Source organism: Corynebacterium amycolatum SK46 (genome assembly GCF_000173655.1).
Taxonomy (GTDB): Bacteria; Actinomycetota; Actinomycetes; order Mycobacteriales; family Mycobacteriaceae; genus Corynebacterium; species Corynebacterium amycolatum_A.
On sequence record NZ_ABZU01000003.1, the window covers coordinates 115,343 to 165,955 of the forward strand.

43 protein-coding genes (1 of these 43 running past the window's edge) are annotated in these 50,613 nt (G+C 59.8%); 16 read left to right on the forward strand and 27 right to left on the reverse strand.

Going from position 1 to position 50,613, the window contains the following annotated elements; all coding sequences use genetic code 11:
* Window positions 1-180 carry the 3' portion of a peptide deformylase gene (locus CORAM0001_RS03780; protein ID WP_005510195.1) on the forward strand. The gene continues 402 nt to the left of window position 1, outside the view, so the window shows 180 of its 582 coding nt (coding positions 403-582); its start codon lies beyond the left edge, outside the window; its stop codon occupies window positions 178-180.
* A gap of 3 nt (window positions 181-183) precedes the next feature.
* Complete coding sequence (locus CORAM0001_RS03785; protein ID WP_005510084.1) at window positions 184-1,383, forward strand: GNAT family N-acetyltransferase; 1,200 nt, start codon at window positions 184-186, stop codon at window positions 1,381-1,383.
* A gap of 46 nt (window positions 1,384-1,429) precedes the next feature.
* On the opposite strand, the gene CORAM0001_RS03790 is transcribed toward CORAM0001_RS03785, so the two are convergent.
* The gene (locus CORAM0001_RS03790) at window positions 1,430-2,272 is read right to left on the reverse strand and encodes an RDD family protein (protein ID WP_244261986.1); all 843 of its coding nucleotides are present in this window, start codon (window positions 2,270-2,272) and stop codon (window positions 1,430-1,432) included.
* Window positions 2,273-2,423: 151 nt separating this feature from the next.
* Here CORAM0001_RS03790 and CORAM0001_RS03795 point away from each other — a divergent pair, with 151 nt between their 5' ends.
* From CORAM0001_RS03795 to CORAM0001_RS03805, 3 genes are all read left to right on the forward strand, one after another.
* Window positions 2,424-3,221 (forward strand): exodeoxyribonuclease III, encoded by a 798-nt coding sequence (locus CORAM0001_RS03795; protein WP_005510081.1) that lies wholly within the window; start codon window positions 2,424-2,426, stop codon window positions 3,219-3,221.
* Window positions 3,222-3,463: 242 nt separating this feature from the next.
* A complete protein-coding gene (locus CORAM0001_RS03800) occupies window positions 3,464-4,027 on the forward strand; it encodes a MarR family winged helix-turn-helix transcriptional regulator (protein ID WP_005510117.1) in 564 nt (187 codons plus the stop codon).
* A 42-nt stretch (window positions 4,028-4,069) separates the two neighbouring features.
* Window positions 4,070-4,387, forward strand: a complete 318-nt coding sequence (locus CORAM0001_RS03805; protein WP_208854627.1) for a hypothetical protein — start codon at window positions 4,070-4,072, stop codon at window positions 4,385-4,387.
* A 39-nt stretch (window positions 4,388-4,426) separates the two neighbouring features.
* Here CORAM0001_RS03805 and CORAM0001_RS03810 read toward each other — a convergent pair whose 3' ends face one another.
* Window positions 4,427-4,930 (reverse strand): NUDIX hydrolase, encoded by a 504-nt coding sequence (locus tag CORAM0001_RS03810; protein WP_005510247.1) that lies wholly within the window; start codon window positions 4,928-4,930, stop codon window positions 4,427-4,429.
* 135 nt (window positions 4,931-5,065) lie between these two features.
* Here CORAM0001_RS03810 and CORAM0001_RS03815 point away from each other — a divergent pair, with 135 nt between their 5' ends.
* From CORAM0001_RS03815 to CORAM0001_RS03830, 4 genes are all read left to right on the forward strand, one after another.
* Window positions 5,066-6,724, forward strand: coding sequence for a hypothetical protein (locus tag CORAM0001_RS03815; RefSeq protein ID WP_005510110.1), 1,659 nt, complete (start codon window positions 5,066-5,068; stop codon window positions 6,722-6,724).
* Complete coding sequence (locus CORAM0001_RS03820) at window positions 6,721-7,800, forward strand: glutamate ABC transporter substrate-binding protein (RefSeq protein WP_005510235.1); 1,080 nt, start codon at window positions 6,721-6,723, stop codon at window positions 7,798-7,800. The genes CORAM0001_RS03815 and CORAM0001_RS03820 overlap by 4 nt, the downstream gene beginning before the upstream one ends.
* Complete coding sequence (locus tag CORAM0001_RS03825) at window positions 7,797-10,268, forward strand: serine/threonine protein kinase (protein WP_005510134.1); 2,472 nt, start codon at window positions 7,797-7,799, stop codon at window positions 10,266-10,268. Before CORAM0001_RS03820 ends, CORAM0001_RS03825 begins: the two co-directional genes overlap by 4 nt.
* A gap of 113 nt (window positions 10,269-10,381) precedes the next feature.
* Window positions 10,382-11,233, forward strand: a complete 852-nt coding sequence (locus CORAM0001_RS03830) for a L,D-transpeptidase (RefSeq protein ID WP_005510240.1) — start codon at window positions 10,382-10,384, stop codon at window positions 11,231-11,233.
* A gap of 239 nt (window positions 11,234-11,472) precedes the next feature.
* Here CORAM0001_RS03830 and CORAM0001_RS03835 read toward each other — a convergent pair whose 3' ends face one another.
* Both CORAM0001_RS03835 and pta read right to left on the reverse strand, forming a co-directional pair.
* Entirely contained in the window at window positions 11,473-12,669 is a 1,197-nt protein-coding gene (locus CORAM0001_RS03835) for an acetate kinase (RefSeq protein ID WP_005510264.1), read from the reverse strand.
* 5 nt (window positions 12,670-12,674) lie between these two features.
* Entirely contained in the window at window positions 12,675-14,201 is a 1,527-nt protein-coding gene (gene pta, locus CORAM0001_RS03840; protein ID WP_005510140.1) for a phosphate acetyltransferase, read from the reverse strand.
* 540 nt (window positions 14,202-14,741) lie between these two features.
* Here pta and CORAM0001_RS03845 point away from each other — a divergent pair.
* Complete coding sequence (locus CORAM0001_RS03845; protein ID WP_005510178.1) at window positions 14,742-16,130, forward strand: FAD-dependent oxidoreductase; 1,389 nt, start codon at window positions 14,742-14,744, stop codon at window positions 16,128-16,130.
* Window positions 16,131-16,161: 31 nt separating this feature from the next.
* Here the strand turns inward: CORAM0001_RS03845 and CORAM0001_RS03850 are convergent, their stop codons facing one another.
* From CORAM0001_RS03850 to CORAM0001_RS03875, 6 genes are all read right to left on the reverse strand, one after another.
* Window positions 16,162-16,932 (reverse strand): sirohydrochlorin chelatase, encoded by a 771-nt coding sequence (locus tag CORAM0001_RS03850; RefSeq protein WP_005510096.1) that lies wholly within the window; start codon window positions 16,930-16,932, stop codon window positions 16,162-16,164.
* A gap of 55 nt (window positions 16,933-16,987) precedes the next feature.
* Window positions 16,988-18,289, reverse strand: a complete 1,302-nt coding sequence (locus CORAM0001_RS03855; RefSeq protein ID WP_005510207.1) for a sulfate adenylyltransferase subunit 1 — start codon at window positions 18,287-18,289, stop codon at window positions 16,988-16,990.
* A complete protein-coding gene (gene cysD, locus CORAM0001_RS03860) occupies window positions 18,289-19,215 on the reverse strand; it encodes a sulfate adenylyltransferase subunit CysD (RefSeq protein WP_005510098.1) in 927 nt (308 codons plus the stop codon). The genes CORAM0001_RS03855 and cysD overlap by 1 nt, the downstream gene beginning before the upstream one ends.
* 144 nt (window positions 19,216-19,359) lie before the next feature.
* Complete coding sequence (locus CORAM0001_RS03865) at window positions 19,360-20,124, reverse strand: phosphoadenylyl-sulfate reductase (RefSeq protein ID WP_005510250.1); 765 nt, start codon at window positions 20,122-20,124, stop codon at window positions 19,360-19,362.
* A gap of 250 nt (window positions 20,125-20,374) precedes the next feature.
* A complete protein-coding gene (locus CORAM0001_RS03870; protein WP_005510177.1) occupies window positions 20,375-22,081 on the reverse strand; it encodes a nitrite/sulfite reductase in 1,707 nt (568 codons plus the stop codon).
* Window positions 22,082-22,224: 143 nt separating this feature from the next.
* A complete protein-coding gene (locus tag CORAM0001_RS03875; RefSeq protein ID WP_005510077.1) occupies window positions 22,225-23,250 on the reverse strand; it encodes a sulfite exporter TauE/SafE family protein in 1,026 nt (341 codons plus the stop codon).
* A gap of 252 nt (window positions 23,251-23,502) precedes the next feature.
* Between CORAM0001_RS03875 and CORAM0001_RS03880 the strand changes: the two genes are divergently transcribed.
* Both CORAM0001_RS03880 and CORAM0001_RS03885 read left to right on the forward strand, forming a co-directional pair.
* Entirely contained in the window at window positions 23,503-25,008 is a 1,506-nt protein-coding gene (locus CORAM0001_RS03880) for an FAD-dependent oxidoreductase (protein ID WP_005510164.1), read from the forward strand.
* Window positions 25,009-25,072: 64 nt separating this feature from the next.
* Window positions 25,073-25,576 (forward strand): phosphoribosyltransferase, encoded by a 504-nt coding sequence (locus CORAM0001_RS03885; RefSeq protein WP_005510095.1) that lies wholly within the window; start codon window positions 25,073-25,075, stop codon window positions 25,574-25,576.
* An 87-nt stretch (window positions 25,577-25,663) separates the two neighbouring features.
* On the opposite strand, the gene purT is transcribed toward CORAM0001_RS03885, so the two are convergent.
* The 6 genes from purT to CORAM0001_RS03915 form a co-directional block, all read right to left on the reverse strand.
* Entirely contained in the window at window positions 25,664-26,884 is a 1,221-nt protein-coding gene (gene purT / locus CORAM0001_RS03890; RefSeq protein ID WP_005510257.1) for a formate-dependent phosphoribosylglycinamide formyltransferase, read from the reverse strand.
* Window positions 26,885-27,000: 116 nt separating this feature from the next.
* The gene (locus tag CORAM0001_RS03895) at window positions 27,001-28,032 is read right to left on the reverse strand and encodes a nucleoside hydrolase (RefSeq protein WP_005510167.1); all 1,032 of its coding nucleotides are present in this window, start codon (window positions 28,030-28,032) and stop codon (window positions 27,001-27,003) included.
* Between the two features lie 97 nt (window positions 28,033-28,129).
* Window positions 28,130-29,386 (reverse strand): glycerophosphodiester phosphodiesterase family protein, encoded by a 1,257-nt coding sequence (locus CORAM0001_RS03900; RefSeq protein WP_005510265.1) that lies wholly within the window; start codon window positions 29,384-29,386, stop codon window positions 28,130-28,132.
* 192 nt (window positions 29,387-29,578) lie between these two features.
* Entirely contained in the window at window positions 29,579-30,217 is a 639-nt protein-coding gene (locus CORAM0001_RS03905; protein WP_005510255.1) for an LppP/LprE family lipoprotein, read from the reverse strand.
* A gap of 175 nt (window positions 30,218-30,392) precedes the next feature.
* The gene (locus tag CORAM0001_RS03910; protein ID WP_005510242.1) at window positions 30,393-30,983 is read right to left on the reverse strand and encodes an LppP/LprE family lipoprotein; all 591 of its coding nucleotides are present in this window, start codon (window positions 30,981-30,983) and stop codon (window positions 30,393-30,395) included.
* A 270-nt stretch (window positions 30,984-31,253) separates the two neighbouring features.
* Entirely contained in the window at window positions 31,254-32,543 is a 1,290-nt protein-coding gene (locus tag CORAM0001_RS03915) for an adenylosuccinate synthase (RefSeq protein WP_005510258.1), read from the reverse strand.
* A 51-nt stretch (window positions 32,544-32,594) separates the two neighbouring features.
* On the opposite strand from CORAM0001_RS03915, the gene CORAM0001_RS03920 reads away from it, so the two are divergent.
* Window positions 32,595-33,539 (forward strand): hypothetical protein, encoded by a 945-nt coding sequence (locus CORAM0001_RS03920; RefSeq protein ID WP_244261987.1) that lies wholly within the window; start codon window positions 32,595-32,597, stop codon window positions 33,537-33,539.
* Window positions 33,540-33,674: 135 nt separating this feature from the next.
* On the forward strand, window positions 33,675-34,367 hold the full coding sequence (locus CORAM0001_RS03925) for a DUF1707 SHOCT-like domain-containing protein (RefSeq protein WP_005510138.1): 693 nt from the start codon (window positions 33,675-33,677) through the stop codon (window positions 34,365-34,367).
* A gap of 101 nt (window positions 34,368-34,468) precedes the next feature.
* Here the strand turns inward: CORAM0001_RS03925 and CORAM0001_RS03930 are convergent, their stop codons facing one another.
* From CORAM0001_RS03930 to CORAM0001_RS03965, 8 genes are all read right to left on the reverse strand, one after another.
* Window positions 34,469-35,872, reverse strand: coding sequence for an FUSC family protein (locus CORAM0001_RS03930; RefSeq protein ID WP_005510217.1), 1,404 nt, complete (start codon window positions 35,870-35,872; stop codon window positions 34,469-34,471).
* A 97-nt stretch (window positions 35,873-35,969) separates the two neighbouring features.
* Window positions 35,970-36,380 carry a DUF3151 domain-containing protein gene (locus CORAM0001_RS03935; protein ID WP_005510137.1) on the reverse strand — a complete coding sequence of 137 codons (411 nt, stop codon included), beginning with the start codon at window positions 36,378-36,380 and terminating at the stop codon, window positions 35,970-35,972.
* A gap of 132 nt (window positions 36,381-36,512) precedes the next feature.
* Window positions 36,513-37,730 (reverse strand): glycoside hydrolase family 76 protein, encoded by a 1,218-nt coding sequence (locus tag CORAM0001_RS03940; RefSeq protein ID WP_005510131.1) that lies wholly within the window; start codon window positions 37,728-37,730, stop codon window positions 36,513-36,515.
* A 70-nt stretch (window positions 37,731-37,800) separates the two neighbouring features.
* Window positions 37,801-38,472, reverse strand: a complete 672-nt coding sequence (locus tag CORAM0001_RS03945) for a TrmH family RNA methyltransferase (RefSeq protein ID WP_005510210.1) — start codon at window positions 38,470-38,472, stop codon at window positions 37,801-37,803.
* Window positions 38,459-39,304, reverse strand: coding sequence for a lysoplasmalogenase family protein (locus tag CORAM0001_RS03950; RefSeq protein WP_005510226.1), 846 nt, complete (start codon window positions 39,302-39,304; stop codon window positions 38,459-38,461). The genes CORAM0001_RS03945 and CORAM0001_RS03950 overlap by 14 nt, the downstream gene beginning before the upstream one ends.
* A gap of 90 nt (window positions 39,305-39,394) precedes the next feature.
* Window positions 39,395-39,955 (reverse strand): orotate phosphoribosyltransferase, encoded by a 561-nt coding sequence (gene pyrE / locus CORAM0001_RS03955; protein WP_005510234.1) that lies wholly within the window; start codon window positions 39,953-39,955, stop codon window positions 39,395-39,397.
* A 51-nt stretch (window positions 39,956-40,006) separates the two neighbouring features.
* Entirely contained in the window at window positions 40,007-42,058 is a 2,052-nt protein-coding gene (locus CORAM0001_RS03960; protein ID WP_005510248.1) for a hypothetical protein, read from the reverse strand.
* A gap of 206 nt (window positions 42,059-42,264) precedes the next feature.
* Window positions 42,265-43,095, reverse strand: a complete 831-nt coding sequence (locus CORAM0001_RS03965) for a sulfurtransferase (RefSeq protein ID WP_005510133.1) — start codon at window positions 43,093-43,095, stop codon at window positions 42,265-42,267.
* Between the two features lie 155 nt (window positions 43,096-43,250).
* Here CORAM0001_RS03965 and CORAM0001_RS03970 point away from each other — a divergent pair, with 155 nt between their 5' ends.
* The gene (locus tag CORAM0001_RS03970; RefSeq protein WP_005510079.1) at window positions 43,251-44,042 is read left to right on the forward strand and encodes an SDR family oxidoreductase; all 792 of its coding nucleotides are present in this window, start codon (window positions 43,251-43,253) and stop codon (window positions 44,040-44,042) included.
* A 28-nt stretch (window positions 44,043-44,070) separates the two neighbouring features.
* On the opposite strand, the gene CORAM0001_RS03975 is transcribed toward CORAM0001_RS03970, so the two are convergent.
* From CORAM0001_RS03975 to clpB, 3 genes are all read right to left on the reverse strand, one after another.
* Complete coding sequence (locus CORAM0001_RS03975; protein ID WP_005510211.1) at window positions 44,071-45,609, reverse strand: HNH endonuclease signature motif containing protein; 1,539 nt, start codon at window positions 45,607-45,609, stop codon at window positions 44,071-44,073.
* Between the two features lie 209 nt (window positions 45,610-45,818).
* Window positions 45,819-46,466 (reverse strand): GNAT family N-acetyltransferase, encoded by a 648-nt coding sequence (locus CORAM0001_RS03980; RefSeq protein WP_040361092.1) that lies wholly within the window; start codon window positions 46,464-46,466, stop codon window positions 45,819-45,821.
* A 187-nt stretch (window positions 46,467-46,653) separates the two neighbouring features.
* A complete protein-coding gene (gene clpB / locus CORAM0001_RS03985) occupies window positions 46,654-49,233 on the reverse strand; it encodes an ATP-dependent chaperone ClpB (protein ID WP_005510141.1) in 2,580 nt (859 codons plus the stop codon).
* 360 nt (window positions 49,234-49,593) lie between these two features.
* Between clpB and CORAM0001_RS03990 the strand changes: the two genes are divergently transcribed.
* Window positions 49,594-50,481, forward strand: coding sequence for a fructose bisphosphate aldolase (locus CORAM0001_RS03990; protein WP_005510124.1), 888 nt, complete (start codon window positions 49,594-49,596; stop codon window positions 50,479-50,481).
* Window positions 50,482-50,613 lie beyond the last annotated feature (132 nt).

Here is a 50,613-nt window from a genome sequence, read left to right on the forward strand (position 1 = left end):
TTCTTCGCCCGCTGCATGCAGCACGAGGTCGGCCACCTGGATGGGTTCCTCTACACCGACTGCCTGACCGGCCGTTGGAAGCGCATGGCCAAGAAGGAAATCAAGCGCGCCGGTTGGACCGAGGGCGGCCTGACCTGGATGCCGGGCGTGGATCCGAATCCGTTCGGCCACGAGGATTAGATCGTGGCGGATAGGCAATTGGAGTCGTCGGCAAGCGAAAATGCAGCACAGAAGCTACCGATTTCCCGCTGGGGCGTCGGTGAAGTGGCGGTGGGACGTCGCGTCATTGTGCGTCGCGCGCTGACCGATGAAGAGGCGCTGGCCAGCGGAAAGAAGACTACGGACGTCATTGGGCACGTGCTCAGCATGGATCCGTTCGTCGTACGTCCGCAGGTTCGCGCTGGCGTGCGTGCCGACGAGTCCGTGGCAGCAGTGGACTTTAGCGATAAGCACATTTTGATTGTGAAGGCCCTGCCGGATCACCCGGTGCGCAATTCGGATATTCGCGCCGTGGAAACTGCGACCGCAAAGGCCTTCCCGGGTATCGCGCATGTGGTGGAGTCGGGCTGGCTACTGCGTGCGGGTGACGGTATTACGGAGCGTTCCAACTCCGCACTGCCGCTCGAACCCGGAGCCAGCACTCAGCCGGTGCCGCTGGAGAAGATTAAGTCGTTTTACGATTCCCACGATTTGCCGGTACGGATTGCGGTTCCGGATCGGATTGCCAAGCCTGCACAGGCACTGGTCGCGGGGCCAGAGTGGACGGTCGGGCCGGACATTGTGGTTATGACGCGCTCGCTCGATGGGGATTTACCGCCCGCTGAGTTGGGGGCTGGTTCGCACAGCGCTGAACAGGTGCTTGATGAGCACAGCGCTGAACATGTGCTGGACAGTCACAGCGCTGAACAGGTGCTGGACAGCCACAGCGCCGAGCTGGCCAACGTGCAGGTGGACATCGCTGATCAACCTGACGACGATTGGCTGGGGCTCTACCATTTCCGTGGCACCACGCTGCCCGAGCATGCGCTACAGCTACTGCGCAATGAAATCGATGGCCGCATGTGCTTCGGTCGACTGCAAGTACCTGACGACAATGCGCCTGAAGGCATGCGCACGGTAGCAATTACGCGCGGCACGTTGACCGAATCGGACGATGGCCGGGTGTGGCTCGGATTCTCCGCTGTGGAAGTCGCAGCCGATATGCGCCGCAGAGGGCTTGGCACACTTCTGGGAATCCATATGATGCACTGGGGTGCGCAGCACGGCGCAGATTCGGCATACTTACAGGTACTGGGCTCAAACGAGGCCGGCATTGCGCTGTACCGGACGCTCGGTTTTACCGAGCACCACCGGCACCGCTACGCGGAGCTGACAGGGGCTTAGGCCTCGGGGCTCACGTTTCGGCCCTGCCCCGCTCGCCCTGATCGCTCTACTTCCCGCGCTTAACCCGTTTAGTCCGCTTCAGCTGCTTCGACTGCGGCTCTTTGCTGCCCATGCGATTGTCCATGTGGCGCTGCCCGCGCTGAAGCTCGCGCGTCTCTGGTTTTTCCACCACTCGCGTGCGAACCGAGAGCTCATGGCGGCCTCGCCCCAGCGGATCGCGGGACGCACCCATCGCAATCCAGCCAGCCAGGCCTGCAGAGACAAACCAACCGGCGACTGGAATCATCGACGGCAGAATCCAGGCATTGCGCACAAAACCATCGCGGGCTGAAACTGGCATCCCGTGTGCACCTTCGATTTTCATGCCCATGGCGTGCTTACCCGGCGACCCGTCGAAGATGGAGTCCCCCGCCACGCGGTAGAGGTAAAAACCACCGGGACCGAGGAAGAGGCTTAACAGCAGCACCATCACACCGCTGTCCGAACTACCCACAATGCTGCCAAGAACTGCAAGAGCAGCAATCAACGCAATATAGATGACAGAATCCACCAGCAGCGCACCACCACGACGTGCCACTGAGCCATTGGCCAGATTGGGGTCAAAGCCCAGGTGTACTGCCATTTGAGCGGTCAGCGGCGCGACTTTGGGATTAGCACTGAGCTCACCGAAGGAAGACACACCATAGCTAGCGGGGTACCCGCTTTCATAGCCGACCGGAATGTTTGCTACCAGATATGGCACTTCCAGATGTGGCACTGCCTGATACGGCATTGCCGCATCGTACGCCGCATATGGGTCGTGCTCCCGATAAGCGCTCCTGCCACTATTATTCAGGTAATCCGCCGGACCGTACTCGTCGCCGTAACGACGATCGTCCCAGTTAGTCAACCTCGAAACTCCCTTTCCTACCGAGCCCTCACACATTTTCGTCTGCCCAGTGTCCACTCTTTATTGTCCGCCCTCTATTGTCACTGCTTTGTTCAACGCATGAGACTGCCATTTCGTTCCCCTTTCACGATCCCCTTTTACAATCGTTGATATGCGAATCTGTGTCTGGAACGTCAATTCGGCCCGAACTCGCCTCGACCGAATGGTGGAAATGCTGCGCCGAAATGACATTGATGTCCTGGCCGTCCAGGAAACCAAGTGCAAAGACGACCAATTCCCCACCGCTACTTTTGAAGAGCTGGGATACCAAGTCGCCCACCACGGCCTGAATCAGTGGAATGGCGTTGCCATCATCTCCCGCGTCGGCCTTGAGGACATCCAGGCAGGGTTCCCCGGTCAGCCCGGTTTCAACAAGGATCCCGACGCAACTCCCTCGTTGGAAGCCCGCCATATCGCCGCTACCTGCGGTGGCGTGCGCGTCCACAGTCTCTACATCCCGAACGGCCGAGACATCACCGACCCGCACTTCGAGTACAAGCTCGAATTTTTGGAGCGGCTCCGTCAGCACATCATCGCCACGCTTGACGACGACCCAGAGGCCACCTTCATGATGGGCGGCGACTTCAACATCGCCCCGACCGACGGCGATGTCTGGTCAATGGCGGCCTTCACGGGGAAAACACATGTCACACCACCTGAACGCGCAGCCTTCTATGCGCTGGAGCAGGCGGGCATGAAGGAAGTGACTCGCCAATTCACCCCAAACCAGTGGACCTACTGGGATTACAAAGCTGGCCGCTTTTTCAAGGATGAGGGCATGCGCATCGACTTCCAGCTCGCCTCCCCCGCCCTCGCGACAAAGGCGTCCGCCGGATTCATCGACATCGAAGAGCGTCAGGGCAAAGGCGCATCCGACCATGCTCCGGTGATTGTGGATTACGAAGTGTAGATAAACGCGGCAGAAAAGCGCGTAAGCATAGCTCCTACAGGGGGTGTCGCTGGGGCCGTCGTAAAGCGGAGTCCTTGCTGCCAGCCCCTAAAATCAGGGGCAGAAATGGGCGATAAAGCACCCGCACAAGACTTATGCGCCTAACTTTTTGTTCAATCTACAAATTTTCACCACAGAAAGTTATTTCGACGATATAAGGTGTTTATTCAGAACATCAATTCATTACGTCGGGAAGGAAGATCATGACTTCTGCACGCTCCCCTCAGCGCACCACCACCCCGGAGCCAGCGAGCGGCTTCCTCACCGCGGATGACTCGACTGAGTCCGATGAATCCCTGCGCGAAAGCGTGCAGAAGATTTCCATCGGCCTGTATGACTTCCTTGCGTCGACTCGCCGCCTCGGTGAGCGCCCGAATGCCAGGATGGACATTTCCCAGTCGGAAATGGAAGTACTGCACTTTATTTCGACCCACCCGGGCTGCGGCGTATCCGACATTGCGCGCCTGCGCTTCCTGCGCCCGTCCAACGTTTCGGCAACAGTTCGCCGTCTACTCGACAACGGGCTGATTGAACGCGAGAACAATGCAAAAGATCGCCGTGCACAGAACCTCTATGTCTCCAGCGATGGCGAGACCCTGTTGGAGCAGCTTATCGACCACTGGGGTGCGCTGGTGTACGAAATTGTGCGGACGATGTCGCAAAAGGACGTTCGTGCGCTAATTAAGGCACTGCCTTCGCTGCTGAAGCTGGCGGAGCACTCGGAAAGCTATGTTGAGGAGCACCAGCGTCGCCAGGAGCCGTTCTAAAAGCACGCCGCTAAGCCCTTCTTACTAGGTACGATGATGCTCATGGCTATTACTTTGAAGAAGGCAAAAGACGTAAAGACCGCTCCATTGGTGGCTACCGGCCTCATTGGCGGCTGGCTCACCGCTCGCGAAACAGGCATTCGCCCGCTCGGTGGCGTCATCTTGGGTGCCGCCGGCGCATACGCGGCACGCACCTGGAACGCAAAGACCGGCGCCCTGGGAGCCACTGGCCTGATTGCCGCCTACCTCGGCGCTTTCGGCCTCTCACACCCGCTGGCTAAGAAGATTGGCGCATGGCCGTCCGTCCTGACCGTCACCGCGCTGGCTGCTGGCGCAGCAGCAGTTGCCGACTCCAAGTAGTCAACGCAGGGGGTGCGCCGGTAGGTGCGAAGTCGACACCTAGTCAAGGGCCTCCAGCAGTTTCTCGAGGTGCGCGCGCACCCGGGGCCACGATTCCGCGAAAGGCGGCAGCAGATTGAGGCTGTCGACGTCGTCAAGCGGAATCCAGCGCAGCTCCAGGGACTCGTCGTTCGGATTTGTCTCCAGCTCTTCGGCAGCTAGTGCGTAGACCGTGTGGTACTTCCAGCCGCCGGCGAGCTCGGGGCGGTCTGGATCGGCCGGGAAGGGGCCGGTGGTGACCTGCGTGTCGAGGATGCGAAGCTGATGCTCAAGCAGCCCAGTTTCCTCAGCCGTTTCACGCAGCGCAGTCGCCTCAGGAGTCTCATGAGAATCACAAGCCCCACCAGGAACACCCCACGTTAGGGGGAACGATGTCCAGTCAGCCCGATACTGCATAAGCACAGTGCGCTGAGGGCTCACAATCAGCAGCCCTGCAGCTCCGAAGCGTCCCCAGCAGCGCGTACCGTTGGGGCCGGCTGCCCAACCATTTCCATCCTGAAGCATGTCTCCACCCTACGCCAGATACCCTTGTGTTTTCCGTCACAAGCCCGAGCGACTAAGATTTGCAGGGAACTAGCGTTGCTCTGAGCGGAGAGATTGTCGCAGGCGACTTCGGTCATGTCGGAAGGACACGTGCACATGGGTGAAACCACTTCAAGTGCGCCTCATTCCCGCGCCCACGACAAAAGCCGAAACCCATTCCACCGCAAGAATCGCGCTCCACGCCGAACTCGTTTCAGCGGTCGTACCACTCCCGGTGGCGAAAGCTTAGACACGCACACTGCGGCTCAGGCGGCAAAGGAATCGAAAGATACTCCCGCCGCCACCCCGGCTCCCGAGAGTGCGGCACCATCAACTGCTCTGGAAACTACAGAGTCCTCGGCTAATGCCCCAGCAACGGCCGCAACCCCAACAGCCCTAGCAGACTCTCCGCGCGATACAGACTTGCGCGTGGATGCCCTGGAAATTGGCCCGCGCAACCGGAGATTGACACGTTTTCTCGGTGAGCGCCTCTATGACAAGCTCGGCCCGTCTGCCACGTATGTGCGCCGGTCAGCATCATTTTTGATAACGTCGCCGGGCCGATTGACCATAGTCGCCCTCATCCTCATCGTCGCTATCCTGGCCGCCGGCCTATCCATGTGGCAAACGACCTCGCAACGCCAGCAGCAGCTCACCCGCATTTCGCAGCTGAGCGAGCCGATGGCCAATGCCTCGCAGAATCTCTATGCCTCGCTGACGATTGCCGACGCGTCGGCCAACACCGCTTTTTCCCGCGGCACGCTCAACAGCAGCCAGGACTTGGTCAGCAACTTCGACGATGTCATCGCACAAGCATCCATGTCCGCTACCCGCGCAGCTACGGGCATTGAAAACGTCGATGATCCAGAGATGAAAGATATCGCGACTGTACAGCGACTGTTGCCGGTCTACACCGGCATGGTCGAGACAGCTCGCGCGAATGCGCGTCAGGGCAATCCCGTCAGTGTCGCGTACCTCGCCTCTGCCTCAAACTTGATGCAGGTCCAGATTCTGCCAGCTGCAAAATCGCTCTACGAACGCACCAGTACCACCACTAATGAGGAGCAGCGCGAACTATCGAAGCCACCTCTTTTCCCGATGTCAGGCCTGGCAGCGGCAATTTTGATGCTGCTAATCACACAGTGGTGGCTGACTCGCCGCACCGGTCGACTATTCAACGTCGGCCTGTTTGGTGCAACCATGCTGATGGCCATCGCGCTTGTCGGCGTGGGAATTGCCACCACTCAACCGTGGCAGCCCAACTCTCTCTTCGGAGAGCAGCGCCCGGACGTTCATGCCCTAACCGAAGTGCGCATTGATGCCCAGCAGCTACGCGCCAGCGAAACTCTCGGCTTAGTGCGCCGTCAACCCGCGGATGCGGAGTCTTTCTCGCAGTCGGTGCGCACCCTGGTCGGCGAGCTGGAAAGAGTGGACGCCAACGCGCCGGACGACGATGTCAGAGCCGCCATCCACGGTATCTACAGCTGGGAGTCCGGCCACAACCTGATGATGGAGCACTTGGGTTCAGGCGACTACGCCGGTGCAGTTCGTATCGCGACCGATGTGGATAATGCTAGCTCGTCAGCGACCGCGTTCAACCAGGTCGATGAGTCGCTACAGAATTCCATCGCCGAGTCCCGCTTGACCGCCCGTGAGAACCTCGACCAATCCCGTCGCGCTATCGCGGCACTGTCCCTGGCCACGGTTACGCTGACCGTCATCGCGGCAGTCCTGGTCGTTTTCGGCTTCCGACACCGGCTTCTGGAGTACCTATGATCGTTCCGTTCTCCCCATCGCTCCGCAGTCTCGCCGGTTGGCGGCGCAGGGCTGTCCTCGGTGCACTCGCCGTCGCCGGCCTCACCGTCAGTGCCTGCGCGACCGATTCGCTTGCCGACGATCCCTACTCTCGCACAATCCTGGAGGCCACCGGCGACTTCCCCCTGCCACCGGGCGCGTTCTACGACAAAGCCTCCTCGAGGAAGCCTGCAGCAGAAGCCAACACGCCAGATTTGTCCACACTCGCCCCCGATGACAAAACGCCGGAAGAGCGAATCCCGGAGATTTACCAACGCGGTCGCATCATCGTTGGTGTTGACCAATCATTGAACCTGCTCAGCTTCCGCGACTTCAGCACCGGAGAGCTCTCGGGGTTTGAAGTATCCCTGGCACAGGAGATCGCCCGGGACATCTTTGACAATCCCGATGCTGTCGAGTTTCGGTTCGTCGACAGCAACGAACGCACCGCCGCACTTGAAGACGGCACCGTCGATGTCGTTTTGCGCACTATGACGGTCACCGATGCCCGGCGCGAAAGGGTGCTGTTCTCCGCACCGTATTTAACAGCACGAGCTGGAGTTCTAGTCTCTTCGCCGGGTGGCGATGCTTCCCCCGAGGACGTCGAGGACGGTCGCATCTGCGTTTCCCGGGGATCCACTACCGAGGATTTGATTAGACGGCTCTCGCCGAACAATACGCTGCTGTTAGTCGGTAACTGGTCGGATTGCCTCATTTCACTTCAAAACAGCCAGGCAGAGATCGTCGTTGCCGATGACACCATCCTCGCTGGTATCAACGACCAAGATCCGGCCACTGCTATTGTCCAGCGGGGCTTGAACGAGGAAAGCTACGCGGCCGGTGTCTCCAAGGGGAACCCAGGCCTAGTCCGCCAAATCAACGCGACCCTGGAGCGTATGGCGAGCGATGGCACCTGGCAGTCCCTCTACGACACCTGGTTCGGTCCCTTCCTGCCAAGCGGTGCACAGCCATCGCCGCAGTACGGCGACGACGAAGACATACTTGGAATCTCCCCCACACCGGAAGCTGCTCCAGAAGGCGAGGTGGATAACCGATGAGCGACGAAAACCAGTACTCCGAGCAAGCCCAGCAAGCCCAGCATCTCCAGTACACGCCAGAGCCCCAGGAGGATGCTCACGCAGAGGCAGAGGTCGAGGCAGCTGCCACTCAGGCCGTCGCCTTCGACCCATTCGCCGATGAAGACGACGAACAAGAGCCCGGCACTGCCGCTGTCGCCTTCGACCCTTTTGCGGACGATGATGACGATGACGAAGAGTTCGATATCGCCGAATTGTTGGGGCGTGGGGGCTCGTCGTCAAGCGTGACGACCCACCCCGGCACCCAGACACCAGATCCGTCGATGGCCTCGCACCGGAAAGCGTTGGAGGACTTCCGCCGGAGGCGATCGAATGCACATCGCGGGCGCACCGTCGCCGACGGCATGGTGCACCTGCCGTACATCACAACGCAGGATCCGCGCGATGCAGTAATGAGTGATGAGAAGATTCGGGCGACGAATAAGCCGGCGCCGAGCCTGAAAGCCGGCGATACCGTGGCGGATCAGTACGAGATTGTGGGGCCGATTGCCCACGGCGGTCTCGGCTGGATTTATCTGGCGATTGACCACAACGTCTCAGATCGCTGGGTCGTGCTCAAGGGCATGATGGCAGCGAAAAACGAGAAGGATTTCGCCGTAGTCCAGGCGGAACGCGAGTTCCTCGCGGAAATCTCGCATCCGGGAATTGTGAAGATCATCAACTTCATCGATGAGACGGACGCCAACAGCGCCACCGGCTTCATTGTGATGGAGTACGTCGGCGGCCCGTCATTACGCAAGCAGCGACGGAGCTACCCAGACGGCGTCATGCCCTGTGACCTGGCGATTGGCTACATCCTGGAGCTGCTCCCCGCGCTGGATTACCTGCACTCGCGCGGCGTTGTCTACAACGATTTGAAGCCGGACAACGTGCTGCTCAGCGAAGACCACGTCACGCTTATCGACGTTGGTGCGGTCACCGGTATCGGCGCCTACGGCCATATCTACGGCACGCCCGGTTTTCAAGCACCGGAGATTGCCACAACGGGACCGACGATTGCCAGTGATATCTACACAGTCGGCCGCACGCTGGCCTCGCTGATTTTGAAGTTGCCGGCGACCAACGGCGTCTACGATCCGGGGCTACCCTCACCTGTCGAAGAGCCTCTATTCCGCCGTTTCTACTCGCTCTACCGCTTTCTACTGCGCGCTTGCCACGAGAACCCGGAGGCTCGCTTCGGTTCTGCCGAAGAGATGAGTGTGCAGCTTATCGGCGTATTGCGCGAAATTCTGGCGGTGCGCGACGGCGTGCAGTTCCCGCAGGCGGTGTCGAATTTCTCGCCGCAGCGTTCCACGTACGGCACCAAGCACCTGGTGTTCCGCACCGACCAGCTTGTCGACGGCATCACCCGCGGCGTGGAAATCACTCCGCAAGAAGTGACCTTCGCGCTGCCTGTGCCACTGATTAACCCGACGGATCCGGGTGCGCGCATCTTGAGTGCCTCGTCGTTTACGGAGCCCAACGAGCTAATCGAAACACTGACCAATGCCCTGTCCGAACCCGAGTATGGCTCTTCGATGGAAATTCCGCTGGGCATCGTGCGTGCGAAACTGGATCTCGGATTAATTGATGAGGCCCGCGACAGCCTCTGCGATGTCTCTGAACGCTTGCAGCGCGATTGGCGTTATCACTGGTACGAAGGCGTGACTTATTTGCTTCTCGACCAATTCAACGATGCCCTCGCCTCGTTCCACCACGTGCTGACAATGCTCCCCGGCGAGCCCGCCCCGAAGTTGGCGCTGGCAGCGACTCTCGAGTTGATTCAACAGCGCTTGGGCATCGCCAACGCATCTCTCCTCGAGCCCGCTGTCGCCCGCGCCGCCGCGAACTTGAGCAGCGCGCTGGATAATGTCGCTGCCGATACGCCCGAAATCTTCTCCCCCGCCTGGGCCAGCGAGTCTCTGTCGCCTCAGACGATTCGCTTCAACACCCTGCGTCTCTACGCCGTCGTGTGGGCGGCAAACCCGACGACGGTATCCTCCGCCTTCGGGCTAGCTCGTCAACTGGCCTCCGAGCGCCAACACGAAATGGCTATCTCCCAGCTTGACCGCGTTCCTGGTAACTCCCGCCACCATCGCATGGCACGTTTGACGACGATCTTAATGCTCACCTCCGGGATGCCCTCCGAGCTGACCGAATCGAGAATTCGCCGTGCTGCGCGTCGGCTGGTGGAGCTACCGACGAATGAACCCCGCATGCCACAGCTGCGCATCGCCGTGATGGTGTCCGCGCTGAACTGGTTACGCAGCTCGAACCTCGACCATGCGGCTAGCTCCAATGGACTTTTCGATGCACCCTTTACCGTGGCCGGCCTGCGCGAAGGATTGGAAAAAGACTTACGGATGCTGGCACGCTCTTCGCAGTTTCCGCGACACCGCTACAACTTGGTGGATATCGCAAATCTCATCCGGCCACGGACTTGGCGTTAGCTCTCTAACAGCTCCTTACCGAACCTGGTCAAACATGCTGTTGTGGACGTGAGCGCCACCCCAGAATTGGTGAATTAAGAGAGAATTGCCTTTCGTGGTTTAAGATATCCTTCATGTTTGCCTCTTCGAAATCCTCTCTCCGCAGCGCTAAGCGCGTCATTATCAGCGCTGCAGCCCTCACCACCGCCTTTGGTATTGGGGTCGGCACTGCCGTTGCCCTGCCGGTTTCCCCAGATTTGCAGTCGCTCAGCCAGAGTGTTCGGGACCTCAAGCTGCCGGAGATCTCGACTCTGAATTCGGCCGACCTTGCTCCTGAGCTCTCTGAGGTACTGGATTCCTCTTCGGTGAAGCTGCCGGATTCGGTCGTCGCTCTGATTAATGAAAACTTCAAGTTCGCTGAAAACAACAAGCAGGTTGCGGACAAGGTCAAAACTCAGCTGCTGAACGCCATCGACAGCCTGCCGTTGCCAGCTGCGCAGAAGGCCGAAGCCACCCGCGTCGTCAACGAGGTTTTCGGTTTGCTGGGGGGCCAGGACGAGCCGTCGCAGCCTGAGCCGGCGCCTGCCCCCGCTCCACAGCCAGAGCAGAAGCCACGCCCTGAACCACGCCCAGAGCCAAACAACCCGTGCCCGCCGAGCGCCCGCGCATGCGTTGACCTGGCTAACCAGAAGACCTGGCTGCAGGAAAATGGCAACATCACCTACGGTCCGGTGCCAATGTCCTCCGGTATGCCGGGTTACGAAACCACCCGTGGCCACCTGAGCGTTACCCGCAAGGTCCGCGATGAGTGGTCGGTTCCTTACAACGGCCCGATGCCGTTCTCTGTGTACTTCACCAACGACGGCGAGGCCTTCCACGAGGGCTCTGTTAATCAGATGTCCCACGGCTGCATCCACCTGAACCACGATGATGCTGTGAAGTACTTCGATACCCTGCAGGTCGGCGACGGCGTCTACATCTGGTAGTTAGCTGCGCTGATGCGTTGAAACGATGACCGGGTGACTGAGCCTGTTGAGGCATAGGCGCAGTCTCCCCGGCGGTGAAAAATGAGCTCGCCCCACTAGGTTCTTCCAGTTTGGAAGGCAGTGGGAGCGAGCTCATTTTTGTTGAGTCACAGCTGCGGATTCAACAGGTGAGATATCCGGCAGCCATCGATTACGGGGTTACGGGGCCCTGCCTACTCGCCAGGGCCCCGTCCAAAAACCTACTCGACGAAGCTCATTGCGTAGCGGGCAATGGCCAGTTCCTCGTTGGTCGGCACCACGAAGACCTTGACCTTCGAGTCCTCCGCCGAAATCAGACGCGGGCCGTCATTCGGCTGGGAGTTGAGCTCGTCATCAATCTTGATACCGAAGTTCTCAAGCTCAGCCATAGAATCACGGCGGATACCGACATGGTTCTCACCGACACCTGCGGTGAAGGTGATGGCATCGAGGCGACCGAGAATCAGCATGTAGGAGCCAATGTAGCGACGCAGCTGGTGGACGTACATCTGGTATGCAGCCCAAGCATCCGGGTCGTGGTCATCCATGCGCTCCTGCAGGACTCGGAAGTCATTGACACCGGAGACACCCTTCAGACCGGACTGGCGGTTGCACAGATTGTCAATCTCGTCGATGCTCATGCCGTTGCGGTAGAGGTGGAAGATGACGCCCGGGTCAATGTCACCGGTACGGGTACCCATCATCAGACCAGCCAGCGGGGTCAGCCCCATCGAGGTATCCACCGCCTGGCCACCTCGGATAGCCGCACACGACGCACCATTACCCAGGTGCAGCGTAATCTGGTTGATTTCCTCTGCCGGCTTATTCAGAAGTTCCGGCACCTGCTTGGAAACAAACTCATGCGAGGTGCCGTGGAAGCCGTAACGACGGATATCAAACTTCGATGCGACCTCTGCATTGAGCGGGTACAGAGCAGCAGCTGGCGGCATGGTGTGGAAGAAACCAGTGTCGAAGACGGCGACGTGCGGCACGTCCGGAAGCAGCTTGCGAGACTCTTCAATGCCTACGATATTGGCCGGGTTGTGCAGCGGCGCCAGCGGAATAAGGTCACGGATCATGCCGACGATCTCGTCGGTAATCAGCTCCGGTCCAGAGAACAGGCGACCACCGTGAACGACGCGGTGACCGACGGCGGCAATATCCACCGACTCCGGACCAACACCGTGCTCATCCATCAGCTCGAACGCGCGGTCAAGGCCACTGGCGTGGTCAGCGATAGGCTCGGTGATTTCAATCTTCTGTCCGGAGAACTTCAGATTAATAATGCCGTCTTCTTCACCAATGCGCTCCACCAGACCGGAGACATACGGCGGCTGCGTTGAGTCCTTCTCCGGATCTACCAGCTGAAACTTGATAGAGGAGGAACCGGAGTTCAAAACAAGTACGTGACGGGACATAATAATTAGTTTCCTCCAGCCTGAATAGCGGTAATTGCAACCGTGTTGATGATGTCCGGCACCGTGGCGCCACGGGAAAGGTCGTTGACCGGCTTGTTCAAGCCCTGCAGAATCGGGCCGATTGCCAATGCACCACCACAGCGCTGGGCAATCTTGTAACCGATGTTACCGGCGTCCAGATCCGGGAACACGAAAACAGTTGCCTTACCCGCAACGGAGGAATCCGGCATCTTCTTCGCAGCCACAGACGGGTCAATAGCGGCGTCAAACTGCAGCGGACCATCGACAGCGAGGTCCGGAGCCAGCTCCTTGGCCTTGGCCAGACCCGCCTTCACACGGTCAACATCCTCACCTGTGCCGGATGCTCCAGTGGAGTAGCTCAGCATGGCGACGCGGGCGTCGATACCGAAGGAAGCTGCAGTCTCGGCGGATACTACCGCGATTTCACCCAGCTGTTCCGGAGCCGGCTTCGGCAGCACCGCACAGTCCGCAAAACCCCACAGCGAGTTGTCCATAACCATGAGGAACAGTGACGACACCGTGGAAGCCGACGGCTTGGTCTTAATGATTTGCAAGGACGGACGAATGGTGTGCGCAGTTGTGTGGGCTGCACCGGACACCATGCCGTCGACAAGCCCGTTGTGAATCATCATCGTCGCGAAGTAGGAGATGTCCTGCATCGTCTCACGGGCCTGCTCCAGCGTGACCCCCTTGGCCTTGCGCATCTCTGCGAACTGTTCCGCGAACCGCTCAACATATTCGGAGGTCTGCGGGTTCCAGAGATGGGCGGCGTCGATGTCAAAACCCAGTTCGGCGGCGCGTGCCTTCATCGCATCCGGGGCGCCGAGGATAGTGAGCTCACAGATGTCCTCGCGCAGGAGGTAATCAGCGACCTCAAGAATGCGGTCATCGTCCCCCTCCGGCAGCACAATGTGGCGCTTATCAGCCTTAGCGCGCTGCAACAGCCACCACTGGAAACGCTGTGGAGTCATCACTGCGGTGACCTCGCGGCTTACGACCTTGCGCAGCTCCTCGGCATCGTCAACGGCAACAACGGGAACGTCGAGCTCGAGAGTCCTAGCAACCTCGGCTGCCTCCTCCCCTGTGAGGACAACAGCGAGTACCTCGCTGTGACGCTGAGCTGCACTGCTGAGCGCCAAACGAACGCGAGCCTTCGCGGCCTCTGTGTGGCAGCCCTCGCCACCAGCGACAACGATGACACCGGCACCGGCGACAGTGGCAATGCGGAAGTCAAAATCGAGGTTGCCGGAGCCGGTCAGAACAGCCGCCCCCTCGTTAGCAGCGCGGTCAGCCTCAACAGCACTGACGATGGTGTCAAGCGCGGATTCCGGATCCACAACAACCTGATCCACGGTGGCGCCGTGCGCCCCACCGACAGTGTGGAGGCAACGTGCCCCACCCAGTGCCTCAGACAATGCCGTAATGACATCTTGCAGATCGTCTGCGCGGTCCACTGAAGTAATCAGGACTGCGGAGTTGTTGGTGGACGCTTGGGCGTTCTTATCGCTCACCGACGTTCCTTTCTCGCACTGCGCTTAATCGTTGACTTATTTAAACATTGACTTGGATCGAGCCATTGGACTGCCGGAGGCTCAAAATCATGCTGAGCTTCTAATCCCGCTGAGTCTAATCCTGCTGAGTCCCAAATCATTATTTTCATCTTATTGTGAGTCACCTTACATCTCACGGCGGACTCAAACCTCTTTGGTTACCCCTGGTAGCCACACTTTTCCCCACAGATTCCAACAATTTTCCCGCATAATCGCGGCTTTTATGCGGTTTTTCTAGTGAACTAGCCCAAATTCCCACACTGGACGTGACTAAGGTCACATTTAGTTTTGTATGCCTTCAAAAGCATCTCACCGATGATGTGATGCTCGCCTCTCGATTTTTCGTAAGTTATCGCTACGATTGGGGGCGCTACCATTGGGAATGTCGAATAAACCGATAGCTCACCAATAACTCCTTTCCCCACGAGGTCACTGCTGGCAGCTACTTACGCTGCGGCCTCGTGGCCGTCGTAAAGCATTAGAGAAAGAAGGACCCACTTCATGAATCGCCCGCTCCGCGTTGCCGTAATTGGCTCTGGCCCGGCCGGTGTTTATGCTTCCGATGCACTGATGAAATCCAGTACTGACGTTGAAGTCGATCTATTTGAAAAGATGCCGGCTCCATTCGGTCTAATCCGCTACGGCGTCGCCCCCGACCACCCACGCATCAAAGGCATCATTATGGCCTTGCACCGCGTGATGGAAAAGCCGGAGCTGCGCCTATTTTCCAACGTTGAGTTCGGCAAGGACATCACGCTCGACGAATTAAAGGAGCATTACGACGCCGTCATCTTCGCCACCGGTGCCGTCGGCGACCGCGCACTACCAACGCCGGGAGCGGACCTGCCAGAGCACTTCGGCGCAGGCGAATTCGTAGGCTTCTACGACGGCAACCCGCTCTTTGAGCGCACCTGGGATCTCTCGGCGGAGTCCGTGGCCGTCGTCGGCGTCGGCAACGTCGCGCTGGATGTCTCCCGAATCCTGGCGAAGACCGGCGAGGAACTGCACGTCACAGAGATACCCGACAATGTCTACGAGGTTCTGAAGACCAATAAGGCCAAGGAAGTCCACGTCTTTGGCCGCCGTGGCCCAGCACAGGCAAAGTTCACTCCGCTGGAGCTCAAGGAACTCGACTACTCACCGAACGTCGAGGTCGTTGTCGATCCGCGCGATATTGATTACGACTCCGCATCCGAGATTATGCGTCGCAACTCCAAGATCACCGACCAGGTCTGCACCATCCTGGAGAACTACGCCATCCGTGAGCCGAAGAACGCACCGCACAAGCTCTACATTCACTTCTTCGAGTCGCCAGTGGAAATCCTCAGCGAGGAGGGGGCCGACGGCCAGCAGCATGTGACAGGCTTGCGCACTCAGCGCATGGAATACGACGGTGCTGGCGGGCTGCGGCCGACCGGCGAAACCGCCGACTGGAAGGTCGGCGCTGTCTACTCCGCCGTGGGCTACCGCTCCGATGCGCTGCCGGGCATCCCGTTCGACAACGTGAAGAATGTCATTTCCAACCTCGGTGGTCGAGTCATCGAATCCGACAACACCGAGGATGAAGCAGCCGAGGCCATCACTGGCCTCTACACCACCGGTTGGGTTCGCCGCGGACCGGTCGGCCTGATTGGTAATACCAAGGGCGATGCCAACGAGGCCGTAGCCAATCTGCTGGCCGATACCGCAGAGGGAAAGAAATTCACCCCGTCGAAGCCGGAGCTGTCCGCTGTCAACGAACTGCTGGAGTCCAAGGGCATCGACTACCTGGACTGGGACGGCTGGCACAAGCTCGATGCTGCCGAACGCGCCGCCGGCGAGGCCGAGGGACGAGAACGCAAGAAGTACGTCGAGTGGGATGAGATGGTCACCCACTCCAAGGGCCAGTAACGGCCAGTAACTAGGGCGGAAAAAGCGCCGGCTACGCCACTACCTGCACGTCCACGTACGCGGCGCGCGAGTCCCAGCGGCAGCACACAATCGGCGCCAACAGCTCGGCCAATGGCTCACCAAAAGCCACCTGGCCGGCACCGGCGGCAGCGCCAGCATCGATGACTCGATCCCACAGTAGGCCCGGCGCGGTAAACAGCGGCACCACCACGAGTCCGCGACCGCGCTTGGCCGCGCGCTCCTGTGCCGCAGCCACAGCATCGGCTCCCTTGATTTTCTCAGGACCGACCACGAATGCCGCACTCACATGTCCCGGCAGCATCCCGTCGAGATTTGCCGCAAACTGGTGCACCGCCGCATTGGCACCCTCATCAGAGGAGCCGACCCCCATCACCAGCGCATCAACCGGCCAGGAAAAAGACGCATTTTCCGCCGCTTCGATGATTCGCTTTACGACGGCGCGCTTCGTGCCGTCGCCAAGCCCGAGTCCTTCAGCCACTGTGATGTCAATACCGTGACGATCGCAGAGTCGAACCTGCTCGGGAACGTCGACTCGCGAGTGGAACGCATCGGTGAACAGCAGCGGTACGGCCAGCGCCTGAGTCTCGCCGGCAGCGGCGAGCTCGGCACAGACGGTATCCAGCGAGGGCTCGTCGAGGTCCAGCCAGGCGAGGCGAATCTGAGAGGGCGCATCCAGGCGGGTGAGCGGCATCTTCTCGCGCACGAGCGCGACCACGTCTTCGAGCACCGGTTTGGTCTCGGGGTGCCGCGAACCGTGCGCAAGCAGAATCAGTGCGGTCATCGATGGTCTCCTCAGGCTCGGTAGCTGTGCTTTCTAGTTTCTCTACCTGGCAGCTCTACTGGGCAGCGCCACGCACGAGGCCTGCGGTGAGAGTGTCACCGGTGCCCGGCTCGATGAGCAGGAACGCACCGACACGACCACCGACGCGGTAGGCATCGACCGGCAGCGGCTGTGCGACCTCGATGGTGATCTCAGCGACGTCGTTGACTGCGAGCTGGTCAGCCACACCGGTGGGCTCACCGGTTTCGATGTCGATGAGCGCATCGACGGAGGCGATACGACCACGCACCAGCGCGGCACCGTAGCGCACCTCTACGACGCGACCGACTGCCAACGGCTTGTCCGCAAGGTGGACGGCCACGGCGGAGAAACGGCGCACGTCTTCCGGGCGGCTGCCGCTGATGAGGTCACCGCGGGCGAGGTCGAACTCGGCATCCAGGCTGATGGCCACCGACTGACCGGCTACGGCCTCAGTGACGTCCTCAGCTGCCACGGTGATCTTCGTGACCGTAGCCTGACGGTTGGCGTCTACGGAGACAACATCGCCCACACGCACGCTACCTGCGGCGATACGGCCGGCGTAACCGCGGTATTCAGTGGCGTGATCGCGAATGACGTAGTCGATGGGCAGGCGCAGGTCAGCCTCGGCATCGGTTTCCAGGTCGGCACCGATGTTGAGGTTTTCCAGCAGCTCCAGCACGGTCGGGCCCTCGTACCACGGGGTGTGCTCAGAAGAATCGACAATGTTGTCGCCGACCAGCGCCGATACCGGAACAACGAAGGTGTTCTGCAGACCCAGACGCTCTGCGAGCGCTGCCACATCCGACTCAATGGCGCGGAAGGCCTCTTCGCTGTAGTCCAGCAGGTCAATCTTGTTGACGGCAAAGATTACGTGGCGAACACCCAGCAGACCGGCCACCGTTGCGTGACGCTTGGTCTGCGTCACGACGCCGTTGCGCGCGTCGATAAGCAAAACGACGGCCTCGGCGGTGGACATACCAGTGACGGTATTTCGAGTGTACTGCTCGTGACCAGGGCAGTCAGCGAGGATGAACGAGCGAACGTCGGTGGCGAAGTAGCGGTAGGCGACGTCGATGGTGATGCCCTGCTCGCGCTCGGCTCGCAGACCATCGACCAGCAGCGACAGGTCAGGATTTTCCTGACCGCGCGCCTGCGAGGAGGCAACAACGGCCTCGTACTGGTCAGCGAGGATGTTCTTCGTGTCGTGCAGCAGGCGACCGACGAAGGTGGACTTACCGTCGTCGACGGAGCCAGCAGTGCACAGGCGAAGAGTGCGACGAGCACGAGTGGCGCGGTCGGCGGTAATCAGGGTAGCTGGGGAATTTGGCTGGCTCATCAGAAGTAACCTTCCTTCTTGCGGTCTTCCATGGAGGATTCGGACAACTTGTCATCTGCGCGGGTAGCGCCGCGCTCGGTGAGCTTGGATGTGCGAAGTTCCTCCATGACCTCCGCAATAGTGGTGGCAGTCGATTCGACAGCGCCGGTGCAGCTCATGTCACCGACAGTGCGGTAGCGGACAGTGCGAACCTCGAGGGTCTCGCCGTCGCGGGGTCCACCCCACTCGCCCGGTGCCAACCACATGCCGCCGCGGTTAAACACCTCACGCTCGTGGGCAAAGTAGATGGGTGGCAGTTCGATGTCACGGGCTTCGATGTAGGCCCAGACGTCGGCCTCGGTCCAGTTCGAGATCGGGAAAACGCGAACGTTCTCTCCGGCGGCGTGGCGACCGTTGTAGAGACCCCACAGCTCGGGGCGCTGACGGCGTGGATCCCAACCGCCGAAGGAGTCGCGGACGGAGAACACGCGCTCCTTGGCGCGGGCCTTCTCCTCATCGCGGCGGGCGCCACCGAGAACGGCATCGTAACCGCGGTTGGCAATGGTCTCCACCAGCGGCACGGTCTGCAGGGGGTTGCGGGTGCCGTCGGCACGCTCGGTGAGCACGCCGCTGTCGATCCAATCCTGAACCTTGGCTACGTGCAGCTTGATGCCCGGCTGAGCGGCAATCTTGTCGCGGAATTCAATAACTTCGGGGAAGTTGTGGCCGGTGTCAACGTGGAGCAGCTCCAGCGGGATACCCGCCGGTGCGAAGGCGCGCTTGACCAGCTCGAGCACGACGACGGAGTCTTTTCCGCCGGAGAAAAGTAGTGCCGGACGGTCGAACTGACCGGCGGTCTGGCGAATAATGTCGATGGCCTCGGCTTCCAGCTCGGCAAGCCGCGGGTCGAGGCGGTTTTGTACGGAAACGGTGGTTGAGCTAGTCATGGGGGTTCTTTCTGTTGGGGCTGTGTTGGCTGTTGTAACTGCGCTGTTTTAGCTGAAATCGGTTATCGGCGGGCGACTAGTGGCGGGCGGCTGGTAGCTGGCGGCTGGTAGCTGGTGGCATCATCCAGCCGCTAGCCGCTCGAACTAGAGGTGCAATCCGCACTCTGTCTTCTCACTGCCCGCCCAGCGGCCCGAGCGCGGATCCGCACCCTCTGCCACTCGCGCGGTGCATGTCGCGCAGCCAATTGACGGGAACCCCTGTTGCGTCAGCGGATGCACAATGAGGTCGTTGTCCTCGATGTACTGAGCAACATCCTCATCCGTCCAGGTGGCCAGCGGGTTGAGCTTGATGCGACCAGTCTTGTCGATCTCCAGTACCGGCGTGTGTGCGCGGGTCGGCGCGTCGACGCGCTTCAGACCTGTGACCCAGCCCTCGTAGGGGCGCTTCACGGCTGACAGCGGCTCGACCTTCCGCAGTGCGCAGCATCGCGTCGGGTCGGTCTTGTACAGATCAACGCCCTCCTCGGCGTCTTGCTCGGCGCGGGTGCGCTTCGGCTCAATCGACAGCAGTCGGTTGCTGTACCGCTGTGCGACCTGCTCTGCCACGTCGAGGGTCTCCGGGAAGTGGTAACCCGTATCTAGGAAAATCAGATCTGCCTCCGGCGCGTGCCGAGCAGCCAGTTCCGCCAATACCGTGTCCTGCATCGACAGGGTCACAGCCAGTGGCGTGTGCAGGTGCTCCGCACCCCATTCCAGTACTTCCCCAGCAGTGGCGGTCTCCAGCTTGGAGCCCCACTCCAGTGCGAGCTCAATCAGACGGCGAGCGGTTTCCGGGTTGTCCAGCACGTCCTCACGCGCGAGCGCCTCCTGAGTCTTAATGACCTCAGCGGTCTTCAGTCCCGTGCTCATGACGCCACCTTTCTATCGATATGTCCGTGCAGTTTCACTGTGAATACCCGGCAGCATTCGCGGCATTGCCAGGCGTAATCGGTTTCCACATCGGGCCACAGATCTTCACCGCCGCAGTAAGGGCAATGCATCACCGCACCCCGGTTCGGATTGGGGTGTGCGCTTCGGCCACCGATCCCCAGTCGCGCTGGTGTCTCGTCTTTTTCGCTTGCCGACGACCCCTGCGACCGAACCCCATTGGGAGATTCACTCACTTCAGGTCCTCCTCATCAGCGCGGACAATCCACTCGCGGAACTGTTCACCCTCGTGGCGCTGCTCCTTGTAGTGATTGACGACTCGCTCGATGTAGTCACCCAGTTCTGCCGAGGTGACCTTGTGTCCGCGAACCTTACGGCCGAAGTTGGCATCGAGCCCCAGCGAACCACCGAGGTGAACCTGGAAGCCCTCGACACGGTTACCCTCATCGTCGGTGACAATCTGCCCCTTGAGGCCAATGTCGGCAATCTGTGTGCGGGCGCAGGCATTCGGGCAGCCATTGAGCGCAATGGTGATTGGGACGTCGAGATCACCGAGACGTTCCTCCAAGTCGCCCACCAAATCAATTGCGCGCTGGCGCGTGGTGACAAGTGCGAGCTTGCAGAACTCCAGGCCGGTGCAGGCCAGGATGCCCCGTCGGAAAGCAGAAGGCTTGGCAGACAGGCCAATTTCGTCGAGTTCTGCGAGCAGGGAGTCGACCTGGTCATCGGCGACGTCGAGGAGAATGAGCTCCTTCATAACGGTGGTGCGGACGCGAGAAACACCGTGGCGCTCGGCGATGTCGGCAAGCTTGACCAGGTCAGACCCCGGAACACGGCCAACAGCGGGCTTAACACCGACGTAGTTGAGGCCATCGGCCTGCTTGTGCACGCCGATGTGGTCACGGTCGCCCTCGAAAGGCTCGGGCGCGGGGCCGTCGATAAGCTTGCGGTTGAGGTAGTCGTCTTCGAGTACCTGGCGGAACTTCTCCGCGCCCCACTCGGCAACAAGGAACTTCAGACGCGCGCGATTGCGCAGGCGACGGTAACCGTAGTCACGGAAGATGCGGCACACGCCCGCCCATACCTCGGGAACCTCGTCCTCTGGAATCCAGGCGCCGAGACGCTGGGCGAGCATCGGGTTGGTGGAAAGACCGCCACCGACCCAAACGTCAAAGCCGGGGCCGTGCTCTGGATGGTTGACACCGACGAAGGCAACGTCCTGGACCTCATGGGTGACATCGAGACGCGGGGAACCGGAAACTGCGGACTTAAACTTACGCGGCAGGTTGGAGAACTCGTCGCCGGAGAGGTACTCCTCCTTAATACGGCGAATAGCGTTGGTGCCGTCGACAATTTCATCGGCTGCAACACCGGCAACCGGGCTGCCTAGAATTACGCGGGGAACGTCGCCGCAGCCGAAGTTGGTGTCGAGACCAACCCGCTCAAGGCGGTCCCAGATCTCCGGCATATCCTCAACGCGAATCCAGTGCAGCTGGACGTTCTGACGGTCGGAGAAGTCCGCAGTGTCACGGGCGAAGTCGCGGGAAATCTCACCGATGGTGCGAATGCCCTCGGTGGTGGTCTGGCCACCATCGAGACGAACGCGGAGCATAAAGTACTTGTCCTGCAACTCGGCGTTGGTCTTCACACCGGTGTGCTCACCACTAAGACCCTGCTTGCGCTGGGTGTAAAGACCAATCCACTTAAAGCGCGGAGCTAGGTCCTCCGCGGGGATGGAGTCAAACCCCTGCTTGGAGTAGGTGTCGATAACGCGCTGTTTAACAGCAAAACCGGCATCTTCTTTCTTAATGCGCTCGTCGTCGTTAAGTGGCTCGCGGCCGTCGATAAGCCACTGCCCCTGTGGCTTCGGTGCGCGCTTCTTACGTCGGGTAGCCGCTGCGGAAGCCGGACGCTCGGCGGTTTTCGTAGGAGAGCTCATGGGGAATCTACCGAATCACTTTCGTTTTGTTCTCGTTGACCGAATTAGTTTCTAATTTTTATAGACCGTTTGGTCTACGTTGCATTGCAGGCAACATTAGACCGACCAGTCTGGCTAGTGCAAGCCGGGGCACGCTCGGACGCCTAGCTAACCCCCGCTTCGCCCACGTGGACACCGTTTTTCGCGCCCACCTTCACGCCCTCGGAAGCATCCTCAGCCCCAGCATCAACCGAAGCGGGCGATGGAGATCCAGAACTAGACACATCAGCCGAGGAAGACTGAGAAGTCGACTCAAGTTGGACCCGCTGACGCAGACCCGGAAGAGTGTCGTGCGAACGCGCCCACAGCACCAGCGCGATGACAACAAACGTCCACACAAGCAGCACCGTTGCCAGCACGCCACCAGAAACCAGCGGCGAAAACAGAGTGCGAATATTCAGCCCCACCAACACGCCGCCGATGGCAATTCCAAGCAGGCGCGGATTAATGCGCCCCACCAGGTACGCAGCCAAAGGTGCCGCAATCACGCCACCGCACAACAAACCAATTACCGGTGCGGCATGCTGGGTAAATTCCTCTCGCAGCTTGGGCAAAAAGCCCAGCACAGCAGCTAACGAGACGAGAAATTCCGCCGCAGAGACCGTACCGATAATCTTGCGCGGCTGGTCAGCCTCAGCGCCGAGCAAAGTTGAGGTGGTAACAGGCCCCCAACCACCGCCTCCAGTGGAATCAAGTAGGCCACCAAAGAGCCCCAGCGGAGCGAGCTTCTTCGCTCCCCAGGCCTTTTTCTTGCGCTTAGCATTGGACAAAAAGGCGAAGCGGATAATCACCCACAGACCGAGAAAAAGCAAGATTGTCGAGGTCACAGGCGTCGCGGCATCACCGTCGAGATTGGCCAAAAAGGTCGCACCAACAAAGGCACCGATAGCACCCGGAACACCAAGGCTCAGCACGCGTCGCCAGTCGACGTTGCCGAATCGCCAGTGCGAAATACCAGAGGCCAGTGTCGTGCCCACCTCCGCTACGTGAACCACCGCCGATGCGGTGGCAGCACTACTACCAGCGACAATAAACAGCGAAGTAGCGGTGACGCCGAACGCCATCCCCAGAGTGCCGTCGACTAATTGCGCGCCAAGGCCGATTAGCACGAAGACTATGAGTTTTTCCATAACAAGCCCTTCCCCGCTTACCCAACCAGAGCCTGCCGTTGCCACGACCGCCCACGACGAGCCCCTTTCAGAGCTCATTCAGCAGAAGCGATGCGCAGCAAAACCCTCTCAAGTCAAAGCAGTGATTCTTGCGGTGTTTTGTGTTTGCTTTTTGTAGACCAGTTTGTCTATATTCTGTTTCAGCAAGCATAGACCGATTGGTCTACGATAAGCAATCGCGACAAAGAAAACGTAGAAAAAGGATTCCACTCAATGACCAACGACCAGACTGCAGCCCAGAACACGGCCGCTTCCTCACTGCCCGATCTCGCCAACTCAACCACGCCACTGCGTGTAGCCGTGGTTGGCTCGGGTCCGGCCGGCATCTACGCCTCCGACGCGTTGATGAAGTCCGGCCGCGACGTCGCCATCGACCTCTACGAGCGCCTTCCAGTGCCGTTCGGTCTCATCCGCTACGGCGTTGCGCCAGACCACCCGCGAATCAAGGGCATCATCAAGTCCCTCCACCGAGTGCTGGACAAGCCGCAGGTCCGACTGCTGGGCAACGTGGACGTCGGCAAGCAGGTCAGCGTCGATGAACTGCGACAGTTCTACGACGCCATCATCTTCGCCACTGGCGCGACCGGCGACCGCGATCTGAACATCCCGGGCTCGGACCTGCCGGAGCACTACGGCGCTGGTGAGTTCGTAGGCTTCTACGACTCTCACCCGGAGTTCGCCCGCGATTGGGAGCTCTCCGCTGAGTCCGTCGCTGTGGTCGGCGTCGGTAACGTGGGCCTCGATGTCGCCCGCATTCTCGCCAAGACTGCCGATGAGCTGCACGTCACCGAAATCGCCGACAACGTCTACGATGGCCTGGCAAAGAATGCCGCCCGCGAAATTCACGTCTTCGGCCGCCGCGGCCCGGCTCAGGCAAAGTTCACTCCGCTGGAGCTGAAGGAACTGGACCACTCCGACACCATTGAGGTTGTCGTGAATCCGGAGGACATCCAGTACGATGCCGCCTCCGAAACGTCCCGTCGCGAGTCCAAGATCACCGATCAGGTCTGTACAATTCTCGAAAAATACGCCATCCGCGAGCCCAAGGGCGCCCCGCACAAGCTCTTCATCCACTTCTTCGAGTCCCCGGTCGAAATCATCGGCGAGACCGGTGAAGATGGAGTACAGCACGTCAGCGCTATCCGCACCGAACGCACCGAACTCGACGGCGAGGGTGGCGTCCGCGGCACCGGCAAGTTCACCGAATGGCCAGTCGGTGCGGTCTACCGCGCAGTCGGCTACCGCTCCGACGCAGTCACCGGCGTACCGTTCGACACCGGCACCCACACCATCCCAGATGCCGGCGGACGCGTGCTTGACGACGTCGACGGCAACCACCTCCAGGGCCTCTACACCACTGGCTGGATTCGCCGTGGCCCGGTCGGCCTAATCGGTAACACCAAGGGCGATGCCAACGAAACGGTCGGCAACCTCATCGCCGACTGGGAGGCAGGTCGCCTGGCCGCACCTGCAAAGCCCACGCATAACGACGTCGACGAGTTCCTGGCCGACAAGGGCCTCCAGGTCACCACCTGGGAGGGCTGGCACGCACTCGATGCCGCCGAACGCGCAGCGGGCGAAGCCGAAGGCCGCGAGCGCAAGAAGCTGGTCGAATGGGCCGACATGGTTGCGGCCTCCACGGTCGTCGTAAAGCAGCCAGATGCCAATGATGTGGCCGAAGCTGTCCATGAAGCGGTCGTGGAGACCGTCGCAAGCTAACCCATCGGGTCTAACCGGACAGTTGATTCTGCGCGTCAGCTGGTTTTCGGATTAGAGTTAATACATGGCTTATCATGCAGACTCATCCGACCTGGACGTCAAGGAAGTTCTGACCTGGGAGGGCTTTGGTGTCGCCTCCCGCGAGCTGGCGCAGCAGATTGTCGATTCCGACTTCGATCCCGAAATCATTATCGCCGTGGCGCGCGGTGGTCTTCTGCCGGCAGGCGCACTCAGCTACACCATGGGCGTCAAGCTTTCTGACGCCATCAATGTCGAGTTCTACACCGACGTGGCCGAGACCCTGCCGGATCCGGTCCTGCTGGAACCACTGCTGGATGTCGAATCTATTTCTGACCGCCGTCTGCTGGTCGTCGACGATGTCGCAGACTCCGGCCGCACACTACACCTCGTGCTCGATCTGCTGAAGAACTACGGTGCAGAAGTGCGCTCCGCTGTGCTCTACGGCAAGTCCCGCTCGGAGATTGCACCGGACTACGTCTGGAAGCACACCGATGACTGGATCGTCTTCCCCTGGTCGGCTGAACCGCCGGTACAGAAGTCCAAGTAGCTCACGCGCTGCCGGAGGCGCACAAAAAAGGTGCGCTGCAGCGTTCCTTTCCCAAGCAACACCAGCAGCGCACATTTGGTCGTCGAACTAGCCCAGTTCGACGACCTTAATCTTTGATGCCGCCTCCGATGCGCGCTCACGAGCAGCATCGACAGAATCCGCGGTCGAAACAGCAACTGCCATACGGCGACGCGGGCCGGCAACCGGCTTACCGAAGATGCGGATATCGGTCTCCGGAATAGCCATGGCCTCCGTCAGCCCGGTGTAGCCCGGCTGCTCGATGTCAGCACCGCCGTAGACGACAGCGGAGGCTCCCGGGGACACCAACGTGACGTCGATAGGCAGACCCAACACTGCGCGCGCGTGCAGCTCGAACTCGGAGAAACGCTGCGTACCCATCGTGACCATGCCGGTGTCATGCGGGCGCGGGCTGACCTCGGAGAACCACACCTCATCGCCGCGGACGAACAGCTCGACGCCGAAGATACCGCGGCCGCCCAGCGCGTTGGTGATGCGCGCGGCCACAGAGCGAGCATTGTCCAGAGCGTTTTCGCTCATGGCAGCCGGCTGCCAGGACTCCACATAGTCGCCGTCCTGCTGACGGTGGCCGATGGGCTCGCAGAACCACGTTGCCGCTTCGCCGGTCTCCGGATCGACGGAGCGCACGGTCAGCAGCGTGATCTCATAGTCGAAATCGACGAAGCCCTCCACGATGACGCGGCCGGACTCAACGCGACCGCCACTCATGGCGTAATCCCACGCGGCCTGGACATCCTCCGGCGAACGCAGCGTGGACTGACCCTTGCCCGAGGAACTCATGACCGGCTTGACCACACATGGGAAGCCAATCTCGTCAACAGCTGCGGTGAACTCATCAAAGCTGGAGGCGAAGTGATAGCGGGAAGTCGGCAGCCCGACCTCTTCCGCAGCCAGGCGGCGAATACCCTCTCGGTTCATGGTCAGCTGAGTCGCCCGTGCGGTCGGAATAACGGTGACGTCCAGCGTCTCGTCTTCCTCCACCTCTGCCAGCACCTCGGTTGCCAGGGCCTCAATCTCAGGGACGATGAAGTGGGGCTTGACCTGGAGAATCAGGTCCCGCAGCGCGCTGGGGTCCGACATATTCAACACATAGGCGTGGTGAGCTACCTGGTGTGCCGGTGCATGCTCGTAGCGATCGGCAGCGTGCACCTCAACGCCAAGACGCTGGAAAGCAATGGTCACCTCCTTGCCGAGCTCGCCAGAGCCGAGCAGCAGAACTCGCGTTGCTCCCGGCTGGTACGGGGTTCCGGTGACTTCAGGGGTGAACATCGAGATAAACTCGCTTTCATCTACGGCACATACGCTGCGCAACCAGCAGCTGTTAAATTGATTGTCTCCAGCATACGACAGCGAGCGGATTCACCGCGGCGGGCACGGGCAGGAATCTAACGCGGGAACACCCGCTGGAACTCAGCCAGCGCCACCTCACGGTCGGCGGCCAGGACAACATTCGCCACCGCACCGGCTGAATCCTCCACCACCTGACCGCGACGAGCTGGCTCATCTGCAAAGGTTCGCTTATCGACGCCCACGAGACGCATCTTCTCCACTTCCCCGGTCACCGCACCGACGGCCACCATTGCAGCAAAGAGGTCATGGACCTGCGCCTTGTAACCGACCCCCACACCCTGGTGGAACTCAAAGTAGAACTTCAGCGAGCGGCGCAGAACACGCAGCAGCTCCGGGTTCATACCGGCATCGCGCCAGGACTCAATTTCGACCTCGCTGATAGTGATGGTCTCGGTGACATTGAGCGGAACCAGCGTCGGCACCGGCGCGCCTGCGGCGGTGGCGATGCTGCGCACGGCATCCTCCGGGCGCTCGACGGCCACAGCGCCCGCGGTGCCGAAGACCTCGGTGACCGCGGTGGGGTCGACCCAGAAGTTCCATTCCGCAAACTCGGTGACGTTACCGTGGTACTCCACAGCACCGCCCATAATGGTCACGCCGTCGAGCTCCCGCATGAGTTCTGGGTATTTCTTCAAAGCGGCCACGTAGGTGGTCATAGGGCCAGTGACCAGCAGGTGCACCTTCTCCCCCGCCGACCGCGCCTGCTCGATGACCTGGCGCCACAGCGCCAGCGGATCCGCCGCTCCTGCGCGCCCCGGTTCGTAGATGACGGCCGGTGGCGCCAGGTTGTAGCCCAGCCCGTACGGGCCATGAGTCTCAGGCGTGGTGGTCAGCTCACGGTCAGCGGGCCCCTCGAAACCGCTGACAACCGGGACCTCCGGACAACCGCAGAGATTCAACATGTACTTGGTGTTGCGAGCGGACCATGCCGCAGTGGTGTTACCACCTGCGCAGGTCACACCCACCAGCTCGATCTCGCCTGCGGTATGCAACCCCGCGAGGTAGACGAGAGCAAGACTGTCATCGATACCCGTGTCAACGTCGGCAAGCACTTTCAAACGCGTCATAAGGTCAAGTGTGACACGAAACACGCTCAGCCCGCAGAGCTAAACACGGGCAAAATAGGGGATACAGACGAGTTTTCGCTGGTGCTAGCCGGATTTACTAGTTCGTCGACATCGCTGCATCACCCACCGGAGCAGGCTCCGGCAGCGGCATATTCAGCTCGGCCAAGACCTCGCGCAGTCGCGTCGGGTAGTCGGTGATGATGCCATCGACACCAGCGGCAATCTGCTCGCGCATGGTCTCCTTTTCGTTCACCGTCCACGGCACCACCTTCATGCCGGCCTCGTGCGCGCGGGAAATCAACTCCGGCGTGGCGACCGGGTGGTAGTCAGAATCCGACGGGGTCTTGCCGTAAGGAATGCTGTGCGTCGGTGAGAGCACCTGCACTCCAAGCTGCTTGGCGGCCTCGATGATGTCGCCGTCAACCTTGTCGTAATTGACATCGCCGATCCAAGGAGAATCCTTCTTCCAGGTGGTCTCGTCCCACAGCATGACCAGCGGAATCTCCGGGTTCCGTTCCGCGACCAGCGGCAGCGAGCGCCAATCAAAGGATTGAATCATCACACGATCAGCCACACCCGCGCGGTCAATCTCGTCGAGAATCACATCGACGAACTCCTGCGGTTCTGCCGAGTCAGCGCGCTTTTCGCCCTCAATCTTGGTCTCAATGTTGAAGTGGATGTCCTGGTTGTCCTTAGTCAGCTCGAACAGCTCCGGCAGGGTCATCATCCTATTGCCCTTGATTGGCTCCGCATCCGGGAAGTCCTCGAGCTTCTTGTCACAGACCAGGGTTTGGACCTGCTCATAGGTGAGATCATGCACGAGCTTGCCGACGTACGGGTACTGCGGGTCCCCCTCCGTCACTGGCTCAGTGTCCGAGCACTTATCGTCTTGAATCTCCGGATCGTGCCAAACCATAGGCACGCCATCCTTCGTCAGGACGATGTCCAGCTCCAACGTCGTAACACCCAGCTCCAGCGAGTTGGCCATCGCCTGCTTGGACTCCTCCGTCCACTCACCGCGACCACCACGGTGCGACTGCAGATCAAAACCCTCCGGCAGCTTCGCCAACGCATCCGGACGCACGTTCGCGGCCGCATTCAGCTCAGCGACCTGCTGCTTTTCAAAGGTCTTCTCTTCGCTCGACGTAGTGCTAACCGCGCTTGCACTGCTTGACGACGATGCCGCGTCGTTGTCCGCATCATTGCTGCAAGCTGCAATAGGAGAAATAGCAAACGCACCCATAGCGATGGCCGCGATTGCGCGGCGCGTGCCGTGGGCGCGTGAATTCTGAGGCTGCTCGCTCTGCTTGGTCCGTTCGTCAAACATGGAGTCAGATGAGTTGCGAGAAGACATGGCCGGTGATTTTCCTCTTTGGGCGTAGTATTAGCGACTTCATAGCGACGGCATGGTACCGACAACACAGTGTCGACAAACTACCGTCGGAGGTTTACGGAACACAGAAATCTGGGTGAAGACTGTGTGGCGCGCCACTACTTTAAAACGGCCTGACAGCACTCGCATCTGGAGAGAGCGCGGGGTGAGCGTTTAATTTCCCTCTGCCTTTGGAATCTCGCCTTCTTGAGCAACCTCTGACCCATCCCAGGAGTACGTAACGGGAGCGTTGTACTGGTCTTTAAAGGCGAAGGCACCACCGTCTTCGATCATTTTATTGACATCGAAGAAATTGACGGTCACAGTTTTGCCATCGCCTTCGACCGAGTTGATTGTCTGCGGACCACCGGCGGTACCCACGTACTCGCCCTTATGAAACAGCAGCACTGCACCAGAGGTAGTTGAATGCGTAATTTCATTCTGCACTGCTGAGGCAAAGGTCAACTCGCTGGTGGTATCCCAGTTCGTATTGTCCGTGACTGTCCAACCGCTGCCATTACCACCTTCCATTGAGTTCAGGTCGGCAACCGCTTCTTCGAAAGCCTCTTCCTGGGTTGGCGCAGAAGAACCCCCATCGGTGTCGTTGTCATCGACATCCGGATTGGGGGTATCTGCACTTTCACTGTCATCCTCGACAGTGGTGGTCGTAGTGATGGTGGTCGTTTCTTCATCTACCTGAGAAGCAGAGGTCGGTGCTGCGGTCTCATCGGTGGAGCAACCGGACAAAGCCACTACACCTGCGACCGCCGCGCTAACCAGCATCGACCCGCGACGAACTGAATGACCACTCATGGCTGGAACCTCTTCTGTTCTCTCAAGTTTTTCTCTCAAGTTTTCTCAAGCACTGAGCTACGGCGGAGCATCACTTTCTCATGTCCGACTCTGAATTGAGTTTACTTGGGAAAACTCAAGAGACCCCGAGAGTGTCCAAGAATTCTCGAAAGCTCTCGAAAATTCTCGGGAGTCCTTAGGAAGCGGGCTTCGCCCCGCCGGGAATCTTGCCCTCGTGGACGACGTGATCGCCGTTCCAGAAGAAGTGAACATTAGAGGTGAACTTGGCCGCATCAGCGTTCGGCGCACCTGCGGCCTCCTGGGCCTCCCAGTCGTGGTAGATGACCGAGATGTTCTTACCATCAGGGGTCGGCGTCACTTTGTTGATGTGCTGAGGCCGGTCAGAGTCCGTACCAATGAACTCACCCTTGTGGAACATCAACAGCACAGTGGAGGACTGAGCGTTGCCCTGCTTGGCCTGATCTGCGAGAGCAAAGCTCAAATCGCTACACGGGCTGAAGTTGGAGGTGCCAGTGTACTTCCACCCATCATGGTTGTTCGGGCGCTCCCTGTTGACCTTATCCAGGGCCGCCTGGATTTCAGGTGCAGCCGGGTTCGGGGTACAGCTATCCGCCTGCGCCGGAGCTGGAGCCGGTGCTGGTGCTGGGGCCGGTTCCGCCTGAGCCGTAGGAGCTGCAACTGCTCCACCTACTGCGGAGAAAACCATCGCGCCGGAAAGTACGGCGGAACTTGCCAGTCGTTGTACTCGGTGTCCTGTGTTTTGCATGAAAACCACACGCCTTCTGTCGTTTGGACTTCTGTCGTTGGACTACGCGGTGAGGCCTACGATACAAAAATGACTCTGGGATGCCAGTGTCATCTGACAATTCCCAGAGCCTTCTCGTGGTTAGCAAATGTTCTTTTTTACAGCAGCCAGCGGTTTCGACACCGAAGATATTTTATCTAACAGTTCGATAAAGCTAGGTCGAAAGCCGGACTATTTTCCGGCTAGTTCGCCACTGCCCCAGACTAAGTGTCCAGCGCTAGTTGACCAGCACTAGTTGTCCAGCACGTCGTGGACAACGATGGTCTGGTCACGACCCGGGCCAACGCCGATGTAGGAAATGCGAGCGCCGGAGAGCTCCTCCAGGCGGTTCAGGTAATCCTTGGCCTTGTCCGGCAGCTCATCGAAGGTGCGGCAGCCAGTGATGTCTTCGTCCCACGCAGGCATGGTCTCGTAAATCGGGACAGCGTGGTGGAACTCCGACTGGGTGAGTGGCATTTCGTCGTGACGCACGCCATCAACGTCGTAAGCGACACAAATCGGAATCTCGCCGATACCGGTCAGGACGTCCAACTTGGTGATGAACAGATCCGTGAAACCGTTGACGCGCGCGGCGTAGCGAGCCAGCACCGAATCATACCAACCACAGCGACGCTTACGGCCGGTGTTGACCCCGACCTCACCGCCGGTGGTCTGCAGGTACTCGCCCCACTTGTCGAACAGCTCCGTCGGGAACGGGCCAGCACCGACGCGGGTGGTGTAGGCCTTCATGATGCCCAGCACCGAAGTGATCTTCGTCGGGCCGATACCAGTGCCCACGCAGGCACCACCAGCGGTCGGGTTGGAGGAAGTCACGAACGGGTAGGTGCCGTGGTCGACGTCGAGCATGGTAGCCTGGCCGCCCTCCATGAGGACGTGCTTGCCGGCATCCAAAGCCTGATTGAGCTCAAACTCCGAGTCGATAATCATCGGACGCAGGCGATCAGCGAAGCCCATGAAGTAATCAAAGACCTTATCCGGATCGATGGCGCGGCGGTTGTACAGCTTGACCAGAATCTGGTTCTTCTGAGCCAGCGAAGACTCAATCTTCTGGCGCAGAATCGACTCGTCCAGAATGTCCTGGACACGCAAGCCCGTACGGCCGACCTTGTCGGCGTACGTCGGGCCGATACCGCGGCCAGTAGTGCCGATAGCACGCTTACCCAGGAAGCGCTCGGTCACGCGGTCCAGCGTCTGGTGGTACGGAGCAACCATGTGGGCATTGCCCGAAACGCGCAGGCGGGAGGCCTTTGCACCGCGAGCTTCGAGGCCATCAATCTCGTCGAAAAGCGCCTCGAGGTTGACCACACAGCCATTACCGATAATCGGAGTAGCGTTTTCCGACAGCACACCCGCCGGAAGCAGCTTCAGCTCGTACTTCTCACCGCCGACGACAACGGTGTGGCCGGCGTTATTGCCACCGTTGGGCTTGACGACGTAGTCGACGCGGCCACCGAGAATATCGGTTGCTTTGCCCTTGCCCTCGTCGCCCCACTGGGCACCGACGATAATGATTGCGGCCATAGTCCTACTTCAACTCCTGGGATTGCAGACGACGCATTAGAGTGTAGTCCTATGCGTATTGTTGTGCTGCAGTGTGGCCCCGATGTACCCGCGTTTTCCCAATTGCTCCGCCAATCATGGCCCGCATCAGCACCGTCCGCACCATCAGCACCAGCCACTCCGGCACCACCCGCCTATGTGCTTCACGACGTCGCGATGATCCCCACCCGTAAGGAGCTGGCTTTCATCGACGACCTGGCCAAGGACGTACTGCCTGTCGATACAGCACCGACGCCGGAGGAAATCTCCAAGCAGAAAAAGGTCGACCACTTAGGCGCTCCTCAACCCGCTCCGCAAAAACCGAGCGAGCCGTTACGAATTGTGGTCGTTGGCACCGACGCGGCACTGGCTGCCGTGGCAACCTACCTGATGCGCAAGAACCTCCTGTGGATTGAAGTGGCACATGTCCCCACCGCGCCCTCGACCGCGGCCAAAAACTGGGGCATCGAAGGAGGAGAAGGGCTCGATGCGGCAGCCGCGCTCACACGCCCGACGATGCCAGTGCCGCTGATTCGCGATGACACCGGGCACGCAATTGTTGGTTACGCCCTACTGACAGAGCCGGGAATTACCGGAGTATCCTCGGCAAATGGGTTTACTGGCGAGGTCTATGTCGACGAGCATCAGATGTTCTCCGGCACATCCACCGGCCTGCAGATTCGCCCTACCCCCGACGCTCCGGGCATCGTTGCGGCCGAAGTTCCGGCGCCGGAAGCGGAAATCGGTAACGAGGGTGAGAGCGACAAAGGCCTGCTGAGCCGACTCGGATTGGGTCGCGGTGGCCGTCGTAAAGCGAAAGAAGCCCCGTCCCGCGAGCTGCACCGCCCGATGACGGGTCGGGCAGTTCAAGTTGGTGGCCTGGGCTTTCGATATGTGCGCGATGGCGTGGAGTCGCGAAAGCCGCGCGAGAAAACAACTCTGTACCGCCACCTGCGCGACTTGCAGATTGTGCGCTAACTGGGGCGGGGGCAATAGCCAGGGCCTACCCATGAGAAAGCGGCTTTCGCGAAAGTGGCCTGCGCGAAAGTTCTAGTACAGATAACATTTGGGTGTTAAAGCCACTGCCCGCCACTGCCTCGTTAGGACAGCATCATGACTGACAACACCCCACGGCTACGCGCTGGCGACCAAGCCCGCCACACTGCGCTGGAACGCTTGGAATGGGCATTCCGCGATGGCCAGATTGACTTTGCGGAACTGCAGGAGCGCACCGAGAAAGCTCAAAAGGCAACGTACATTGATGAGTTGCCCGCATTGACACAGGACTTGTCGCTGCCCGCGAACCTGGCCGAGCCGACTCCACATGCGCACCCAAACCCTAACCTGTACCCGAACCTGCACAGCGTCCCGGACGAGCATCATTCAGTGGCACCGAATGCAGCCAACAATCACCAGCCAGCCCGGATTGATAGCTCCGCCGCGGCAACTGGTTCGAAGCTCTCCATCGGTATCTTCGGCGGCACCGACAAGAGAGGCCCTTGGACGTGCGCTCCCACGCACACCACGGTGGCGACCTTCGGCGGGACTGGCTTGGATTTCCGCGAGGCCATCCTGACCGCGGAAACCACTGTCGTCAACATTGGCTGCGCCTTCGGTGGAGTCGACGTCATTGTCCCCGATCACTACCAAGTTGATGTCGACGTGCTTCCCATCTTTGGCGGCACGGATGTTACTGGAAAGCCGGGACGCAACCTACCCGCTCCTGGCGCCGGACAGGCTCCGAAGATTATTGTGCGCGGCTTTGTCGCTTTCGGTGGCGTCGAGGTCAAGCGCGTACCGCACTAGAGCACGCTGCAGTAGCACGTGGGCAGTAGCATGTGCGCCGGAGCACGTGGGCAGTAACCGCCTGGCGCCTAGCGAGCCACTACTCGCCCACGCCTCACCGGCTACTCGTCCCATACCTCCGGTGGCATTGCTGGGAACGGCGTCGTCGGCGGCAGCGTTGCCACAGCTGAACGTCTGGACAGGCCACACACCTGCAACAGGTCCACCACCAAGGAGCGGGACTGCGCAAACACAACCTGTTCCGACAGCGTTGCGTCCTCGATCACGCGCGGGTGCATTTTCGCCGCTAGACGACGCAAGTACCGAACCACGTCTTCAAGCTTGACCTCTCCGGATCCCTCGGAAAGCTGAGCGATAGCGATGTCGCCGGACTCGAAAGGCAACTCGCCCCACTCTGGGATTCGGCGCACGGCGGCTTCGTCGTCAAGCACATGACTGACCAGACGCGTACCTTCAGACACGCCGAGAACAAGTGCGCACAGTTCGGACGAGAAGTCGATGTGGTCCTCACGTGCTGTGATAGCGCGACGCGCGAGCACACGGATGTTGCGCATGGCGTTGTCGACGGGATGAACCATACGTGACAGCGAGTGGATTCGATCCCGGGAGCGCCAGAGCAACGGCGAGATACGGACCTGCTCGCCCGCGTCGGCGACAGTGCGGTCCATCAGCGAGACTTGCGCCTGCATGGAGCGCACCACGCTCAGTGCGGTGCGGATGCGATCGGTGTCGCCCTCTTTCATGCCGATGCCGATGTCATAAAGTACATCTGCACCCATGTCGAGGACCTTGGCCACCTTGCGGCGAGCACCCGCCAGCGGGCTTCGCGGCAATATCATGAGCACAATAATGCCCACCACACCACCGACGAGAGCATCGATCATTCGGTAATAAGAACCAGCGGTGCCCGGCGGAATAATGGTGGCGATGAGCACGGCTGAAGATGCCGCTTGGTTGACCACAAGCGGTCCTCGACCGACAAACACACCGATGACCATGGCGACAAACACACCGACGGTCAGCTGCCAGATACCCGAGCCGAGGATGGAGATAATCACATCACCAATGCCGACTCCCAACGAGGCACCGAGCACCAACTCCACAGAGTGCTTTAAGCGAGGACCTGCGGTCATCACGTTGAGGCTGATGAAAGCGGCCATCGGCGCGAAGAACGGGTTGGGGTGCCCCAGTACCTCAAGTGCGAACCAGTAGGCCAACCCAGCGGCTAACGTGGCTTGGACAATGAGCATCCAACGGGAGCGCACACGGTCAATCGCATGGAGGAAACGCGTGCGGGGCCTCACTTTCTGACGCAGCTTGTTTGCTGCGCGGGAGGCCGGATGTAGGTACGTATTGCGAAAATCTTGGAAATCCGGGCGCGGATTATCCTCGACGAATTGCGTTTCCTTAGCTTCGACGAGGTCGTCGACATGCGCGGGAGCAAGGTCCTCTAGATTCCTGGCAGCTGCGGCATCCTTATCTTCCCCACCAGCTATGCCAGCCATGCCGAAGTCACCATCCTCATGTAAAAAACTGTGCGCTTTTTATGTACCCGTTGTGCTGTTGTGCACTCTTATGTGCCCGCTGAATCTCTGTGCGCGATTAAAGACCCAGTTCTGGCAACGCGGATTCATCACTGTCACGCAGCAACGCCATCATGCGATCGAATTCATCATCCTCGCCGATAGCCTTAGCAGCCTTAGCCAACGCTGCGAAGGCGCGGAGCACACCACGATTCGGCTCGTGCTCCCACGGAATGGCTCCGAACCCCTTCCAGCCGTTTCCACGCAGCAAGTCCAGACCGCGGTGGTAACCAGTGCGAGCGAAGGCGTAGGCCTGAATCTCCTGCCCCTCGGACAAGGCGCTTTCGGCCAAATCCGCCCAAGCCTGGGAATCGCGCGGGCATGCGCGAACCACGGCCTCCGGGCTTGCGCCACCGTCGCGGGCAGCAACGGCCTCGTCAAGAACGGGGAGCTTCACGGGAGCTGGAGCCATCATGTCATTGAGTTTCATGCGTCCTATTGTGCCAGGCATCACGTGGCGATGGCAGGAGCTCAGTATGTGACTCTCTGTTGAAAAGGGCCGGCGCAGCGTGGTGGTACATCGTCGGCAAGCACCAGATGACGACCAACTAGTGCTCCCCGACTACTCCGGGCAACTCGGCTTCGTCGAATCCAACGACTCGCCATTTTCCAGCTTGGTCGCAACAAAATCGGCCACTCGGGCACACGCTTCCATCAGCATCCAACCCGACAGCTGGACAGAGAGGTCACGCTCCTTAATCGCCGAACCGCGAACCGCGCCACCGACTGATTGCGCTACCGAACCGCCCTGTGGGAACTGAGCATTGTCGTTCCAATCTGCGGGGAAGAGCGGCAGGCCATCGACCTCGAGGCGGTGGTACCAGCACTTCTCCCCCGAAGCCAGAACCAGTCGGCGAGCAATGCGGGCCGCCGCGCGATTCATGCGATTGTCTCCGGGCAAACGCACCGCCGCATCGGCGAGGTATCGCACGAGGATGCCGTTGAACAGACCACCATCGCCGCCACCGGCACCGGCGATGACATTGTCGGTGGTCGCCAGATCCTTTGCCACCGCGTGGATGAGGTTTTGCACGCGTGTGAAATACTTCGTCGCCTGTTCACGTTGGCCGTGTGCCCGAAGCGCAAGCCCCACTTCGAGGCAAGCGCCAATCATGACACCCTGGTTGTACGTAAACATGCCCTTCTGTACGACGGCACCTGCCATGGACAAGCGAATGCCGTCGTAGAGCAGCCCTGAGTCCGCCAGGAGGTTGGCGTAAACCCAATCAATAAGTTCCTCCGCCTCCTTGATACGACCGGCCCGAGCCAGAGCGATGGCTGCAGGACCGTTCGAGGGGACGTTGAAAAAGAGGTCCTGCTCACGCCACGGCAGCACACCCGTGGACTCCTGCCGACCATCGCCCAAGCATGAAATCAGCCGTGCTGTCGTCTTCTTCGGCACCGACGCGCCGAGGACAGCGTCGGCACGCCCGAGCGCCAGCGCCATCCACGCGCGATCGTCGTAGTACTTGTTCTTGGTCAACAGCGTGAGGTTGCGAATGCGGATACCCCGAGTGGTCTGGCGAATAGCGCGGTACTTCTCCTTAGAGGGCACGCGCTTGGCTGCGTCTACCAGACAGTCGAGATACTGCGCCTGCCACCAGTAATGCCAATTGATGAAGACCTTATGTCGCAGCGGTGCGGGCCAGGAAGCCATTGCCAGATTCGTACCCGGAAGACCCCACAGCTTCGCCGCATGACGGTTGCGAATCGCCTGCTCAGCCACGTCCGCGCGATAGGCCCACGTTTCGGCCTCGGGACGCGACATTTTTAGAACCACTGGCTCTCCTTAAAACGGCTGTGAAACAGCTCTAAAACAGCCTTTCGAAATAAAACACCTAAGCAGACAATTACCAGGCCGCGGTGATATCTGCATGAGTACGAATCCAAGAGTGCATGGCAATACCCGCCGCTACCCCCGCATTTATCGAACGCGTCGAGCCAAATTGGGCAATCGACACCGTCAGATCCGCCGCCCGCTGTGCTTCTTCAGTCACTCCCGGCCCCTCCTGGCCGAAGAGCAAAAGACAACGCTCGGGCAACTCAACGGTTTCGATGGGTACGGAGCCCGGCACATTGTCCACGGCCACCACAGCCAGATCATGCTCGCGCGCCCAGCTAATGACCTCCGACACCGTCTCATGGTGCAACAAGTGCTGGTAGCGGTCAGTCACCATCGCGCCGCGACGATTCCACCGCTTGCGCCCCACGATGTGCACGGCCTCCACCAGGAAGGCATTTGCGGTGCGTACCACGGTGCCGATGTTGGAGTCATTCTCAAAATTCTCGATGGCGATGTGCAACGGATGACGACGCTTATCCAGCTCCGCGACGATAGCCTCCATCGTCCAGTAGCGGTAGGCATCGACGACATTGCGCCGGTCGCCCTCATTCAGAAGCTGCTCATCGTATTCTGGACCGGTCGGCCGGGGTTCGTTCGGGTACTCCTGCTCCCACGGCCCTACCCCGACACGAGCCTCAAACCACTCCGTCGGCCCCTTTCCGGGCTCAGGCGCGGTCAAGAGCCAACAGCCCCTCGACCAGGAACAACTGCGCCACGGTGTAGGTGTCCATCACTGCCGCATTCAGAAGCTTGCCGACGACGCCCTCCTCCGCAAACATCTTTCGAGCCATCAGTAGCGTGTCGGAGATGAGGAACAAGTTGCCACCGTGGCCTAGGCCGTAGGCGGCATCGGCAATCGGCAGACCGGTCTGCTCATCAGTGCCGACAGCTCCGGCACCCTTCAGCAGCGCCGGGTCATCGGCCAGCGTGGAGGTCACAGCCAGCAGCGGACCGTAGCCAACAGCAGCGGGCAGCGCCTCGGGCTTTACAGCACCGACCAGCGGTACCGACCCAGCCCACAGTGGGAAGCGGATGGCAGCACGCAGCGCGCTAATGCGAGCTCCGGCACGCCACAGCAGCACGTGGTAGGCAAGCTGGTTGACCGCGAACGGCACAGAACCGCGGTTCAGGTTCGGCTTGTTCGGCATAAGAATCAAGTCGCCCAGCCAACCGCCGGCGAGGCCGATGAGCAGGGTGGTCGTCGTAAAGCGAGACGTCTCGTGGCGACGGCGCCAAACATTGGCCGCCAACAGTGGCATGAGGACAGTCTTGGAAACTCGACGTGGAGTCTCCCAGCCGAAGGCACTGGAGACAACGTTGATTGCACTGGCGGCGATGTAGCCGGCTCGTTCTGGGGCACGGCGGGTGTCGGAGCTCGCGCTGGCGATACCTACGAGTGCGCCGAGCCCCTCGCCCGTGCGGCGCACAAACATGTCAGCGACGGTTTCCTTGGTGCCGGGAAGTTTGGTCGTGGTGAGCTTGGACAGGAGTCCTGCGCGCTTGGTGGTCATGGGGATGTTCCTTTTTCGTGGGACTGCGTTGGGGCGGGGTGAGCTGGGTGAGCGGGGTGAGGCTCGGCGAAAGCTCTAGCGCTAAGATTCTTAGGCCAGACCCAAGTCATCCAAACCGAGCAGATAACGGTACTCCAGGCCTTCAGCCTTGATAACCTCGTCGGCGCCCGTCGCGCGGTCAACCACAGTGGCTACACCGACAACCTCGGCACCCGCCTCACGTAGGGCAGCTACGGCGGTCAGCGGCGAGTTGCCCGTCGTGGTGGTGTCCTCAACAACCAGGACCTTCTTGCTCACAATGTCCGGCCCCTCAACGCGGCGCTGCATGCCGTGCTTCTTGGCTTCCTTACGCACCACAAAGGCATCAATCGGACGTCCTTCGGCGTGCATGACAGAGGTAGCCACCGGGTCCGCGCCAAGCGTCAGACCACCGACGTGCGCGTAGTCCCAGTCTGCAGTGAGCTCCCGTAGCAGGGAACCAATCAGGCGCGAGGACTCATGATGCAAGGTGGCGCGGCGCAGGTCAACGTAGTAGTCAGCCTCACGTCCAGACGACAGCGTGACCTTGCCATGAACAACCGCCAGCTCCTTGACCAACTCGGCCAAACGCTGCAGCTTCTCCTGATTGACATTGCTCGTGTGGGTGCTCATCTGAAGTTGTCTCCTAAATAAACGACTGTGTGCTCAAGGATATGTCTGGTTCTACTCGTCCGCGGAATCAGGGGTTGCGCCCTTGTCCTCGGATACAGTTTCGTTGGGGTCGTCGCTGCTGTCGAGGTCTGGGGCGGCGTCGGTAAAAATACTGGCGGGCTTCACATTTGATCGCACCACACGCCCCTGGTTCGAGCGCAACCGGCTATGTTCGGGGTCCTCACCGAGCGCAGGAATCTGCTGGCCAGAATCCCCAATGTCCTCCGACTCACCAACGTTTGCACCCATCTTTCGTGCCGTTGACCGCGAAGGCAGCGCCGTCGGATCCAGCGGTGTATCCCGCGTAGGGCGCCACGACGAACCGTCAATCGCCTGCACCACCGTGGGTTGTGCATTGCTTTGCGACGACCACTGCGAATCATCCGTGGTTGCATCCGCGGTGGCAGCGGAAGAGGACGAAGGAGAATCTGCGTAAACAATTTCCTCAACGTCCAGCGGCTCTTCGCCCTTGCTATTGTGCGCGCTGTGACTCTGGGCATGCCCGTTCTGTGAGCTGTGATTCTGCGATTCATGGTTAGCAGAACCGTTGCGACGCTGGTCTGGTACAGCGTGCAAGTGCCCACGCCCGGTTCCATCCGAAATCAAGGAACCAGAGTCAACGGACTGCTCGGTGAGCTGCAAACGAGTGGGATCCCACTGATTAGTATCCGGAGCGACGGTTTCGCCTTCCGCCGGTGGCAACCTGCGTGCAATGTCGGAGAAGTCCGACAGCGATGCCAGTGCACCGTCCCAGTCTTCTGGCACTGAATTATCAATCAGCTGAGCCAAGGACCAGGAGTTTTCGGACCACATGCGGGTAATGGCAGGGTGCACGTCGGCAAGCATGCGGGTTGCACGGTCGTCAAAGATGCGATGAATGAGCTCTGGGTCAGTAGCTGCGACTACCAGGCCGGCTTCGGTGGCTACGTGAGGCAGCGTCGTGCCGCCGCTGCGGCGCAGCTCGAAAACCTCATCGCTGGATACAGAGCGGCGGATGGCGATGGTGGTGATGCCGCCGACATCGGCGAGGTGCATTTCCCGGCCAAAGGCGAAACCGGAGACTACGGCCTTGGCATCGCCGTCCGGCGTGCGCTGCCAGTACGACGGCAGCTCATGGTCCACACGGTTGTAGACAGAATTACGTTCCTGCGCCCAGGCCTTCCGCAAGTGACGCACACGGCGACCGCTGATACGTCGACGGACAGGGGCCACTGACTGCTGCTGGGCGCGCTGCGGTTGCGCGGGCTGGGTGGGCTCAGTGGGCTGGGCGGCATTGGTTTCCTGGGTGGCCTGGGTGTGCGCCGCAAAATCGGATGATTGCGGCACTTCGCCAGTCTCGGCATTATCGCCGGACGCAGCCTGGAATTCTGTACCGGCAACAGCTCCAGTGCGAGCATCAGCAGCGTTGGAGCTGTTGGCCTCTGTGGCAACGGCGTCGCCCACTAAATCTGTCTTGAACTCATCCGTAGTATCGGTATCTTCAGCAGTCACGGACTCGGCTGGCTCTGCGCCAGGCCCTTCGCCAAGTTCTGTGCCGGACTCCGCGCCGGACGCCGCGCCGCTTCGGAGAGTCACGTCCGTTCCCGCATTCAGGTCAGCTGCTGCTTCCGATGTTTCGGAAGCTCCCGCGTCTTCTGCTGCTTCGGGCATTTCAGCAGGGCCCCCCGGCTCGATTCCCGAGACAGATTCAGGCTCCGTCGGCATCTTTTCTACAGCTGAAGTCCCCAGTTCGGTCGTCGAAACCTCAGTTCCAGAGTCAGCATCAGCGGCAAAACCAGTCTCAGCGACAACCTCAGAGTCAGCATCAGCTGCGACATTCGGTCTCACCACAGAAGCTGTCTCAGAGCTGCCTTGCCCTAAAGAATCCGGCTGTTCGGACACAACATCTTCTGCCGCCACACCGGTTACTTCGCCGGTGGAGTCCGAGGGCTCGTCGTAAAGCGATGGTGATGACGGAAGCGCCACAGCAGTCTCACTTGTACTGCGACGGCGGCGGTCGACAACGAACAGCGCGACTGCGGCGATGATGAGGATCGCTGCGAGGGTGAATACTAGGGGAATCATTAATCTCCTAGCTTAAGCCAGAAGCCGTTCTATTTGGTCAGCGACAAGATGCCGTCCCCCGTCTGGCGCAATACCAATGCCCGCGGCGAGAGCGTACAGGGCTATCTAGGACCGTAAGGGCGCGGGGCAAAAGCCACATGAACGGCACGTCAGGGGTTCCCTGGGGCGATACGCCCTGGTCCGGACACACGCCCGTCCGGAGTCGCTTAGAAACGGACGATAGGCCGGCTCGGATCGCCAGCCCACTGGGACCAGCCTCCGACATACAGAGAGGCGCCCGTGATGCCCGCTTCTACCATGGCCTGAATGAACAGCGAGGAATGAAGACCAGAACCGGAGTAGACCGCTACATTACGACCGTCTTCGATACCGACGGAGGCAAAGCGCTCACGGAGCTGCTCAACAGGCAGGAAGGAGCCGTCGGCATTTTGCAGACTGCGAGCCGCCAGGTTCACGGCACCCGGGATGTGACCCGCCTGCAAATCGACGCGCTCACTGCGGCCTTCAAAGCGGCTGGGCTCACGCGCATCCACCAAAATTCCACGTTCAGACCAGGTGCGTACGTCGTCGAGGCTGGCAACAGGCATATTGCCCTCACTCACCGCAATCGTTCCAGGCTGCGGCAGATTGCCGGGACCGAAGGCAGTCTCGTTTCCATCTGCTTCCCAAGCGGCTAACCCGCCGGTGAGGACACGCACATTCTCCAAACCCGCCCAGCGCAGAATCCACCAAGCACGTGACGCGAACAGTCCATCGCCCGCGTCGTAGACGATCACCAGATGTTCCGAGCGGACTCCCCATCGACGGACGGCATCGCGCACACGCTCGATATCCGGCAACGGGTTGCGACCAGCTTCTCGGCTGGGAACACCTGCTAGGTCCAACTCGGGATCACAGAACACGGCCAGTGGGATGTGAGCCGTGGCGTACGAGTCATATGGTTTTTTGGCACGCGACCAGCGTGCGTCAACGACGACGATACGACCGCCGCCGGCAATCTTGTCACGAAGCTCTTGTACCGAGATGGATGTTGTCATAATCTCGGATTCTAAATCGATTGACTTAGTAGCGCGATATGTACGTTATTAAAACTAGGAGCTTGGGAAGGTGTCGGATTACGCCTCACGCTCTTGGGGGGCGGGGTTCTGCAAACCCTCAATGATGCACAGCCAAGCCCGGCTAAACTGGGAATATGTCTGAAACTGCTGAACGACTGACCGTTTTCATCTCTGGCGCAGGACGTGGGATCGGCCGTGCCACCTCAGAAAAACTGCTTTCCCGTGGCTACACCGTAGGAGTTTTTGACATCTCTGGTGACCAGAAATGGGCAGCGGACCACCAGAACGCGGTCGTTGGCACTCTCGATGTCACCAATCCGCAGCAGTGGGAGGACGCGCTGAAGCAGTTCGTGGATAGGGCAGGACGCCTGGATGTGTTAATCAACAACGCCGGTATCCTCTACGGCACTCCATTCGAGGAGGGATCCTACGAGCAAGACAACGCGCTAATCGATGTCAATGTGAAGGGCGTCCACTTCGGCTGCCGCGCAGCTCTCCCTTACCTCAAGGGCTCACGCGGGCAGGTAATCAATCTCTGCTCGGCGTCAGCAATCTACGGCACCCCAGACATGGCCACCTACTCCGCCACCAAGTTCGCCGTTCGCGGCATCACGGAGGCACTCGAGGTCGAGTGGGAACCCCATGGCATCGATGTCAAGGCAGTCTGGCCGCTTTACGTCAACACCCCTATGCTCAAAAATGTCAGCACCGACGGCACCAAGCGCATGGGCATTCGAATCACGCCAGATGATGTCGCCAACGCAATCGTCGACTGCATCGACCACAAGCAGGGCAAGATCACTAAGGTTCACTTCCCTGTCGGCCTGCAGACGAAACTGCTGTACTACGCCGCCAGCGTCGGCGCCCCGTTCCTCAACCGCTTCATCAACGCAAAGCTGACTACGAAGCGGAAGATCGGCCTCTAAGCCAGGGCGCCCCCACCCTCCCATCCGACTACCCACCGGGATCCTGTCCCGTCTCGCCATTGCCATCCGCTGCGTCCCCCGCTCGTTTCTCTCGCGCTTTACGACGCAACCAGCGTCCCGGACTATCGAACGTATCGGGATCCTCATTGGATTCTGCTTTCCGGTTTCCTTCCTTGTCTTTCGGGGGCACCCAGACCACACGATCAGTAGAGGCCGGCTCGCACTCCCCGCTAACTCCGTCCCCTTCGTCAGTTCCTAGAATCTCCGGTACCTCATCCGGCCGGAGCGTCCACCAAGCATTTTCATCACATCGAGCATCATCGATCTTTCGATGCGTACCCGGATCAACCAACGTGAGATTATCCAGGTCAGTGCCACCACCGGAAGCCCACGACTGCACATGGTGAACATCACACATAGCTCCCGGAGTGCCCATGCCCGGCGCGGAGGAACCTCCTTCCTCTCCAAGAAGGGCCAGATACTGCGGCAAAGTCCCCAGCCTGCGGGACCGACCAAAGTACAAGGTCTGCCCCTCATTCCCCAAGACTTGGAGGAACGAATTTCTATCAACCATCTGTTGCACGGCCTGACTAATGGAAATTCGCACTCCCGCGTCTGAGACCGCTTTGCTCGATCCAGGAAGGACAAAATCTTTCCCATCAGGCAAGGAGACTCCAGCTAACGCTGCCACATCTGCGATATGCGCGACGGTGACCACGGATGTCGTCCCCCGCGCCGGCTGAAGCTCACCGCCTGGTTGAAAGCCCCCGTTCACCGCCGCTTCCACGGCATCATGGAAACGTTGCTCCGGATTCCGCTGGTCATCGGCACCTTCTTCGAGTAACCCGCCAGGTCGCGCATGATCTGCCTGCAGCCTTTTGAGCACCGCTGCAAACGAAGGCGTAACCACACCGCTCAACCGGCTCATGCCGTCCGGCCCCTGAGCACTGATTTTTAGGCTTCGTTTCCGAGCACGGTCCTCATCCGTATACGGGTCATCAACCCCCAACATCGCCCGCAGGCGATTGGGCAATTGGTTGAGATCATCAACACGGACCTTGTCCACCAAATCTGCAATGTGCTTGTCCAGCAGCCTAGACAACTCCGCGTGCTCCGTTGCCGGCAGCTCGCGAACGGCTTTGTCAATCTTCGCAACAGCATCCGCACCGACAACACCTTCCTCAACTTTCTGACGAAGGTTCGGCATTCGGACATCCTCATTCGCCGGAGCAAACGGATCAACACTCCTACTCAGACGCCCGACGACATTAATTCGCTGTCTCGCTTCTGCTCGCGAGATTCGCATCTCCTGCGCTAACCACGCAATCTTTCGATGCTCCGCGCTGGGCATCCGCCCCTTCATAGTCTCCACATAAGTCGCATCAATAACTGCAAGCCGTTTTCGCGCTTTCTCAATCGACTTATATGCGTCGTGCGCATGATCCGGTGCAAGTACTTCGAAGTTCTCCACGATAACTGTCGACAGAGCTTCAAACTGCGCAACCGCATCTAAGACCTGCGATGTCGAAAGCGGTCCACTGCTATTTGGCGCCGATGGTGTAGACATTTCCCCCCACCCCCTTTTAAAACGCTAGCAATCCGAATCCCCAAATGGACTAACTAATTTCCCTCACCCACATTATCGTACACCCATTCGACATTACACAACCCCTAAGCCGAACTTTTCGAACTTTTTTCCGAAACGCTGCCACGCTTCCAGTGCTTGAACACCCCACCAACCCGCGCAGTCCCCACCAAAAACTGCACGCGGAAAACCTAAAACCGCACCGCCATCACATCGTGGTCCGGGAAACTCGAGCGCCCCACCAGCTCAAACCCCGCCTTCACATAAGCTTTCGCCGCCCGCGGGTTGGCATCATGGACAGCCAGGCTAACCCCCGGGTACCCCAGCTCACGCGCATACTCAAGGAGTCCCGCAATCATCGGCTGCGACAGCCTGCGCCCGACAACACCCGGACGCAGCGCAATCGCCACCTCAGGAATCCCATTTTCCAAAAAACCGTACCCCGGATCGTCCTGCGTAAACGTACGCAGCCAGGCCGCCCCCACCGGCACTTCATAGCTTTCGTGCTCTTCGCTTGACGACGAATCCCCGCGCTCCAACCATTCCGCCTTAATAGCGGCCGCACTGTAAGTAGTTTCGCGAGAAACTCGCGGTTCAAACGGGTCAGTGCTGGTCATGTCGCTACTGAGCGACTCGAGGTCAGCGTCGTCAAGCGAAGTGGCGAAAAGGATAACCCCGCCCTGACTCGCATCCCACTGGTCGACGTATTGACGCCTCGTGACTACATAATCTTCCGGCAGTGGCTTACTTTCATCTCCGAATGTTTCCGTTAGTTCGTCCATCCAGGCAATGAAGGGACGGTCGGAGTCTGTCGCTGGTCGCCACTGAAAGTTAGTCATATTTGCGCACTATACCGGCGCACTCCAGACTGACCGGAATGCAACAAGCCCACACGGTCGGTCACAAGGAACATAAACTCGGACAATAAAAGCACAAAAAAGGGGCGGTTCAGGAGAAAACTCTCCCAAACCGCCCCAACAAAAGAGACAGCCTGCTCAGCAGTTATTACCCTGAGTATCAGGAATCCTAGACTCGGGCTACGCCATCCTCGTCATAGCCGACAACTTTCAGCGACTCGCCATCGTCAGCAACCGTGACCTCTACGCGGTCACCATCGCGAACATCACCGGCGAGCAGTCGACGTGCCAGCTCATCTCCGATCGCCTTCTGCACCAGGCGACGCAACGGACGAGCGCCATAGGCCGGGTCATAGCCGCGCTCCGACAGCCAATCCAGTGCCCCATCGGCGACATCCAGCACCAGACGACGTGCCTCCAGGCGTTCTGCCAGGTTGCGAACCTGAATGTCGACAATGCCGCGCAGCTGTTCGGAGGTCAGCGGATCAAAGATCACTACATCGTCGAGACGGTTGATGAACTCCGGCTTGAAGGCCATCTTGACCGCGTCCATGATCTGCTCATGCGTACCACCAGCACCGAGGTTGGAGGTCAGAATCAGAATCGTGTTTCGGAAGTCCACGGTTCGACCCTGACCATCGGTCAGGCGACCTTCATCGAGCACCTGCAGGAGCACATCGAACACGTCCGGGTGAGCCTTCTCCACCTCGTCGAAAAGCACGACGGTGTACGGACGGCGACGAACAGCCTCGGTGAGCTGGCCGCCAGCGTCGTAGCCGACGTATCCGGGAGGGGCACCAATTAGACGAGCGACAGAGTGCTTCTCGCCGTACTCGGACATATCGATGCGAACCATCGCACGCTCATCGTCGAAGAGGAACTCCGCCAGAGCCTTGGCCAGCTCCGTCTTACCAACGCCAGTTGGACCGAGGAACAGGAAGGAACCAGTCGGACGATTCGGATCGGCAACACCTGCACGCGAACGGCGGACGGCATCGGAAACAGCCTCCACAGCGGCATTCTGACCAACGACGCGACGGCCGAGGTTGAGCTCCATTTCGAGCAACTTCTCGGTCTCACCCTGCATCATCTTGCCAGCCGGAATGCCCGTCCAGGCAGAGACAACTTCAGCGACTTCCTGAGGTGTGACCTCCTCCTTGAGCATGGAGTTTTCCTCTGCGTCAGCGACCGATTCCTCGGCGGCCTCCAGTTTCTTCTCCAACTCAGGGATGCGCCCGTAGCGCAGCTCTGCGACACGGCCGTAGTCACCTTCGCGCTCAGCCTTTTCGGACTCAGTGCGCAGGGCATCGAGCTCTTCGCGAACGGAGCGGACATCATCAATTGAGGACTTCTCGTTCTGCCAGCGAGTCTTCAGAGCGTTGAGCTTCTCGCGCTCATCGGCAAGTTCCTCACGGAGCTTGTCCAGGCGCTCCTTCGACGCGATGTCAGTTTCCTTCTCCAGGGCCATTTCCTCGATTTCGAGGCGGCGCACGATGCGTTCCGCGGAGTCGATTTCCTCCGGCGAGGAGTCAATCTCCATACGCAAACGCGATGCGGCCTCATCAACCAGGTCGATAGCCTTATCCGGCAGGAAGCGGGATGTGATGTAGCGGTCCGACAGCGTTGCTGCAGCCACTAGCGCGGAGTCCTGGATACGAACACCGTGGTGGACCTCGTAGCGCTCCTTCAGGCCACGCAAAATACCGATGGCGTCCTCAACGCTCGGCTCACCGACAAAGACCTGCTGGAAACGACGCTCCAGCGCAGCATCCTTCTCGATGTACTTGCGGTACTCATCCAAGGTCGTCGCACCGACCAGACGCAGCTCACCACGAGCCAACATCGGCTTAATCATATTGCCCGCATCCATCGAGCCATCACCCGTGGCACCAGCGCCAACGATGGTGTGAATCTCATCGATGAAGGTAATAATCTGACCGTCGGATTCCTTAATCTCGTCCAGAACTGCCTTCAGGCGCTCCTCGAACTCACCGCGGTACTTCGCACCGGCGACCATAGAGCCCAGGTCCAGACTCATCAGAGTCTTGCCCTTCAGAGATTCCGGCACGTCACCTGCAACAATGCGTCGCGCCAGCCCCTCTACAATGGCCGTCTTACCAACGCCCGGCTCACCAATGAGCACAGGATTGTTCTTAGTACGACGACTCAAGACCTGTACCACGCGACGAATCTCCGCATCGCGGCCAATAACTGGGTCAATCTTGCCCTCACGTGCCCGTGCGGTTAAGTCCGTCGCATACTTTTCCAGAGCCTGATACTGCTCTTCCGGATTCTCCGTTGTTACCTTCCTCGATCCACGCACGCTAGTCAGCGCACCCTTTAACGCCTCGGCAGTGGCACCCGCGGACTGCAGCACAGTTGCCGCCTCCGACTGGCCAGTTGCTACACCGATAAGCAGAATTTCCGTGGAGACATACTCGTCTCCCAGCTCCCCCGCCAGCTCCTCGGCGGCGTTCAGTGCATTAACAGCGTCCCTATTAAACTGCGGGTTCGCCATATTCGCCCCGCTTGCCGACGGGTACCCAGCGACCAACTCCTTAGCGCGGGTCAAAACTCCAGAAGGATTAACGCCCGCTGCTTCAAGCAGTGGAGCCGCAATACCCTCCTTTTGCTCCAGCAGTGCTACCAGAATGTGCCCAGGCCGGATATCCGGGTTACCCGCGCTGGTCGCGGCCTTCATAGCTTCCTGGAGAACTTCTCCAGTCTTAGTTGTTGGTGTAAAACTCATAACTTGCGCCCCTTTGACTCAACTTTGTCATTCACTACCCATAACGCATTCAGCCTTGAGCCTGTTCCACTCAACTTAAAATTTTACGATTTCCCCACTGTGATTCACGCCACACCTATAGTAAAAAGGATTAGGCTCGGCAGCGTCGTTAAGCGTAGTAGCGCGCCGGAAAGCACTAGAAAACGTTGGAAAGCTCCAGAAACCACGTGCGAGCGCACTCCAACACACCGCCCGACGCCCTCACCAGCACACTCCCACCAGATTCGACTTCCCCCATGTGAGTGATGGGCGGGCGGCGCACTCATACCGTTTTGGTTACCCTAGTAGATGACATTCCTTCATTCTCACGAAAGGACTCGAATGAACATCGAGCAGGCACGTCAGATGACTGAGGGCAAGGGCTTCATCGCCGCTCTCGACCAGTCCGGTGGATCTACCCCGAAGGCTCTGCGCCTGTACGGCATCGACGAGGATCAGTACTCGAACGAAGATGAAATGTTCGACCTGGTTCACCAGATGCGTACCCGCATCATCACTTCCCCGTCCTTCAACTCTGAGCAGATTATTGGCGCGATTCTCTTCGAGCAGACCATGGATCGCGACGTTGAGGGAATCCCGACCGCTCAGTACCTGTGGGAAAAGAAGGGCATCGTCCCGTTCCTGAAGACTGACAAGGGCCTCGCCGACAAGGAGAACGGCGTTCAGCTTATGAAGCCATGCCCGGGTCTGGATGAGCTGCTGGAGCGCGGTGTCGCTAAGGGCATCTTCGGCACCAAGATGCGTTCCTTCATTGCTGAGGCAAACGAAGAGGGCATCAAGGCCAACATTGCTCAGCAGTTCGAGTTCGGCAAGCAGGTTCTGTCCCACGGCCTGGTTCCGATCCTGGAGCCGGAGGTCGACATCAACGCTGCTGACAAGGCAGAGGCTGAGGACATCGTCCTGCGCGAGCTGCTCGCTGGCCTGGATGACCTGGCTGATGACCAGAAGGTCATGATCAAGGTTTCCATCCCAACCAAGGATGACCTGTACAAGCCGCTGATTGAGCACCCGAAGGTCATGCGCGTTGTCGCCCTGTCCGGTGGCTACGAGCGCGAGGACGCCAACGAGCGCCTGTCCCGCAACCACGGCATGATCGCTTCCTTCTCCCGTGCACTGTCTGAGGGTCTGTCCGCTCAACAGTCCGACGAAGAGTTCAACGCAACCATGGCTGAGTCCGTCAAGGGCATCTACGAGGCTTCGATTTCCTAATCGTCCGCTGTGCATCTGTGCTTGTGCGCTTGTGCGCGCCTCTAGGTAGCCGCTAGCGCAACTAAGAACTCCCGCACCAGGTTTTCTTGGTGCGGGAGTTTTTGCGTTGGTGTCCCTGGCCTACGACAGCAC

What these genes read in the sequence shown, in the direction of transcription:
- CORAM0001_RS03845 (WP_005510178.1), top strand. Translation starts at nt 14,742, where the DNA reads ATGAATCGCCCGCTCCGCGTTGCCGTAATTGGCTCTGGCCCGGCCGGT.
- CORAM0001_RS03965 (WP_005510133.1), bottom strand. Translation starts at nt 43,095, where the DNA reads ATGACAACATCCATCTCGGTACAAGAGCTTCGTGACAAGATTGCCGGC.
- CORAM0001_RS03870 (WP_005510177.1), bottom strand. Translation starts at nt 22,081, where the DNA reads ATGAGCTCTCCTACGAAAACCGCCGAGCGTCCGGCTTCCGCAGCGGCT.
- CORAM0001_RS03935 (WP_005510137.1), bottom strand. Translation starts at nt 36,380, where the DNA reads ATGAAACTCAATGACATGATGGCTCCAGCTCCCGTGAAGCTCCCCGTT.
- CORAM0001_RS03980 (WP_040361092.1), bottom strand. Translation starts at nt 46,466, where the DNA reads ATGACTAACTTTCAGTGGCGACCAGCGACAGACTCCGACCGTCCCTTC.
- CORAM0001_RS03835 (WP_005510264.1), bottom strand. Translation starts at nt 12,669, where the DNA reads ATGTCCCGTCACGTACTTGTTTTGAACTCCGGTTCCTCCTCTATCAAG.
- purT (WP_005510257.1), bottom strand. Translation starts at nt 26,884, where the DNA reads ATGTTCACCCCTGAAGTCACCGGAACCCCGTACCAGCCGGGAGCAACG.
- cysD (WP_005510098.1), bottom strand. Translation starts at nt 19,215, where the DNA reads ATGACTAGCTCAACCACCGTTTCCGTACAAAACCGCCTCGACCCGCGG.
- CORAM0001_RS03805 (WP_208854627.1), top strand. Translation starts at nt 4,070, where the DNA reads ATGGCTATTACTTTGAAGAAGGCAAAAGACGTAAAGACCGCTCCATTG.
- CORAM0001_RS03800 (WP_005510117.1), top strand. Translation starts at nt 3,464, where the DNA reads ATGACTTCTGCACGCTCCCCTCAGCGCACCACCACCCCGGAGCCAGCG.
- pyrE (WP_005510234.1), bottom strand. Translation starts at nt 39,955, where the DNA reads ATGAGCACCCACACGAGCAATGTCAATCAGGAGAAGCTGCAGCGTTTG.
- CORAM0001_RS03855 (WP_005510207.1), bottom strand. Translation starts at nt 18,289, where the DNA reads ATGAGCCAGCCAAATTCCCCAGCTACCCTGATTACCGCCGACCGCGCC.
- CORAM0001_RS03925 (WP_005510138.1), top strand. Translation starts at nt 33,675, where the DNA reads ATGACTGACAACACCCCACGGCTACGCGCTGGCGACCAAGCCCGCCAC.
- CORAM0001_RS03990 (WP_005510124.1), top strand. Translation starts at nt 49,594, where the DNA reads ATGAACATCGAGCAGGCACGTCAGATGACTGAGGGCAAGGGCTTCATC.
- CORAM0001_RS03825 (WP_005510134.1), top strand. Translation starts at nt 7,797, where the DNA reads ATGAGCGACGAAAACCAGTACTCCGAGCAAGCCCAGCAAGCCCAGCAT.
- CORAM0001_RS03885 (WP_005510095.1), top strand. Translation starts at nt 25,073, where the DNA reads ATGGCTTATCATGCAGACTCATCCGACCTGGACGTCAAGGAAGTTCTG.
- CORAM0001_RS03815 (WP_005510110.1), top strand. Translation starts at nt 5,066, where the DNA reads ATGGGTGAAACCACTTCAAGTGCGCCTCATTCCCGCGCCCACGACAAA.
- CORAM0001_RS03795 (WP_005510081.1), top strand. Translation starts at nt 2,424, where the DNA reads ATGCGAATCTGTGTCTGGAACGTCAATTCGGCCCGAACTCGCCTCGAC.
- CORAM0001_RS03895 (WP_005510167.1), bottom strand. Translation starts at nt 28,032, where the DNA reads ATGACGCGTTTGAAAGTGCTTGCCGACGTTGACACGGGTATCGATGAC.
- CORAM0001_RS03975 (WP_005510211.1), bottom strand. Translation starts at nt 45,609, where the DNA reads ATGTCTACACCATCGGCGCCAAATAGCAGTGGACCGCTTTCGACATCG.
- CORAM0001_RS03810 (WP_005510247.1), bottom strand. Translation starts at nt 4,930, where the DNA reads ATGCTTCAGGATGGAAATGGTTGGGCAGCCGGCCCCAACGGTACGCGC.
- CORAM0001_RS03960 (WP_005510248.1), bottom strand. Translation starts at nt 42,058, where the DNA reads ATGATTCCCCTAGTATTCACCCTCGCAGCGATCCTCATCATCGCCGCA.
- CORAM0001_RS03880 (WP_005510164.1), top strand. Translation starts at nt 23,503, where the DNA reads ATGACCAACGACCAGACTGCAGCCCAGAACACGGCCGCTTCCTCACTG.
- CORAM0001_RS03820 (WP_005510235.1), top strand. Translation starts at nt 6,721, where the DNA reads ATGATCGTTCCGTTCTCCCCATCGCTCCGCAGTCTCGCCGGTTGGCGG.
- CORAM0001_RS03900 (WP_005510265.1), bottom strand. Translation starts at nt 29,386, where the DNA reads ATGTCTTCTCGCAACTCATCTGACTCCATGTTTGACGAACGGACCAAG.
- clpB (WP_005510141.1), bottom strand. Translation starts at nt 49,233, where the DNA reads ATGAGTTTTACACCAACAACTAAGACTGGAGAAGTTCTCCAGGAAGCT.
- CORAM0001_RS03920 (WP_244261987.1), top strand. Translation starts at nt 32,595, where the DNA reads ATGCGTATTGTTGTGCTGCAGTGTGGCCCCGATGTACCCGCGTTTTCC.
- CORAM0001_RS03915 (WP_005510258.1), bottom strand. Translation starts at nt 32,543, where the DNA reads ATGGCCGCAATCATTATCGTCGGTGCCCAGTGGGGCGACGAGGGCAAG.
- CORAM0001_RS03850 (WP_005510096.1), bottom strand. Translation starts at nt 16,932, where the DNA reads ATGACCGCACTGATTCTGCTTGCGCACGGTTCGCGGCACCCCGAGACC.
- CORAM0001_RS03970 (WP_005510079.1), top strand. Translation starts at nt 43,251, where the DNA reads ATGTCTGAAACTGCTGAACGACTGACCGTTTTCATCTCTGGCGCAGGA.
- CORAM0001_RS03950 (WP_005510226.1), bottom strand. Translation starts at nt 39,304, where the DNA reads ATGACCACCAAGCGCGCAGGACTCCTGTCCAAGCTCACCACGACCAAA.
- CORAM0001_RS03875 (WP_005510077.1), bottom strand. Translation starts at nt 23,250, where the DNA reads ATGGAAAAACTCATAGTCTTCGTGCTAATCGGCCTTGGCGCGCAATTA.
- CORAM0001_RS03830 (WP_005510240.1), top strand. Translation starts at nt 10,382, where the DNA reads ATGTTTGCCTCTTCGAAATCCTCTCTCCGCAGCGCTAAGCGCGTCATT.
- CORAM0001_RS03865 (WP_005510250.1), bottom strand. Translation starts at nt 20,124, where the DNA reads ATGAGCACGGGACTGAAGACCGCTGAGGTCATTAAGACTCAGGAGGCG.
- CORAM0001_RS03905 (WP_005510255.1), bottom strand. Translation starts at nt 30,217, where the DNA reads ATGAGTGGTCATTCAGTTCGTCGCGGGTCGATGCTGGTTAGCGCGGCG.
- CORAM0001_RS03930 (WP_005510217.1), bottom strand. Translation starts at nt 35,872, where the DNA reads ATGGCTGGCATAGCTGGTGGGGAAGATAAGGATGCCGCAGCTGCCAGG.
- CORAM0001_RS03910 (WP_005510242.1), bottom strand. Translation starts at nt 30,983, where the DNA reads ATGCAAAACACAGGACACCGAGTACAACGACTGGCAAGTTCCGCCGTA.